52 protein-coding genes (2 of these 52 running past the window's edge) are annotated in these 56,563 nt (G+C 69.5%); 26 read left to right on the top strand and 26 right to left on the bottom strand.

Annotated features, from left to right (window positions below):
- Together G8A07_RS09560 and G8A07_RS09555 are read left to right on the top strand one after the other, a co-directional pair.
- Window positions 1-3,057: the 3' portion of a PAS domain S-box protein gene (locus tag G8A07_RS09560; RefSeq protein ID WP_195796783.1), read on the top strand. The gene continues 600 nt to the left of window position 1, outside the view; only the last 3,057 of its 3,657 coding nucleotides appear in the window; its start codon lies beyond the left edge, outside the window; its stop codon occupies window positions 3,055-3,057.
- A 52-nt stretch (window positions 3,058-3,109) separates the two neighbouring features.
- Window positions 3,110-3,700 (top strand): ANTAR domain-containing response regulator, encoded by a 591-nt coding sequence (locus G8A07_RS09555; protein ID WP_195796782.1) that lies wholly within the window; start codon window positions 3,110-3,112, stop codon window positions 3,698-3,700.
- A 10-nt stretch (window positions 3,701-3,710) separates the two neighbouring features.
- On the opposite strand, the gene G8A07_RS09550 is transcribed toward G8A07_RS09555, so the two are convergent.
- A complete protein-coding gene (locus tag G8A07_RS09550; RefSeq protein WP_195796781.1) occupies window positions 3,711-5,381 on the bottom strand; it encodes an ATP-binding protein in 1,671 nt (556 codons plus the stop codon).
- Window positions 5,382-5,492: 111 nt separating this feature from the next.
- Between G8A07_RS09550 and G8A07_RS09545 the strand changes: the two genes are divergently transcribed.
- From G8A07_RS09545 to G8A07_RS09530, 4 genes are all read left to right on the top strand, one after another.
- Complete coding sequence (locus tag G8A07_RS09545) at window positions 5,493-7,925, top strand: PAS domain-containing hybrid sensor histidine kinase/response regulator (protein WP_195796780.1); 2,433 nt, start codon at window positions 5,493-5,495, stop codon at window positions 7,923-7,925.
- A complete protein-coding gene (locus G8A07_RS09540; protein ID WP_195796779.1) occupies window positions 7,925-10,171 on the top strand; it encodes a bifunctional diguanylate cyclase/phosphodiesterase in 2,247 nt (748 codons plus the stop codon). The genes G8A07_RS09545 and G8A07_RS09540 overlap by 1 nt, the downstream gene beginning before the upstream one ends.
- Entirely contained in the window at window positions 10,171-12,060 is a 1,890-nt protein-coding gene (locus G8A07_RS09535; RefSeq protein ID WP_195796778.1) for a diguanylate cyclase, read from the top strand. Before G8A07_RS09540 ends, G8A07_RS09535 begins: the two co-directional genes overlap by 1 nt.
- 90 nt (window positions 12,061-12,150) lie before the next feature.
- A complete protein-coding gene (locus G8A07_RS09530; protein ID WP_195796777.1) occupies window positions 12,151-13,353 on the top strand; it encodes a vanadium-dependent haloperoxidase in 1,203 nt (400 codons plus the stop codon).
- A gap of 44 nt (window positions 13,354-13,397) precedes the next feature.
- On the opposite strand, the gene G8A07_RS09525 is transcribed toward G8A07_RS09530, so the two are convergent.
- The 20 genes from G8A07_RS09525 to G8A07_RS09430 form a co-directional block, all read right to left on the bottom strand.
- Window positions 13,398-13,970, bottom strand: a complete 573-nt coding sequence (locus tag G8A07_RS09525) for a GNAT family N-acetyltransferase (RefSeq protein ID WP_195796776.1) — start codon at window positions 13,968-13,970, stop codon at window positions 13,398-13,400.
- A 30-nt stretch (window positions 13,971-14,000) separates the two neighbouring features.
- Complete coding sequence (locus tag G8A07_RS09520) at window positions 14,001-15,371, bottom strand: methyl-accepting chemotaxis protein (protein WP_195796775.1); 1,371 nt, start codon at window positions 15,369-15,371, stop codon at window positions 14,001-14,003.
- 41 nt (window positions 15,372-15,412) lie between these two features.
- Window positions 15,413-16,126, bottom strand: a complete 714-nt coding sequence (locus tag G8A07_RS09515) for an RNA polymerase sigma factor FliA (RefSeq protein ID WP_195797687.1) — start codon at window positions 16,124-16,126, stop codon at window positions 15,413-15,415.
- Window positions 16,127-16,145: 19 nt separating this feature from the next.
- Window positions 16,146-16,955 (bottom strand): flagellar biosynthesis protein, encoded by an 810-nt coding sequence (locus tag G8A07_RS09510; RefSeq protein ID WP_195796774.1) that lies wholly within the window; start codon window positions 16,953-16,955, stop codon window positions 16,146-16,148.
- Between the two features lie 20 nt (window positions 16,956-16,975).
- Window positions 16,976-18,565, bottom strand: coding sequence for a flagellar biosynthesis protein FlhF (gene flhF / locus G8A07_RS09505; protein ID WP_195796773.1), 1,590 nt, complete (start codon window positions 18,563-18,565; stop codon window positions 16,976-16,978).
- Window positions 18,562-20,661, bottom strand: coding sequence for a flagellar biosynthesis protein FlhA (gene flhA / locus G8A07_RS09500; protein ID WP_195796772.1), 2,100 nt, complete (start codon window positions 20,659-20,661; stop codon window positions 18,562-18,564). The genes flhF and flhA overlap by 4 nt, the downstream gene beginning before the upstream one ends.
- Entirely contained in the window at window positions 20,658-21,821 is a 1,164-nt protein-coding gene (locus G8A07_RS09495) for a flagellar biosynthesis protein FlhB (RefSeq protein WP_195796771.1), read from the bottom strand. The genes flhA and G8A07_RS09495 overlap by 4 nt, the downstream gene beginning before the upstream one ends.
- A 149-nt stretch (window positions 21,822-21,970) precedes the next feature.
- Window positions 21,971-22,609: a protein phosphatase CheZ gene (locus G8A07_RS09490; RefSeq protein WP_195796770.1), complete on the bottom strand. Its 639-nt coding sequence runs from the start codon at window positions 22,607-22,609 to the stop codon at window positions 21,971-21,973.
- Window positions 22,610-22,623: 14 nt separating this feature from the next.
- Window positions 22,624-23,016, bottom strand: a complete 393-nt coding sequence (cheY, locus tag G8A07_RS09485) for a chemotaxis response regulator CheY (RefSeq protein WP_195796769.1) — start codon at window positions 23,014-23,016, stop codon at window positions 22,624-22,626.
- A 41-nt stretch (window positions 23,017-23,057) separates the two neighbouring features.
- Complete coding sequence (gene motB / locus G8A07_RS09480) at window positions 23,058-23,987, bottom strand: flagellar motor protein MotB (RefSeq protein WP_195796768.1); 930 nt, start codon at window positions 23,985-23,987, stop codon at window positions 23,058-23,060.
- 28 nt (window positions 23,988-24,015) lie between these two features.
- Window positions 24,016-24,876, bottom strand: a complete 861-nt coding sequence (motA, locus tag G8A07_RS09475; RefSeq protein ID WP_195796767.1) for a flagellar motor stator protein MotA — start codon at window positions 24,874-24,876, stop codon at window positions 24,016-24,018.
- 154 nt (window positions 24,877-25,030) lie between these two features.
- A complete protein-coding gene (locus G8A07_RS09470) occupies window positions 25,031-25,753 on the bottom strand; it encodes a trans-aconitate 2-methyltransferase (RefSeq protein WP_249937279.1) in 723 nt (240 codons plus the stop codon).
- A 13-nt stretch (window positions 25,754-25,766) separates the two neighbouring features.
- Window positions 25,767-26,303 (bottom strand): flagellar transcriptional regulator FlhC, encoded by a 537-nt coding sequence (gene flhC, locus G8A07_RS09465; protein ID WP_195796765.1) that lies wholly within the window; start codon window positions 26,301-26,303, stop codon window positions 25,767-25,769.
- Window positions 26,304-26,337: 34 nt separating this feature from the next.
- Window positions 26,338-26,661, bottom strand: coding sequence for a flagellar transcriptional regulator FlhD (flhD, locus tag G8A07_RS09460; protein WP_195796764.1), 324 nt, complete (start codon window positions 26,659-26,661; stop codon window positions 26,338-26,340).
- Between the two features lie 179 nt (window positions 26,662-26,840).
- Window positions 26,841-27,872 (bottom strand): glycosyltransferase family 2 protein, encoded by a 1,032-nt coding sequence (locus G8A07_RS09455; protein WP_195796766.1) that lies wholly within the window; start codon window positions 27,870-27,872, stop codon window positions 26,841-26,843.
- A 24-nt stretch (window positions 27,873-27,896) separates the two neighbouring features.
- The gene (flhC, locus tag G8A07_RS09450) at window positions 27,897-28,433 is read right to left on the bottom strand and encodes a flagellar transcriptional regulator FlhC (RefSeq protein ID WP_195796765.1); all 537 of its coding nucleotides are present in this window, start codon (window positions 28,431-28,433) and stop codon (window positions 27,897-27,899) included.
- Between the two features lie 34 nt (window positions 28,434-28,467).
- Window positions 28,468-28,791 carry a flagellar transcriptional regulator FlhD gene (gene flhD / locus G8A07_RS09445; protein WP_195796764.1) on the bottom strand — a complete coding sequence of 108 codons (324 nt, stop codon included), beginning with the start codon at window positions 28,789-28,791 and terminating at the stop codon, window positions 28,468-28,470.
- A 168-nt stretch (window positions 28,792-28,959) separates the two neighbouring features.
- Window positions 28,960-30,888: a glycosyltransferase gene (locus tag G8A07_RS09440; RefSeq protein WP_195796763.1), complete on the bottom strand. Its 1,929-nt coding sequence runs from the start codon at window positions 30,886-30,888 to the stop codon at window positions 28,960-28,962.
- An 18-nt stretch (window positions 30,889-30,906) separates the two neighbouring features.
- Entirely contained in the window at window positions 30,907-32,409 is a 1,503-nt protein-coding gene (locus G8A07_RS09435) for a methyltransferase domain-containing protein (RefSeq protein ID WP_195796762.1), read from the bottom strand.
- 13 nt (window positions 32,410-32,422) lie between these two features.
- Window positions 32,423-32,908 carry a tetratricopeptide repeat protein gene (locus tag G8A07_RS09430; RefSeq protein WP_195796761.1) on the bottom strand — a complete coding sequence of 162 codons (486 nt, stop codon included), beginning with the start codon at window positions 32,906-32,908 and terminating at the stop codon, window positions 32,423-32,425.
- A 675-nt stretch (window positions 32,909-33,583) separates the two neighbouring features.
- On the opposite strand from G8A07_RS09430, the gene G8A07_RS09425 reads away from it, so the two are divergent.
- From G8A07_RS09425 to G8A07_RS09395, 7 genes are all read left to right on the top strand, one after another.
- Window positions 33,584-34,441, top strand: a complete 858-nt coding sequence (locus tag G8A07_RS09425) for a flagellin (protein ID WP_195796760.1) — start codon at window positions 33,584-33,586, stop codon at window positions 34,439-34,441.
- Window positions 34,442-34,764: 323 nt separating this feature from the next.
- Entirely contained in the window at window positions 34,765-35,622 is an 858-nt protein-coding gene (locus G8A07_RS09420) for a flagellin (RefSeq protein ID WP_195796759.1), read from the top strand.
- A gap of 270 nt (window positions 35,623-35,892) precedes the next feature.
- Window positions 35,893-36,750, top strand: coding sequence for a flagellin (locus tag G8A07_RS09415; RefSeq protein ID WP_195796758.1), 858 nt, complete (start codon window positions 35,893-35,895; stop codon window positions 36,748-36,750).
- A 131-nt stretch (window positions 36,751-36,881) separates the two neighbouring features.
- A complete protein-coding gene (fliD, locus tag G8A07_RS09410) occupies window positions 36,882-38,318 on the top strand; it encodes a flagellar filament capping protein FliD (protein WP_195796757.1) in 1,437 nt (478 codons plus the stop codon).
- 202 nt (window positions 38,319-38,520) lie between these two features.
- The gene (fliS, locus tag G8A07_RS09405; RefSeq protein ID WP_249937278.1) at window positions 38,521-38,913 is read left to right on the top strand and encodes a flagellar export chaperone FliS; all 393 of its coding nucleotides are present in this window, start codon (window positions 38,521-38,523) and stop codon (window positions 38,911-38,913) included.
- A gap of 47 nt (window positions 38,914-38,960) precedes the next feature.
- Window positions 38,961-39,260 (top strand): flagellar protein FliT, encoded by a 300-nt coding sequence (locus G8A07_RS09400; protein WP_195796755.1) that lies wholly within the window; start codon window positions 38,961-38,963, stop codon window positions 39,258-39,260.
- Between the two features lie 39 nt (window positions 39,261-39,299).
- On the top strand, window positions 39,300-40,022 hold the full coding sequence (locus G8A07_RS09395; RefSeq protein ID WP_195796754.1) for a flagellar brake protein: 723 nt from the start codon (window positions 39,300-39,302) through the stop codon (window positions 40,020-40,022).
- A gap of 44 nt (window positions 40,023-40,066) precedes the next feature.
- On the opposite strand, the gene fliE is transcribed toward G8A07_RS09395, so the two are convergent.
- Window positions 40,067-40,390 (bottom strand): flagellar hook-basal body complex protein FliE, encoded by a 324-nt coding sequence (gene fliE / locus G8A07_RS09390; RefSeq protein ID WP_195796753.1) that lies wholly within the window; start codon window positions 40,388-40,390, stop codon window positions 40,067-40,069.
- A gap of 179 nt (window positions 40,391-40,569) precedes the next feature.
- Here fliE and fliF point away from each other — a divergent pair, with 179 nt between their 5' ends.
- The 13 genes from fliF (at window position 40,570) to fliR (ending at window position 51,847) form a co-directional block, all read left to right on the top strand.
- A complete protein-coding gene (gene fliF, locus G8A07_RS09385) occupies window positions 40,570-42,252 on the top strand; it encodes a flagellar basal-body MS-ring/collar protein FliF (protein WP_195796752.1) in 1,683 nt (560 codons plus the stop codon).
- A 27-nt stretch (window positions 42,253-42,279) separates the two neighbouring features.
- Window positions 42,280-43,275, top strand: coding sequence for a flagellar motor switch protein FliG (gene fliG / locus G8A07_RS09380; RefSeq protein ID WP_195796751.1), 996 nt, complete (start codon window positions 42,280-42,282; stop codon window positions 43,273-43,275).
- A 15-nt stretch (window positions 43,276-43,290) separates the two neighbouring features.
- Complete coding sequence (locus G8A07_RS09375; protein WP_195796750.1) at window positions 43,291-44,073, top strand: FliH/SctL family protein; 783 nt, start codon at window positions 43,291-43,293, stop codon at window positions 44,071-44,073.
- A gap of 5 nt (window positions 44,074-44,078) precedes the next feature.
- Window positions 44,079-45,503: a flagellar protein export ATPase FliI gene (gene fliI, locus G8A07_RS09370; protein WP_195796749.1), complete on the top strand. Its 1,425-nt coding sequence runs from the start codon at window positions 44,079-44,081 to the stop codon at window positions 45,501-45,503.
- 35 nt (window positions 45,504-45,538) lie between these two features.
- Window positions 45,539-46,000, top strand: a complete 462-nt coding sequence (gene fliJ / locus G8A07_RS09365; RefSeq protein WP_195796748.1) for a flagellar export protein FliJ — start codon at window positions 45,539-45,541, stop codon at window positions 45,998-46,000.
- Between the two features lie 22 nt (window positions 46,001-46,022).
- Window positions 46,023-47,447: a flagellar hook-length control protein FliK gene (locus G8A07_RS09360; RefSeq protein ID WP_195796747.1), complete on the top strand. Its 1,425-nt coding sequence runs from the start codon at window positions 46,023-46,025 to the stop codon at window positions 47,445-47,447.
- 128 nt (window positions 47,448-47,575) lie between these two features.
- Window positions 47,576-48,154, top strand: coding sequence for a flagellar basal body-associated protein FliL (gene fliL, locus G8A07_RS09355; RefSeq protein WP_195796746.1), 579 nt, complete (start codon window positions 47,576-47,578; stop codon window positions 48,152-48,154).
- Entirely contained in the window at window positions 48,151-49,155 is a 1,005-nt protein-coding gene (gene fliM, locus G8A07_RS09350; protein WP_195796745.1) for a flagellar motor switch protein FliM, read from the top strand. The genes fliL and fliM overlap by 4 nt, the downstream gene beginning before the upstream one ends.
- A complete protein-coding gene (gene fliN / locus G8A07_RS09345) occupies window positions 49,145-49,582 on the top strand; it encodes a flagellar motor switch protein FliN (protein WP_195796744.1) in 438 nt (145 codons plus the stop codon). The genes fliM and fliN overlap by 11 nt, the downstream gene beginning before the upstream one ends.
- Before the next feature lie 68 nt (window positions 49,583-49,650).
- Window positions 49,651-50,022 (top strand): flagellar biosynthetic protein FliO, encoded by a 372-nt coding sequence (locus G8A07_RS09340; RefSeq protein ID WP_195796743.1) that lies wholly within the window; start codon window positions 49,651-49,653, stop codon window positions 50,020-50,022.
- Between the two features lie 46 nt (window positions 50,023-50,068).
- The gene (fliP, locus tag G8A07_RS09335) at window positions 50,069-50,797 is read left to right on the top strand and encodes a flagellar type III secretion system pore protein FliP (RefSeq protein ID WP_371816456.1); all 729 of its coding nucleotides are present in this window, start codon (window positions 50,069-50,071) and stop codon (window positions 50,795-50,797) included.
- Window positions 50,798-50,813: 16 nt separating this feature from the next.
- Window positions 50,814-51,083 (top strand): flagellar biosynthesis protein FliQ, encoded by a 270-nt coding sequence (fliQ, locus tag G8A07_RS09330; RefSeq protein WP_195796741.1) that lies wholly within the window; start codon window positions 50,814-50,816, stop codon window positions 51,081-51,083.
- Window positions 51,083-51,847 (top strand): flagellar biosynthetic protein FliR, encoded by a 765-nt coding sequence (gene fliR / locus G8A07_RS09325; protein ID WP_195796740.1) that lies wholly within the window; start codon window positions 51,083-51,085, stop codon window positions 51,845-51,847. The genes fliQ and fliR overlap by 1 nt, the downstream gene beginning before the upstream one ends.
- Here fliR and G8A07_RS09320 read toward each other — a convergent pair.
- From G8A07_RS09320 to G8A07_RS09305, 4 genes are all read right to left on the bottom strand, one after another.
- Complete coding sequence (locus tag G8A07_RS09320) at window positions 51,840-52,361, bottom strand: YfiR family protein (RefSeq protein WP_195796739.1); 522 nt, start codon at window positions 52,359-52,361, stop codon at window positions 51,840-51,842. The two genes, fliR and G8A07_RS09320, sit on opposite strands and share 8 nt — an antisense overlap.
- Window positions 52,358-54,319 (bottom strand): TonB-dependent siderophore receptor, encoded by a 1,962-nt coding sequence (locus G8A07_RS09315; protein WP_195796738.1) that lies wholly within the window; start codon window positions 54,317-54,319, stop codon window positions 52,358-52,360. The genes G8A07_RS09320 and G8A07_RS09315 overlap by 4 nt, the downstream gene beginning before the upstream one ends.
- Window positions 54,309-55,574 carry a sensor domain-containing diguanylate cyclase gene (locus G8A07_RS09310; RefSeq protein WP_249937277.1) on the bottom strand — a complete coding sequence of 422 codons (1,266 nt, stop codon included), beginning with the start codon at window positions 55,572-55,574 and terminating at the stop codon, window positions 54,309-54,311. Before G8A07_RS09310 ends, G8A07_RS09315 begins: the two co-directional genes overlap by 11 nt.
- A gap of 91 nt (window positions 55,575-55,665) precedes the next feature.
- Window positions 55,666-56,563, bottom strand: partial view of an FtsX-like permease family protein gene (locus G8A07_RS09305; RefSeq protein ID WP_195796736.1) — the 3' portion only. Its footprint extends 422 nt past the window's final position; only the last 898 of its 1,320 coding nucleotides appear in the window; its start codon lies beyond the right edge, outside the window; the stop codon is at window positions 55,666-55,668.

The raw sequence follows: 56,563 nt of genomic DNA, 5'->3' as shown, positions 1-56,563 counted from the left end.
AGGTCGCTGACCCGCCCGGTGCAGCTGCCCGAGGAGCTGCACCTGCTCGATGCCGAGGGCCGCGAGCATGGCATGCGCCTCCTGGTACATGCGCTGACGCCCGAGCTGAACCTGTGCCTGCTGCAGGACCGCACGCCCGAACAGGCCGCGCGCGCCCAGGCCGAGCGGGCCCAGGCCGAGGTCGAGCAATGGCTGGCGCTGAGCCCGCTGCCGATGGTGCTGTTCGACGACAACGGCCTGCTGCTGCGCGCCAACACCGCCTTCGCCGCGCTGAGCCTGGCCGCGCCGGCCAGCCTGCACGAGGCCGGCGCGGCGCTGCAGCGCCTGCTGGCCTGGGACCCGGCCGAGGGCCGGCCGCTGCCGGCGCTGCGCGAGCAGGCCGAGGGCGCGCCGCCGCTGCTGACCCAGGCCCAGCTGGTCGACCCCGGCGGCCGCAGCCGCTGGCTGGCCGGCCGGCTGCAGCGCCTGGTGGGCCAGCGCCGCTACATGGCGGTGCTGGACGACCGCAGCTCGGAGCAGGAGCGCGACCTGGCGCACCAGCAGCTCGACGCGCTGATGGACACCGCCGGCGTCGGCCTGGCCACCTTCCAGCAGGACGCCGGCTGGCTGCGCCCGCGCGGCAGCGCCAGCGGCGCCAAGCCCAAGGGCGCGCTGGCCGGGCTGCAGGGCGTCGGCCGCGACATCGTCGAGCCCGATTCGCTGCCCGAGTTCGAGCGCCTGCAACGCGCGCTGAAGACCGGCGACCGGGTCGAGGTGCGCTACGCGGTGCGCCATCCCGAGCTGGGCCGGCGCTGGCTGCTGACCCGGGTCGAGCCCGGCCAGCTGGCCTCGGGCCAGCGCACCACCTCGGTCGTGACCCTGGACGTCACCGCCCAGGCCCAGGCCGAGCGCCGCCACGAACAGTTGCTGCGCGAGCTCTCCACCATCATGGACAGCTCCGGCGTCGGCATGGCCTATCTGCGCGGCAAGCAGCTGCTGCGCTGCAACGAGGGTTTCGAGCAGATGCTGGGCCTGCCCGCCGCCACCCCGGCCGGCACGCCGGTGGCGACCCTGTTCGCTGCGCTGCCCGAGCTGGCGCAGCAGGTGCAGACCGCGCTGGCCGAGCTCAGCGCCGAGCATCTGTTCGAGGCCGAGTTCGTGCAGGTCGGCAGCCAGGCGCCGACGGCGCGCTGGCTGTCGCTGAGCCTGCGCAAGGTGCAAGGTCCGGCCGACGAGGCGGTGGCCGTGGTCAGCGACATCAGCCGGCTCAAGGCCCAGCAGACCCAGCTGGAGGCGCTGGTGCAGGACCGCGAGCTGATGTTCAACCTGTCCGATGTCGGCATGGCGATCCTGCGCCAGGGCAAGGTGGCGCGCGCCAACGAGGCGCTGGCCGCGATGAGCGGCTACCGCATCGCCGAGCTGAACGGCCTGGAGCACCGCCGCCTGTTCGACAGCGAGTTCGATTACGAGCGTCTGCAGCAGTCCATCCAGCAGGCGCTGGCCCAGCAGGGTCAATGGAAGGGCGAGCGGCGGCTGCGCCGGCGCGACGGCGCGAGCCTGTGGATGCAGGTCAGCAAGCGCGTGATGCGGCCCGGCGCGCCCGACGAGGGCGTGATCGCCACCTATGTGAACGTCGACGACCGCTGGCGCGCCCAGCAGTCGCTGATGCTGCAGACCGAGCGCGAGCGCGCGGTGCTGGATTCGGTGCTGGTCGGCATCGTCACCGTCGGCCGCGGCGGCATCGAGTGGATGAACCGCTCGGCGCGGCGCATGTTCGGCGGCGACCTGAGCGCCTTCGCAGGCCAGCCGATGAGCATCGTCGCGACGCCCGACCCGGACCACCCCTTCCGCCACACCCATTACCTGGACGAGCTGACCGAGGGCCAGGCCGAGACCTTCGAATGCCGGCTGAAGGCGCGCGACGGGCGCGAGTTCTGGGTGGTCGGCAATGCGGTGGTGACCGGCATCGAGGAATCGGGCCGCCAGCTGACCTATGCGCTGCTGGACATCGAGCGGCGCCGCCAGGCCGAGGCCCAGACCCAGCAGGCCCAGGCCTCGCTGCAACGCATCATCGAGGCCGCGCCGCTGGCGATCAGCCTGCACGACGCGAAGACCCTGGCGGTCGAGCAGATCAACCAGGCCGCGGCCGCGCTGGCCGGGCGCGCCGAGGCCGAGCTGATCGGCGCCAGCCCCGAGCAGCTGTTCGGCGCCGAGCAGGGGCCGGTGGTGCGCAACGACATGGAATCGGCCCTGCTCAGCACCGAAGTGACGCAGCGCGAATACCGGCTGCAGCTGCATGGCCAGACGCGTGTCTGGGACGCACGCCTGCTGCACCTGGCGCCGGCGCAGGACCCGGCCGACCCCGAGGCGCCGAGCGAGCCCGAGCAGCTGCTGCTGGTGGCCAGCGACGTGACCGAGCAGCGCGCCGCAGAAGAAGCGCGCCTGGCCGCCGCGATCGCGCAGCGCGAGCTGCTGGTGCGCGAGGTGCACCACCGCATCAAGAACAATCTGCAGGGCGTGGCCGGCCTCCTGCAGCAGATCGCCGCGCGCCGCCCCGAGGTGGCCGGCGTGATCGGTGAGGCCGTCGGCCAGGTGCAGGCGATCGCCCAGGTCTACGGCCTGCAGGTCGGCTCGGCCGGGCCCCTGCGCGTGCGCAAGGTGGTGGAGGCGATCACCGGCTCGGTGCAGCGCCTGCATGGCCAGCCGATCACCCTGGCGATCGAGGGCGAGCAGGCCGAGCTGGTGCACCAATGGGCCCTGCCCGAGGCCGAGTCGATCCCGATCGCGCTGACGCTCAACGAACTGCTGGGCAATGCCTTCAAGCATGGCGGCGGCCAGGCGCCGCAATGCGCCCTGGTCTGCGGCGACAACCATGTGGCGCTGCGCATCGTCAACCAGGGCCGTCTGCCGGAAGGATTCCAGCTCAGCAAGGTGCCCGGCGGCGTCTCCGGCCTGGGCCTGGTGCGCGCGCTGCTGCCGCGGCGCAGCGCGATCCTGAGCCTGGAACAGCAGGGCGAGCAGGTCGTGTGCCTGCTGGAACTGCTGCCGCCCAGTGTCAACCTCCTGACCCCCCTGTGAGTTCTGGGAGAATGGCGCCATACAAGCGTGGCGCGGGCAGGGAGCATTCCTGGTGAGCACAAAGGGCAAAATTCTCGTCGTCGATGATGATCGGCTGGTCTTGGCCACGCTGACGCATGGCCTTGCGCAAGCGGGCTATGAGGTCATCGATGCCGACAACGGCGACGACGCCATCCTGCTGGCGCGCGAGCACCGCCCGGAGCTGGCTCTGCTGGACATCCGCATGGAGGGCATGAGCGGCTTCGACGTCGCCGCCTATCTGCGCGAATACCTGCAGGTGCCCTTCATGTTCCTGTCGGCCTTCGCCGACGAGGCCACGGTGGCCAAGGTCAAGGAGCTCGGCGCGGTGGCCTATCTGGTCAAGCCGCTGGACATCCACCAGATCGTGCCCGCGGTGGAAGCCGCCTTCGCCAAGCGCGGCGAACGCGCACCGGCCGCGCCGCGCGCCAATCCCTCGGACCAGGCCCTGCTGGAGCAGGTCGTGCCGCTGGCGGTGGGGGTGCTGATGCACCGCTATTCGCTGTCGCGCCAGGAGGCGCTGGCGCGCCTGCAGAAGCTGGCCGATTCGGAAGGCCGGCCGCTGCAGGACTCGGCGCAGCGCCTGATCGAGGCGGTCGAGCTGCTGGCTTTACCCGGACGCTAAGCCGGACGGTTCAGCCGAGCGTAAAGAAGAAGCGGGCGCCCTGCCCGACTTCCGACTCGGCCCAGATCTCGCCGCCATGGCGGTGCACGATGCGGCGCACCGAGGCCAGGCCGACGCCGGTGCCCTGGAAATCGCTGGCGCTGTGCAGGCGCTGGAACACACCGAACAGGCGCTCGGCGAAGCGCATGTCGAAGCCGGCGCCGTTGTCGCTGACGACGAAGACCAGCTCGCCGCCGAGCTGCTGGCGCTCGAAGCGGATCTCGGTGTGCGCGGTCTTGCTGCTGTACTTCCAGGCGTTGCCCAGCAGGTTCTCAAGCACCATGCGCAGCAGGGTCGGGTCGCCCTGCACCTGCAGCTCGGGCTCGATCTGCACCAGCGCGCGGCGCTCCGGTGCATTGCGGCGCAGTTCCTCGATCACCAGGGTGGCCAGCTGCGAGAGGTTGACGGTCTGGCGCTGCAGCGGCTGCGAGCTGAGCTGGGTCAGCGACAGCAGCGCGTCGATCATGCTGTTCATGCGCGCGGCCGCGCCCATCACCCGGTCCAGATGGTCGTTGCCGATGCGGTCCAGCAGGCGGCCGTAATCCTCCTTCAGGATACGCGCGAAGCCCTCGACCACGCGCAGCGGCGCGCGCAGATCATGCGAGACCGTGTAGCTGAAGGATTCATGCTCGGCGCGCGCCACCTCGGCCGCTTCGACCGCCAGGGTCGCCGGCACCGTGTCCGGCGCGCCCTGCGGCCACAGGCTCAGCAGGGCCAGGCCCGGCCGTCCCGCCACCGCGGTCAGGCACAGCCACCAGGGCCCACAGGGCAGACCCGAGGCCGCGGTCGGCGCCGCGGCGGCCTCGCGCACCTCGGCCGGCAGGCAGTCCAGACAGGCGCGCCAGGGTTCGCCGCGCAACTGCTCGGGCGGGCGCCCCATCAGCTGGGCCGCGGAGGCATTCAATTCCAGCAGACGCGGATGCGCGCCGCTCGCCTCGGCCACCAGCCAGGCCGGGCCCGGCAGGGACTGGATCCAGCCATGGTCGCGCTCGTCGCTGGCCACCGGCACGGGCGGGGCCAGGCCAGCGGCCTGCTGGCCCTCGGGCGCGGGCCGCGGCACCGGCCGCGCGGTGCCCAGATAGCCCTGGAAACGCCCGAAGCCATCCAGGCAGACCTGGCCGCGCAGCAGCCAGCGGCCCGAGAACTGCGCGGCCGCGCCGCCCTCGAGGCGCGCCTCGACCAGCACATCGGCGAAGGGCGCACGCTCCTGCAGGCGCTGCAGCAGGCTGGCCTCCTGGCCCTCGACCAGAGCGAAGCGCTCCCACAGCGACTGCGTCGCCGCCACGCCCACCCAGCTCGAAGCCGGCGCGGCCTGCGGCGCCTGCCAACGCACCAGATGGTGCTGCGCGTCGGTCTGCCATTGCCAGTCGCTCTGCAGTTGCGACATCAGCTGCAGCTGGCCGCGCACCTCGCGCAGCGATTCGCCCAGGCGCTGGCGCGTCAGGCGCACGCCCACATGCCAGCCGATGCCGGCCACCGCCAGCATCAGCAGGCCCAGGCACAGCCCGGCCAGCAGCGGCGCGGCATAAGCCCCGCCGGCGGGCCATAGCAGCCAGGCCGCCAGGAGCAGCAGGACCAGCAAGGCGGCGCCCATCCATGGCCAGCGGCGTGAGGCGAGGCGTGCTTCGCTGAGGCTGTTCATGGCGGCCATTGTATGTAGGAGCCACAGCGCCAAGAACGAGGCTCAAGTCCGTTGCGCGGATGCCGATAAGCGTTGGATGAAAGCCCTGACGGCGACCTTATGAGCACGGCCATGTCCGAGGCCCCCGACGACAACGGCGATGCATCCTCCGATGTGATGGCCGGCTGGCCCGCCCTGCTGGCGGCCGGCGATGTGCAGTCGCTGACCGACCAGTTGCCGGTGGCGCTGCTGGTGATGGAGACCTCGCAGACCCGGCTGCTGCATGTCAATGCCGAGGCCGAGCGCCTGCTGGGCCAGCGCCGCGCCCAGCTGCTGGGCCGCGCGGCCGGCGAGCTGCTGCCCGCGGCGCTGGCCGCACTGTGCCAGCCGCCGCGCTGGCGCGCGCTGGAGACCGGCCGGCATGCGGCCCGCGAGGGCCTGTGGCTCGCCACGCCGCTGGGCCAGCGCTGGCTGACCCTGCAGCGCAGCCTGGTGCGCTGGTCGGGCCTGCGCCGCCCGGTCGGCGTCGTCACCTTGCAGGACGGCAGCGCGCAGCGCCAGCTGGAGCGCGCGCTGCAGGAAAGCGATACGCGCTTTCGCGAGGTCACCGAGGCGGTCAGCGAATGCCTGTTCGTCACCACGCCGGACTGGGACCGCCTGCATTTCAGCTCGCCGCTGCTGCTGGACCTGCTGGGCCTGTCGACCCTGGACCTGGCCCAGGGCCCGCGCCTGTTCGAGCAGCGCATCCATCCCGAGGACCGGCCGCTGTATGCGCGCCGCCTGGCCGCCCAGGCCCAGGGCGAGGCCAGCGACATGGTGCTGCGCATCCAGCACCCGAGCAAGGGCCTGCGCTGGATGCGGCTGCGCTGCCGGCCGCAGGTGCATCCGAACGGCCAGGCCCTGGTCTACGGCATCCTGGCCGACATCAGCGACGAGCACCAGCGCCATCGCGAGCTGGCGCTGGCGCGCGACCAGGCCGAGGCCGCGAGCCAGGCCAAGAGCGAGTTCATGGCCAATATGAGCCATGAGATCCGCACCCCGCTGAACGGCATGCTGGGCATGACCGAGCTACTGCTGGGCACCGAGTTGGCCCCCGCCCAGCGCCGCTTCGCCGAAGCCGCCTACCACTCGGCGCAGGAGCTGCTGGACCTGGTCGACGAGGTGCTGGATTTCGCCAGCGCCCAGGCCGGCCATCTGCGCCTGGAGTCCGCCGCCTTCGATCCGGCCGCGCTGGCCGACGACTGCCTGCGCAGCTTCGAGGCGCGCGCCGGCGCCAAGGGCCTGGCGCTGCGCCTGCTGCCCGACGCGGCTCCCAGCGAGGCCCGCGGCGATGCGCGGCGCATCCGCCAGGTGCTGGACGAGCTGCTGGCCAATGCGCTGAAGTTCACCGAACAGGGCGAGGTGCGGCTGGAGCTGGAACGGCGCGGCGAGAGGCTGCTGTTTCGCGTCTGCGACACCGGCATTGGCCTGGACGCGGCCGAGCTGCCACGCCTGCTGAAGCCCTTCACCCAGGGCAATGCCAGCCTGTCTCGCCGCCATGGCGGCACCGGCCTGGGCCTGGCCCTGGCCAGCGAACTGGCGCGGCTGATGGGCGGCACCCTGGAGGGCGAAAGCCGGCCGCAGCAGGGCTCGGTCTTCACCCTCAACCTGCCGCTGGACGGCGCGCCGGACCGGCCGGCCCGGGCGGATCAGGCACAGCGTGAACCGCCCTGGATCCTGGTGGTCGAGGACAACCCGGTGAACCAGCAGGTTAGCGCCGAGATGCTGGCCCGGCTGGGCTGCCGGGTGCGGGTCTGCCCGGATGCCAGCAGTGGCCTGCAGGCGATGTGCGAGCAGAGCTTCGACTTGGTGATGATGGACATCCACATGCCCGGCATGGACGGCATGCAGGCGCTGTCGCTGTTCCGGCGCGGCGCCAGCCCGGCCCTGCCCTTCGTCTGCGGCCCGGCCACGCCGGTCGTCGCGGTCACCGCCAACGCGCTGGGCGGCGACGAGCGGCGCCTGCGCCGCCATGGTTTCGATGACTATTTGCCCAAACCATTTAACCTCGGCCAGTTGCGGGACCTGCTGACGCGTCGCATCCCGGTCGAGAATAGCGAGATAACAAACACGGGGCGCCCGGGCCCGGCCGAAGGCCAGCCGGCGCCCGATGGAACCGCCATGCCACCCCAGTCCACCCCACCCGCCGCGGCGCCCGCCGGCCCCCTGCTCGAACCCGAGGCGATCGCGCGCCTGCGCGAGCTCGATCCCGGCGGCAGCAACCAGCTGCTGGAACGCGTGGTGGCGGCCTTCCTGAAATCGCTGGACCGGCTGCTGCCCGATCTGGAGCAGGCCCGCGCCGGCGGCGAACATGGCCTGGACCTGGCCGCGATTCGCCATGTGTCCCACACCCTAAAATCTTCGTCGGCCAGCCTCGGAGCATTGAAGCTTTCGCAGCGTTGTGCCGAAATCGAGACGATGGCACGCCAAGGCCAAACGGAAGGTTTGGACATCCTGCTGGACGGCATGCATGATGAGGTCGCGCTGGTGCGCGAAGCCCTGAAAGAGCTACTGGCAAACCCCTGATGACAGCTGCAAGTCAAAACCTGGACAGCGATCTGCCCGAACAGCCCCGCGTGCTGCTGGTGGACGATGACGAGGTCAACCTGCTCCTGACCGCGATCGCGCTGCGCGAACGCGGCTTCGACATCACCGAGGCCACCGGCGGCGAAGAGGCGCTGCGCATGATGGCCGAATGGAGCCCGGACATGATCGTGCTGGACGCGATGATGCCGGAGCTGGATGGCTTCGACACCTGCACCCGGCTGCGCGCCCTGCCCGGCTTCGAGTCGACCCCGGTGCTGATGCTGACCGGCCTGGACGACGAGGCCTCGATCACCCGCGCCTACCAGGTCGGCGCGACCGACTTCTTCGTCAAGTCCACCCAGTGGAGCCTGCTGGCCGGGCGCCTGCGCTACCTGCTGCGCAGCTCGCGCACCCGCATCGAGCTGGAGCGCAGCAAGGCGCGCCTGGCGCGCGCGCAGGACCTGGCCCGCATGGGCAGCTTCGAATGGCACCGCGGCTCGGGCGGCTTCACCCTGGCGGCCGAGGCGCTGCGCGTGTTCGGCCTGGGCAACCACGAGAGCCTGGACTTCATCGGCGCGATGCGCATGGTGCCGCGCGAGGAGCGCAAGCTCTTCCTGCATCTGCTGCGCGACGTGATCGCGCACAACTCGGTGCTGGTGACCGACCTGTCGGTGACCCTGCTGGACGGGCGCCAGCGCGTCATCCACATCGAGGCCGAGCCCGAGTTCAACGAGCATGGCAATGCCAGCGGCTATACCGGCGTGCTGCAGGACGTGACCGACCGACGCATGGCCGAGGACCGCATCCGCCAGCTCGCCAATTTCGACGCGCTGACCGGCCTGCCGAACCGCCGCCAGCTGATCTGGCGCACCGAGCGCGCGATCGAGCAGGCGCGCCGCATGGGCCATGAGGTCGGCCTGCTGCTGATCGACCTGGACCGCTTCAAGGTCATCAACGACACCCTGGGCCATGCCGCCGGCGACGAGCTGCTGATCGAGGTCGGCCGGCGCCTGCGCGGCTGCGTGCGCCATTCGGACCAGGTGATCGAGGGCATGCTGGAATCGGTCGGCGGGCGTTCGCACCGCACCCTGGAGGCCGTGGGCCGCCTGGGCGGCGACGAGTTCGTGGCCCTATTGCCCGAGGTGATCGACGAGCGCGATGCCGAGCGCGTCGCCCAGCGCGTGCTGGAGGCGCTGCGCGAGCCGATCTTCATCGCCGGCCAGGAATGCTTCGTCACCGCCAGCGTCGGCATCGCGATCTATCCGCGCGACGGCCTGACGATGGCCGACCTGCTGCGCAACTCCGACGTCGCGATGTACGCGGTCAAGAGCCAGGGCCGCAACGCCTCGGCGCTGTACAGCCCGCAGCTGGCCGGCCGCGGCCGCGAGAACCTGGAGCTGGAAAGCGCGCTGCACAAGGCGATCGAGCGCGGCGAGCTGGTGCTGCATTACCAGCCCAAGATCGATGTGCGCGGCGCCCGCATGGTCGGCGCCGAGGCGCTGATGCGCTGGCAGCGCGGCAACACCCTGGTGCCGCCGGGCGACTTCATCCCGCTGGCCGAGGAGACCGGCCTGATCGTGCCGCTGTCGGAATGGGCCTTGAGAGAGGCGGCGCGCCAGGCCAAGGTCTGGCAGCTGAACTTCGGCTTCTCCGACTCGATCGCGGTGAACCTGCCCAACCGGCTGTTCGAGCGCTCCGACCTGGTCGAGCATATCCATCAATGCGTCAGCGCCTATGGCGTGCCGCACCGCGCGATCCAGCTGGAGATCACCGAGACCGGCCTGATGAAGGACCTGCAGAACGTGATCCCCTCGCTGCACCGCCTCAACGAGGTCGGCGTCGAGATCTCGATCGACGACTTCGGCACCGGCTATTCCTCGCTGGCCTATCTGACCACCCTGCCGATCTCGGAGGTCAAGATCGACCGCAGCTTCGTGCGCGACCTGGGCATCACGCCGCAGAGCTCGGCCGTCGTCACCGCGATCATCGCGCTGGCCCGCTCGCTGGGCCTGCGCGTGGTGGCCGAGGGCGTCGAGACCCTGCGCCAGATGGAGGTGCTGCACCGCCTGGGCTGCTCGGTGATGCAGGGCTTCCTGTTCAGCAAGCCTCTGCCGCCCGATGACCTGGAGCGCTGGATCGCGCAAACCGTGCTGCCGCGCAAGGCGCCCTGGATCGCCCAGGCCAACGCCGAGCCCGGCCAGCCTCCCCAGCCCGGCAGCGCCCGCCCCAGCGGCGTCCTGCGCTGATGAGCGCCACGCCCCCGTCACGCCCGGCCGGCCTGCCGCCGGCCCAGGTGGCCAAGGCCGCGCTGCACCGCCTGGCCCTGTCCAAGCAGGAACCGACCCCCGAGAACTACGCCGCCGCCTATGCCGCCGAATCCGGCAGCGCGGTGCCCGTGGCCGCCACGCCGGCTGCGGATGCCCTGTCCGAACGCACCCAGACCCTGATCAACAAGCTGATGGCGCTGGGCATCGGTGACGGCCAGACAAGGCTGGAGATCGCCGGCCTGGTACGCGAGTCGCGCTGGGACGAGGCGCTGCGCCGGCTTGAGAAGCTGCAGGCCAGCGAAGGCCCGGGCGCACAGGCCGAGGCGATGGCCGGCATGCTCGAGCGCCTGGTGCGTGGCCTGGAGCGCGGCGGCCGGCAATGGACCGTCGCGCGCAAGAAAGACGGGCTGCAGCGCGTGCTGTCCAGCAACCGCAGCGACCCGCAGCGCCTCTTGAACCGGCTCGGCCAGCTGCTGCAGAACTGGGACGGCGATGTGGCCGACGCCAGCATCGACACCCAGTTCGATGCTAGCGCCGAGGCCGAGGAGCCGGGCGGCACGCCCAGCCAGTTCTTCAGCGAAAGCGAGTTCGCGGCCGATCTGGAGCAGACCGCCGCGGCCCTGCCCAGCGCCGCGCCGGCCGGCGCCTCGGGGCAAGCACCGCTGCACTGGATCGCGATCGAGACCAGCCTGGAGGGCACGGTCGAGCATGCGCTGCGCGCACCGGAAGAGGCCGGCGACAGCGTCGCCGGCGAGCTGCTGGCCGAGCTGCAGGCGGCCCAGGCCGCGCTGCGCGGCCGCGGCGCCGACGCCCCGCAGGCCGCGGCGATGGAGGCCCTGTGCCAGCGCGCGCGCCGCCTGCTGGACCATCGCCAGCATCTGTTCGGCGAGCTGGGCGGCCTGTGCCGCGAGCTGAGCGCCAGCCTGGTCGACCTGTCCGAGGACGATTCCTGGGCGCGCGGCCAATGCGAGGCGATGAACAACACCCTGGAGCTGGGCCTGTCGGCGCGCGGCGTGCGCTCGGTCTCCGAGCTGCTGAACAACACGCGCGAGCGCCAGCGCAGCCTGCGCGAGGAGCGCAGCCGGGCGCGCGACTCGCTGAAGTCGCTGATCCACAAGATGCTGGCCGAGCTGGGCGAGCTGGGAGCCCATACCGACCGTTTCCAGGACAGCGTCGGCCGCTATGCCGAGGTGATCGAGAAGGCCGATTCGCTGGAAAGTCTGACCGGCGTGGTGCGCGAGATGGTGGAAGAAAGCCGCAGCGTGCAGGCCCTGGTGCGCCAGACCCAGCAGCGGCTCTCCACCGAGCATGAGCGCGCCAGCGCGCTGAACGAGCGGGTGTCGCATCTGGAGGGCGAGCTCAAGCGCCTCTCCGACGAGGTGCAGACCGACCAGCTGACCCAGATCGCGAACCGGCGCGGCCTGATCGCGGCCTTCGGCATCGAGCAGGCCAAGCAGGAGCGCGACGACAGCCGGCTCGCACTGGCGCTGCTGGACATCGACAACTTCAAGAAGCTCAACGACACCCTGGGCCATGCGGCCGGGGACGAGGCGCTGAAGTCGCTGGCCAGCCAGGTCTCGGCCCTCTTGCGTCCGGGCGACATGATGGCGCGCTACGGCGGCGAGGAGTTCGTGCTGATGCTGCCGCGCACCCCGGTGGACGAGGCCCAGGCCGTGCTGACGCGGCTGCAGCGCTCGCTCTCCAAGGCCCTGTTCATGCACGAGGGCAAGGACGTGTTCGTCACCTTCTCGGCCGGCGTCACGGTCTACCGCCCCGGCGAGACGCTGGAGGCCGCGCTGGACCGGGCCGATGTGGCGCTGTATGAGGCGAAGCACACGGGGAAGAACAAGGCCTGCATCGCGCCCTGAGGCGGGATGGCAGGGGCAATGACCTAGGTGTTGCCCTGACGGGGCTGGCGCCTATAGTCGTTCACGTCGTCGCTTGCCGAGGAGAAGTCCATGCGCTTTTCCACCACCCCGCTGTTGGTCCTGGGTGCGCTGCTGCTGCCAGGGGCTGCGCCTGCCGATGTCATCACCGACTGGAACGTCACGGCCCTGGGCCTGACCCTGTCCAGCCCGCCGCAGATCGAGATGCGCACCCTGGCGATGACGCATGTCGCGATGTTCGATGCGGTCAGCGCGGTGACGCGCGGCTACCAGCCCTATATGAACCCGATGCCGCCGGCACCGGTCGGCGCTTCCGCCGAGGCCGCCGCCGCGGCGGCGGCGCATGGGGTGTTGCTGTCGGTCTACCCGCAGCAGAAACCCGCGCTCGATGCCGCGCTGCAGGCCTCGCTGGCCAAGCTGCCGGACGGCGAGGCCAAGAGCAGCGGCAGCGCGTTCGGCCGGCTGGTCGCCGAGCAATGCGTCGCGATGCGCAGCGGCGACGGCTGGAACGGGCGCGTCGCCTATACCCCGTCCACCGGTGCGGGCAGCTGGCAACCGGCGCCGCCGTCCATGGGGCCCTTCGCCTCGGTCTTTTGGGCAGAGGTCAAGCCCTTCTTCCTGAAGTCCTCGACCGAAGTGACGGCCCCCGGCCCGCTGGCGGTGGACAGTGCGCAGTACGCGAAGGAGCTCGACGAGGTGCGCCGCCTGGGCCGGCGGGATTCGACCGAGCGCAGCGCCGACCAGACGGCCGCGGCGATCTTCACCCTGCTCAATGGCGGCCAGATGTGGAATGCCGCGGCCCGCGCCGCGGCGGCGGCCAAGGGCAGCACGATGCCGGAGAACGCGCGCATCTTCGCCGTCATCAATATGGCGGCGCTGGACGCGGTGATCGCCGGCTGGGAGGTCAAGCGCAAGGTCGGCACCTGGCGCCCGGTGAGCGCGATCCGCGCCGCCGCCGTCAACCCCGACCCGAAGTGGGAGCCGCTGATCAACACACCGCCGCACCCGGACTATGTGTCCGGGCATTCGGTGAGCTCGGGCGCCTGGTCACGCTCCTTGCAGCTGCTCTTCGGCAACGACGGCGTGCCCTTCAGCGCCACCTTCGGCGGCGCCTTGACGCGCCACTTCACGAGCTTCTCGCAGGCCGCGACCGAGATCGAAAACGCCCGCATCTGGGCCGGCATCCACACGCGAACGGCCGACGAGCATGGCACGGCCCTCGGCCGCCGGGTGGGCGAACTGGCGGTGCAACGCGCGATGAAGAAGATCGACTGACGGCCGACCGTTTGTCCCCTGCGCCACCGAGGACCTGAGAACGCTCAGTCCTCACCGGGTGCGGGCGCCGACAGCACATAGGCCAGCAGTTCCTCGGGCTCATCGGCCGTCGGCGGCTTCACGCCGGCCAGAAGGAAACCGCTCCGCTCCAGCAGGCGGATCGAGGCGGTATTGCGGCGGAGCACCTCGGCATGGATCTCGGTCAGGCCGAGCACGCTGAACGCATACCGGCTGACCAGGGACACCGCCACGCCGCCGAGCCCTAGGCGCCAATGTCGACGGGCCAGGACGATTCCGAGTTCCGCCGCGTCCCCGCCGACCGCGGGGAACGATAGGCTCACCGTTCCGACGCTGACATCGCTCCCGGCCGGAACGATGGCCCAGCGGATGCCGCGCCCGCTGCCGAAGCGATCGCGCTGCCGCTGCAGCCAGAGGATGCCCTCGTCGATCGACCGCGGCACCGGATCGCCGGCCAGGTCGGCCGACTCGGCATCGGTGGCTCGCTCGAACCAGCCCGGGATGTCCGTCTCGGTGAGTGCGCGCAGGCGCGCCTCATCCGCGAGGAGTTCCGGGACGGCGGTGGGGAATGAGGTCGATGGCACGGGGTTTTCAGCCAATTGACGTCCGCGGCAGACCTCCGGCCCGGCTCAGAAATTGAACGCCAGCCGCAGCCCACCCCAATGCCGCCCGCTGACCATGATCGGCGCCGAAGCTTCTTTCAGCAGCACGAAGCGGCCGCCGCCCATGTCGCGGCGGTAGGTCTGCAGCAGGAAGGGCCGCTGGTTGCGCGCCGAGGCCAGGCCGGTGCGGTCGTTGAAGATGCGGCGATAGCGGCTGTTGGCGGTGTTCCAGACCACGTCGCCCGCGCGTTGGGGCTGGCAGTACTTGCGGTTGTGGGTCGGCACATAGCCGTTGCGGTCCACCGCGATGCAGAACACGACCTTGTCGCTCAGGGCCAGCATGCGCTCCTGCACCGCCGGGAACAGGCGGTCGGCCAGCTCGCTGAAGGGGGTCAGGTGTTGCGGCGGATTGCTGCCGGCCAGCGGCTGGTAGCGCTCGTCGAACAACTGCTCCGGCCGGATCCGGCCCTCGCGCAGCGCGTGCTCCAGCAACGCGCCGATCTCCGAGGCGGCCTGCTGGGCGCCGCGGATGTAGGGCGAATCATCGACCTCGATGCCGCTCTCGGCGATCTGCTCGATCAGCTCCTCCGACAGGCGCAGGAACTTGTCGCTGACCGCAAAGGCCTTGGCCAGCCCGGCCACCGCCTGGCGCACCTCGCCCTCCAGCTCGGCGGCGCGTTCGTTCAGGCTGGCCGTGGTCGCGCGGCTCTGCTCGGCCGAGGCCGAGATCAGGCCGACATCGGTCTCGACCGCGGCGAAGGCCGCATGGATGCTGCTGCTACCGCTCTTGCCCGCGCCGCCACTTCCATCGCTGGCCAGCTCGCGGCTGAAGTTGTCGACCCGCGCGTCGAGCGCGTTGATCGAGCCGATGATGGATTTGGACGAGGCCTCGACCTTGGCCGCCAGGTCCTTGACCGCATCGGCGACGACGCCGAAGCCGCGCCCGGCCTCCCCGGCGCGCTTGGCCTCGACCGACGCGTTGAAGGCGACCAGCCGGGTCTGCAGCGCGATCTGGGTGATCTCGCCGGCCGCGGCCGAGACCTCGCGCAGGGTGGCGACGATGCCGCCGACCTCGGCGCCGACGCCGGCCAGCGCGCCGCGCGCGCTCGCCACCGCCTCGCGGGTCTGCCGGGTGGCATCGAAGATATGGCCCTGGGCGCGCTGCACCTCACCGAGCTGGCCCGACAGCGCCTGCATCGCCTGGCCCTGGGCCTCGACGATCTTCTGCGTGTCTTCCAGCACGCCGCGCACCTCGGCAGCGTCGCGCCCCAGGCCCGAGACCGAGCGCGACAGGCGCTTGATCACCTCCAGGCCGTTCGCGCCGCTCGGCTGCGATGGCGATGATGATGGCAGAGCCGCTTCGGCGCCCGCCGCGGGGCGCCTGGTCCAGTTCAGCATGAGTCCCCTCCGGCCGCCAGGCAGTCGGGGCGGCTCTTGTCTTACCAGTCCCTCAGCTTAACGCGCAGCCTTGCAATAGACTGACTGTGCAGCTGGCACACGCGCGATTCGGTGACCTTCAGCACGGCCGCGATCTCCTTGAGATTCATGTCGTGCTCGTAGTACATGCTCATCACGTACTGCTCGCGCTCGGGCAGGTTCTTGATCGCGGCCACCAGGGCCTCGCGCATGCGCTGGTCCTGCAGCAGGGACGAGGGGTTGCTGCCCTCGTCGGCGACATGGCGGTCGAGATAGTCCTCGTCGCCCTCGTCGCCGCTCATGTCCTCCAGGTGCACCAGCTGGGTGCCGCGCACCTTGCCGAGCAGCTCCTGGTATTCGGCCAGGCCGATGCCCATCTGGGCGGCGATCTCGCTCTCGTGCGGGGCGCGGCCGAGCTTCTGCTCCAGCTTGTGCACCGCGGCCTCGATCTCGCGCTGCTGGCGCCGCGTGCCGCGGCTCATCCAGTCGCCGCCGCGCAGCTCGTCGAGCATCGCGCCGCGGATGCGCTGGGTCGCGAAGGTCTCGAACTGCACGCCCTGGCCGGTGTCGAAGCGCGACAGCGCGTCGGTCAGGCCGATCAGACCGACCTGGATCAGGTCGTCGATTTCGACGTTGGCCGGCAGCTTCGCGATCATCTGATGGGCCAGTCGGCGCACCAGCGGGCTGTACTGCTTGATCAGGGAGGAGTTGTCGAGGCGACCTTTGGCGGTATACATCATCGGCTCCGGCGGCAAATCAAACCGTGGCGGCCCGCTCGGGGCGGCCGCGCAGCATGGGTCGGGTCATCGGGCGCAGCGGCATCGTGTCGGCGGCCGCTTCCAGCACGGCCCCGGGGGGCGCGGCCATCAGCAGCTCGCGCGCCAGATGGCGCAGTTCGGCGGGCATCGGTGCGCTGGCGGGCTGGCGCGGGTCCAGGCAGGCCCAGTCGCGCAGCACCGCGCCGAGGAAACCGTCGGCGCAGCTGCTGATCTGCTGGGCGATGCGCTCGGCCAGGCGCAGCTGCGGCGGGCAGGCCATCAGGAGGCTGTAGACCATCAGGCCGGCGCGCTGGCTGAGCCACTTCATGCCGGCATAGGCATGGGTGACGCTCTGCGAATCGGTATCGGCCAGCAGCACCGGGCGCACCTCGCGGCTGGCCACCATGCGCGCCAGTTCGGCGGCGCTGGCATGCAGGATCACGACGTCGGCAAAGGGTGCGGCCTCGGCGACCTTCTCCAGGAACTGGGCGGCCGAGCCATGGGCGTTGATATGGCGCATTGGCAGGCCGCGCGCGGCCAGGTAGGAGACCTGCTGCGACAGGCGCTCGACGCAGGCCGACAGATCGACCACCGCCAGCTCCGAGGGCTGGGGCGAGAGCTCGCCGGCATCGACCACCAGGGTGTGCAGGCCCAGCTCGGCGAAGGCGGCGCACAGCCCCTCCAGCAGCGCCCCGCCGTTCACCACATGCGGGTTGCTCAGCACCGGAATGAAACGCACGCGCGAGGCGGCGAACAGGCGGCGCAGGCCGTCGGCCTGGTCTTGCTGGGGGCGGTAGAGGTCGCGCATGTGCAGCAGCTCGTGGCTTGTCAGTAGGCGCCCATCGCCGAAGGCTGGGCGGCACCGGCGGCAAGCGCGGGGCCGCCGGCGAAGATCAGGTTCACATCGTTGGCATCGACGCGCCAGGCCGGGGCCGAGGCGCTGCGCATCGCGCGCTGCACCAGGGCCGGGGCGGACAGGCGGTGCCAGTCCTCGGGCACGCGCTGGCCGTTGGTCACGCCCAGCACCTTCAGCTTGTGGCGGATCAGGGTGTCCAGTGCCGGGGCCAGCTTGACGGCCTCGTCGATCTTGGAGAGCACGACGCCCATGCAGTCCTGGGCGCGCCAGGCCATCGCGACATCCTCGATGGTCTCGCCCTGCTGGGCGGCGTTCAGCACCAGGATCTTGCGCAGGCTGCGGTGCGAGAGCATGTCCAGCAGCTCGGCGGTACGGGTGTCGCGCTGGGCCATGCCGGCGGTGTCGATCAGCACCATCTTTTTGCCGGCCAGCAGCTCCAGCAGGTCTTCCAGCGAGGCGCGGTCGTGGGCGGTGTGCACCGGCACGCCGAGGATGCGGCCGTAGGCGCGCAGCTGCTCGTGGGCGCCGACGCGGTAGGCGTCCAGCGTGATCAGGCCCAGCTGGCCGGCACCGTGGCGGGTCGCGAAGGCGGCGGCGATCTTGGCGGTGGTGGTGGTCTTGCCAACGCCGGTCGAGCCGATCAGCGCGAACACGCCGCCCTGCTCTTCCAGGGCCGGGCCCTCGTCGGTCTGCAGATTGCGCGCCAGCACATTGGCGGCCCAGCTGCCCTCGTCGGCGGCCTGGCTCTTGAAATCGGTGGGCAGACCCTCGGCCAGCTTGCGCACCAGGGCGGGCGAGAAGCCGGCGTCCAACAGCTTCTGGGTCAGCTTGGCCTGGGCCGGCTGGCGCTGCAGCTTCTCCATGAAGGCCAGGGCACCGAAGCGCTCCTCGATCAGGCCCTTCATCGAGCGCAGCTCGTTCATCATGTCCTGCTGCTCGCGGCGGCTGCTGGCGGCGGCCAGGTCGGGCATCGCGGGCGCGTTGACGCGGATCTCGTCGCGCAGCACCGGCGGGTTGCGGCGCGGCGCCGGGGCGACCGGCTCGGGTTCGGGGGCGCGGCGCGGGGCCATCGCTTCCAGCGCGGACTGGGCGCGCTGGCGGCGCGCGGCCTGCAGCGAGGCCACGCCCTCGGGCGGCAGCTCGGGCTCGGCGGCAGGGGCCGGGGTGTCGAAGCTGGGTTCGGTGCGGCCGGACAGCTCGGCCTGGCGGCGCTTGAGCATGCGCTCGCGCACATAGTCCTGGAAGGACAGGGTGCTCATCGCCAGGGTCTGCACATCGTCCTGCACCGCGTCGGCGCCGAAATGCACCGGCGACTGGCGCGCGGCGCGGGCGCCCAGCGAGTTGTCGGTCGGGCGGGCCTGCACGCGGCTAGGGGCGCTGACCTTGGGGGCGCTGGCGGCGACCTTCTCGATCTGCGACATGCCCTCGGGGGCCATCGCCAGCACTTCCACGCCTTCCCGGCAGGGCTTGTTCGACAGCACCACGGCATCGTCGCCGAAGGCCTGGCGCACCAGGGCCATGGCCTCGCGGCTGCTGCGGGCGGTAAAGCGTTTCACGTTCATGCCGTGCCTCCGATCACCGAGCCGATGCGGATGGTGTGGGTTTCAGGGATTTCGCTGTGGCCCAGCACCTTCAATCGCGGTGCAGCGCGGCGCAGCAGTCTGGCCATCGGCGCGCGGATCAGGTCCGGCACCAAGAGGCAGGCCGGCACGCCGCGGTCTTCCTGGGCCTGGCTCTGCTCGGCGGCGCTGCGCGCCAGGGTGTCGGCCACGCCGGGATCGAGCGCGGCGCCATGGGGCGAATTCAGGGCTTGGGTGACCAGGCGCTCCAGCTCCGGCTCCAGCGCGATCACGTCCAGCTCCTTCACGGGGCCGTAGATCTGCTGCACGATGGCCGGGGCGATATGGGTACGGATGCGGCGGGCCAGCTCGCCCGGATCGGTGACGGTGGCCGCGTTCTCGGCGATCGATTCGACGATGGAACGCATGTCGCGGATGTGCACGCCCTCCTCCAGCAGAAACTGGAGCACTCGTTGCAAGGTTGCGATGCCGACCATCTTGGGAATCACGTCTTCGATCAGTTGCGGGGCCTGCTTGGTGATGTGGTCCACCAGCTGTTGCGTCTCCACCCGGCCTAGGAGCTTGGCCGCGTGAACTTGCATCAAGTGTGAGAGATGGGTGGCAATCACGGTCGAGCAATCAACGACGGTAAATCCCGCCATTTGCGCCATTTCCCGTTGCCGGTCCTCGATCCAGACCGCCGGCAGCCCGAAGGCCGGATCGGTGGTCTGGGTGCCGATCAGCTTCTGGCTGGCATGGCCGGGGTTGATCGCCAGCCACATGCCGGGGAAGGCCTCGGTTTCGCCGATGACGGCGCCGCGCAGGGTCAGCCGGTACTGGCTGGGACGCAGCTCCAGGTTGTCGCGGATATGCACGGCCGGCGGCAAGAAGCCGACTTCCTGCGCGAACTTGCGGCGAACCCCCTTGATCCGGCTCAGCAGATCCCCCTCGCGGTTCTTGTCCACCAGGGTGATCAGGCGGTAGCCGACTTCCAGCCCCAGGGTGTCGACCGGCACCAGGTCGTCCCAGCTGGCCTCGGCGTTCGGCTCGGCCGCGGCCGCCGCGGCGGCCGTCGGCTTGCTGCGCTCGGCGGCGGCGGTTTGCTGTTCGCGCCGGCGCTGCCACCAGGCCATATAGCCCAGGCCGGAGGCGATCAGCAGGAACACCAGATTGGGCATGCCCGGGATCAGGCCCAGCGCGCCGACCACGCCGGCGGTGATCGCCAGCGCCTTGGCCGAGCCGAACACCTGGCGGCCGATCATGGTGCCGATGTCCTTGTCCTTGCCGACGCGGGACACCACCATCGCGGCCGCCACCGAGATCAGCAGGGCCGGCACCTGGGCGACCAGCGCATCGCCGACCGCCAGCAGCACATAGGTGTTGGCGGCCTGGCCGGCCGACAGGCCATGCTGGGCCACGCCGATGATGAAGCCGCCGACGATGTTGATGACCAGGATCAGGATGCCGGCGATCGCGTCGCCACGCACGAACTTGCTGGCACCGTCCATCGAGCCGAAGAAGTCCGCTTCGTCGGACAGCTCGGCGCGGCGGCGCTTGGCCTCGGCCTCGTTGATCAGGCCGGCGTTCAGGTCGGCGTCCACCGCCATCTGCTTGCCGGGCATCGCGTCCAGGGTGAAGCGCGCGCCGACCTCGGCGATGCGCTCCGCGCCCTTGGTCACGACGATGAAATTGATCACGACCAGGATCGCGAACACGATCAGGCCGACCGCGAAATTGCCGCCGATCAGGAAATGGCCGAAGGCCTCGATCACCTTGCCGGCCGCGCCGGTGCCGGTATGGCCCTCCAGCAGCACGACGCGGGTCGAGGCCACGTTCAGCGACAGGCGCATCAGGGTGGTCAGCAGCAGCACGGTCGGGAAGGCCGCGAAGTCCAGCGGCCGCACCATATGCGACGCCACCATCATCACCATCACCGCCAGCGCGATATTGACGGTGAACAGCAGGTCCAGCACGAAGGGCGGCAGCGGCAGCACCATCATCGACAGCACCAGCAGCACGCCGATCGGCGCGCCCAGGGCGGCCAGCACCCCCGCGCGCGGCCCCAGCAGGGTCTGCAGCTGTGCAATCAGGCCATTCATGCCTCATCCTCCGGGGTCGGGGTCTTGTTGTGCGGGTCCAGCTCCGGCGGCACATTGGCATCCGGCACGAAGCTGGGCGCGGGCACGCCGCGCATCGTCAGCGAGGCCTTCAGCTGGTAGACATAGGCCAGCACCTGGGCCACGGCGGCGAACAGGGCGGCCGGGATCTCGCGGTCCAGCTCGGCATGGGCGTACAGGGCGCGCGCCAGCATCGGCGACTGCAGCACCGGCACCTTGGATTCCTTGGCCAGGTCGCGGATCTTCATCGCCAGCAGGTCAGCGCCCTTGGCCACGACCTTGGGCGCGGCCATCTGGCCTTCCTCGTACTTCAGCGCCACCGCATAGTGGGTCGGGTTCATCACGACCAGATCGGCCGTGGGCACCGCGGCCAGCATGCGGCGCTTGGCCATCTCGCGCATCTTGGCCTTGATCTTGGCCTTGATCTCGAGGTTGCCCTCGATCTCCTTCATCTCCTGCTTCACTTCCTCGCGCGACATGCGCAGGCGACGCAGGTAGAGCTGGTACTGCAGCGGCACGTCGATCACCGCGAACAGCGCCAGCGCGATGCCCAGCAGGGCCAGGCCGCCCATCAGCTGCTGGCCGGCATAGGCGATCGCGGCGGGCAGCGGCACCGACATGATGCCGATATAGGTCGCGACCCGGTCCTTCAGCACCATCGCGCCGACCACACCCAGCACCAGGGCCAGCAGGCAGGCCTTCAGCGCCTGGCCCAGATGCGCCCACTGGAACAGCCGGGCGAAGCCGGTCAGCGGGTTGATGTTGGAGAACTTTGGCGCCAGCGGCTTGAAGGTCCAGTTCCAGCCGCCCAGAGCCAGGTTGGCGGCGATCGCCACCGCGGCCAGGGTCAGGCCGACGCCCAGGATCACCAGCAGGCCGCGCAGCGCCAGGTCGGCCAGGCGGGTGGTCATGATGCCGGGCGTGGCGAGCTGTTGGGCGTCGAAGCGCAGGCTGGAGACCAGCAGCTGCTGCAACCAGTCGACCGCCTGCGGGCTGAGGGCGGCCAGCAGGCCGCCGCCGACCGCCATCATCGCGAAATGGCCCAGATCACGCGAGCGCGGCACCTGGCCCTCGGCCCGAGATCTCTCGATCTTCTTGGCTGAGGCCGGTAAGTTCCTGTCTTGTGCGTCTTGGTCGGCCATGGCGGAAAACGCGCCATTCGAGGCGCGTCGCCATTGTTGGCCGCCGGGGCCGCCGACTTAAGCCGGATAAGGCGGGCAAATCGGGCCGTGATCCGGCCGCAGAAACGACGAACCCGCCTCACGGCGGGTTGCAGATCGGGAGCCGGGACTCAGAAGCCCAGCGATGCCAGCAGGTCGTCGACCTCGCCCTGGTTGGTCACCACATCGGTGCGGCCTTCGGCATTGACCACCGGGCCCTGCAGGATGTTGGGGTCGACCTTCTCGCGCTGGTCCGGCGGCACCACCTGGACCAGCAGCTTGACCAGGCTGTCCTCCAGGTCGTTGGCCAGGGTCACGACCTTGGCCACCACCTGGCCGGTCAGGTCGTGGAAGTCCTGGGCCATCATGATGTCGGTCAGGTGCTGGTCGATATGGGAGGTGGACTTCTCCACTTCCTTGACGAAGTTGAACACCGCGCCGCTGGCCACCGCCTTGACCGGGTCGGCCATGATGGCCTTGGCCATCTCGTTGGTCGCCTGGGAGATATGGGCGTGCTCGGCCTTGGCCTGGTCGACCGAGTTCAACACCTTGTTGGCGGCCTCGGCGGTCTTGTTGGCGATATAGGTCAGGCGGCTGCGCGCGTCGGGCAGGCCGTCGGTGGCGGTCTGCAGCTTGGGCATCACGCCCAGTTGCTGCATCGTGTCATGTAGCACGCGGGTGATGGTGCCCAGTTGCTGAAACACCTCGGGCGAGACCATCAGCGGCTCGCTGCCGCTGCCCAGTTGGACGAATTGTTGCTCTGCATGCATGGCCAACCCCCTCATCAAGCCGCGGCGGCCAGTTTCTGCATGATCTTCTGGACCTTTTCCTCCAGCGTCGCCTTGGTGAAGGGCTTGACGATATAGCCGGCCGCACCCGTCTGGGCGGCCAGCACGATGTCTTCCTTGCGGGCCTCGGCCGTCACCATCAGCACCGGCAGGTGCTTCAGGTTGGGGTCGTCCTTGATCGCCTTGAGCAGCTCGAAGCCGGTCATGTTCGGCATGTTGATGTCGCTGACCACGAAGTCGAACTTGGCGTTCTTGAGCATGTTCAGGGCCTCGACACCGTCCTCGGCCTCTTCGACGTTGTTGTAGCCGATCTCCTTGAGCAGGCCACGCACGATGCGGCGCATGGTGGAGAAGTCGTCAACAACCAGGAATTTCATATCAGTGCTCATGGCGGTCCTCGCAGATCTAGAGGGTGTTATCGACGTGTTGTTCAGGGACTTGAGGCCGAACTGACCGGCGTTTCCGGCGCAGTTTCGGTTTCGTCATCCGGCAGATTCTTCAAGACCGCATCCACGGCATCCCGGTTCATCACAATGATGCTGATGCGGCGGTTCATCGGGCTCTCGGGTTGCTTGTCGTCCAACAGCTTGCTGGAGGCCAGGCCCTGGACCCGCAGCATGCGGGCCTCGGGCAGGCCGCCGGCCACCAGTTCGCGCCGCGAGGCGTTGGCCCGGTCGGCCGAAAGTTCCCAGTTGCTGTAGCCACGATCCCCGGACGAGAACGCTTGGGCATCAGTATGACCTTCCAGCGTGAGCCTATTCGGCACTTCCGTCAAGACCGCGCCGAGTTCGCGCAGGAGTTCACGCATATAGGGCTTCACGATCGCGCTGCCGCTGTCGAACATCGGACGGTTGTTCTCATCGACGATCTGGATGCGCAGGCCCTCCTTGGTCATGTCCAGGCGGATCTGGCCGCCCAGGTTGGCCAGGCGCGGGTTGTTGGCCAGCACGTCCTCGACCTTGGCCTTCAGCTGCTGCAGCCGGGTGCGCTCGGCACGGCGCTGCTCTTCCTTCAGCGCGCGCAGGTTGACCGTGTGGCGGCGCGCCTCGACCTCGCCGGACTTGACCTGGCCGGTCTGGCGCGTCAGATCCTGGCCGCCGCCCTTGATCACATGGGAGGCGTCGCCGGAACCGGAGCCGCCCGACATCGCCACCTTCAGCGGCGAGGCGAAGTACTCGGCGATGCCCTTCTTGTCGCCCTCGGTGGTGGAGCCCAGCAGCCACATCAGCAGGAAGAAGGCCATCATCGCCGTCACGAAGTCGGCATAGGCGATCTTCCAGGCGCCACCATGGGCGGCATGGCCGCCCTTCTTGATGCGCTTGATGATGATGGGCTGGAGTTTCTTCGCGTCGCCGGCCATGGTGCACCGCTTCCTTGTGCCTGCTTACTTACTTCTTGCCCTTCACATGGCCCTCAAGCTCGACGAAGGTGGGCCGCTCGGTAGAGTACAGCACCTTGCGGCCGAATTCGATCGCGACCTGCGGCGCATAGCCCTGCATCGAGGCCAGCAGGGTGGTCTTGATGCACTGCAGCTCCTTGCTGCCCTCGTCCACCTTGGCCTCCAGCAGGCCGGCCAGCGGCTCGGCGAAGGCATAGGCCAGCAGAATGCCCAGGAAGGTACCGACCAGGGCCGAGCCGATCATGCCGCCCAGCACCGCTGGCGGCTGGCCCACCGAGCCCATGGTGTTCACCACGCCCAGCACCGCGGCCACGATGCCGAAGGCCGGCAGGCCGCCGGCCAGGCGCTGGATGGCCTGCACCGCGGCATGGGCCTCGTGGTGATGGGTCTCGATCTCGCTGTCCATCAGCGACTCGATCTCATGGGCATTCAGATTGCCCGAGACCATCATGCGCAGGTAGTCGGTGATGAACTCGGTCACATGGTGGTCGTTGCCGACCGCCGGGTATTTCTGGAACAGCGCCGAGCTGTGCGGGTCCTCGACATCCTTTTCGATCGACATCAGGCCCTCCTTGCGGGCCTTCTGCAGGATGTCGTAGAGCAGCGCCAGCAGCTCCATATAGCGCGCCTTGGTGTACTTGCTGCCCTTGAAGCATTGGCCCAGGCCCTTCATCGTGGCCTTCATCACCTTGGGCGGGTTGGTCGCCAGCATCGCGCCGAAGGCGGCGCCGAAGATGGTGGTCATCTCGAACGGCAGCGCCTTCATCACGACGCCGATATTGCCCCCGTGGGCGATGAACACCCCGAAGATGCAAGCCATGGCGATCAGCCACCCGATCAGGACAAACATGCAGCGTTTCCGTTGTTATGCAGAGCCGGCGGGCAGCGACAACCTACCCTCCCAGTTCCTAGCCATATCGGCGACTAGCGCCCTGCCTTGAGTATGTCTTGCTGCACCGCGGCGCAATAAGCGCAAGTCCGGGGCGATTGCCGCGCTTTTGGCCTCAGGGCCAGCGGTAGACCCACAGCTCGTGACGTCCTGCCGGCAGTCGGGTCAGCGGCTCGCAGCCCTCCAGTTCGAAGTCCAGGCTGACCAGCCAGCAGCCGGAGCCCAGCTCGGCGCGCGCCTTGGCCAGCGCCTGCGGCATCGACTCCGGGCGCTGGAACAGATAGACCATGCGGTAGGCGCGCCAGTCCGCCGCCCACATGTCGCCGCGCCAGACCCGCGCCCAGGGGCAGGACCAGGCGGCCAGCCGCGCCAGCAGCGGGCTCCATTCGACGCCCTCCAGCCTCGCCCGCGGGTAGGCGCGGCGCAGCGCGCGCAGGCCATGGCCGAGGCCGCAGCCGGCGTCCAGCACCGGCGCACCCTCGGGCAGCGGGGCGATCGCGGCCAGCTCGTCCAGCGCGCCGGCCGGGGTCGGAAACAGCGGGGCGTCGCGCCAGCTGCGCTGCGGATAGGCCAGGGCCAGCAGAGCCAGCGGCAGCAGCCAGACCCAGGCCGGCAGCGCCGCGCCCAGGCCGCTGGCCAGCAGCGAGGCCGGGAAGCCGGCCGCGACGATCAGCCGGCGCCAGCGCTGCGTCTGCAGCAGGCTTAAGGCCAGGCCCGCCAGGGCCGCCAGCAGCAGCGCCGGCAGCGCACCCAGGGGCGGCGTCAGGCCCATGAAAAGCAGCCAGGCCGCGCCCCAGCTGAACAGCGCGGGCAGCGGCCAGGTCAGAAGCAGGCTCAAGGGCGTGCAGTGCTCAGTGCATCTGGATGCCGCCGGCGGCACGGCCCTTGCCGGCACGCGCGGGCGGGTTGCACAGCCCGCACACATAGTGGCGCGCGATCTCGTGCGGGTGCGTCACGAAGTGACCACCGCACTTGCTGCACTTGGTCATCGTCAGCATGCCGTTGTCGATGAACTTCACCAGGCGCCAGGCCCGCGTCACGCTCAACAGCTGCTCCAGCCCCTGCGCCGTCGTCTGCTCCTGGTACAGCTGGTAGGCCTTGATCACGGTGTCGATCTCGTCGAGCTCCGCCGCCTTGTTCAGGTACTCGTGGATGTTCAGGAACAGGCTCGCGTGGATGTTCGGCTGCCAGGTCATGAACCAGTCCGTCGAGAACGGCAGTTGGCCCTTGCTCGGGCTCTTGCCCGACACTTCCTTGTACAGGCGCAGCAGCCGCTCGTAGCTCAGGTCCGTCTCCGACTCCAGCACTTGCAGCCGCGCCCCCAGATTGATCAGGATCACCGCACGTTCGATCTGGCGGGCTTCGGTCAGGATGCTCTTTTGGCGCATGGTCGGTCTCCGGCTCTGGCTCTTGTACGGGGGATCAGGCAGCTTCGGCGTGACGGCCGGCCATCAGGATCGAGGCGTGCAGACGCGACACATGGTCGTTGGCCGCGGTCTTGCCGTGGCTGGTCAGCAGGCCCCACACCAGGTCGTCATCCATGCGGAAGCGGCACAGCAGGGTGTTGCCCGAGGCGATCTTCATCATCTGGGCCGGCGACAAGGTCGCGATCAGGGTCGCGGTGTCTTCGGAGATGCCCAGACGGTACAGCGCCTGTTCGCGGTCGGCGCGGATCAGGCTCTGCGCCAGCATCAGGTACGACAGGTTCGCTTCGCGGATCTCGGCAAGGATTTGGTCTGCGTTCATCTTGGCGCTCCTGGTCTTCATTCGTTGCGGTGTGCTTCGCATTGTGAAGATCCGAACAAGCCCCAAACATCAGCCCAAATCCGTCCTTTGCGTCTCCTCCACCCGCCCGCCTTGTAGGAAATTGCCTGACAACGCTGTCACCCGCACCACCCCGCCCTCCCGGGCGAGCGTGTCGGATGTCACACCGGGGCCGGGTAGGCCTGGCGCAGCGCGGCGGCGCGCTCGGCGCGGCCGGTGGCCTCCATCAGCAGGGCCAGGTTATGCGCCGCCAGATGGCTGCCTCGGCCGGCCACCGCGCCGGACAGCTCCGGGCGCTCGCCCAGCAGCAGGCAGCGCTGCCAGGCCTCCTCGATCATCGGCACCAGGGCCTCGGCCTGGGCCGGTGTGTCGGCCGCGAAGTCCAGCAGCAGGTCGCCCAGCGCGAAGAAGAAGTCCGGCGACTCGCCGCAGCGCTGCAGCTCCGGCTCGGCCAGCGCCAGTGCGTCGGCATGGCGCTTCAGGGATTTCAGCGCGAACAGGCGCCGCGCCATCAGATCCAGCCACCAGCCGCCGTCCGGATGCGGCAGTCCAGCGGCACGCTCGAAGGCGGCCTCGGCCTGCGCATAGTCCTCATAGACATAGGCGTCCTTGCCCAGCTGGTACCAGAGATAGGCGTCGTCGGGCCGCTGCGCCAGGTCGGCGCGCAGCAGGGCCTCGTTGCGGCCGCGCTTGGCCGCCAGGCGCTCGTTCAGATAGCCATCATGGCCGATCGTCAGGTCCAGCGCGCGCTGCGGCAGCTGGTGCTGCGGCTGCTCGTGGATGCGGCCGGCATAGCGCACGAAACCGGGCAGCACGCGCAGCAGGCGGCCCTGCGAGGTGCCACCATCGAAATGGTCCCGCAGCGCGATGCTGCCGGCAAAGTCGGGGGCCATCTGGCGCAGCGCCCGCAGCGCCGGGCCGCCGTCGAGCAGCCATTCGTCGGCGTCCAGCACCAGGTGCCAGTCGGCCGCGGCCAGTTCCAGCGCGCGGTTGCGCGCCGCGGAGAAGTCGTCGCACCAGGCGAAATGCTCGACCCGCGCGCCATGGGCGGCGGCAATGCGGGGCGTGTCGTCACGCGAGCCGGTGTCCAGCACCAGCATCGCGTCGACCCAGGGGGCGACGCTGTCCAGCAGCCGCCCGATACGCGCGGCCTCGTCGCGCGCGATCACCACCAACGAGATGCGCTGGGCCATCGCCCTGCCCTCCTGGCCTTGGGCTCAGTGCATCTGGATGCCGCCGGCGGCACGGCCCTTGCCGGCACGCGCGGGCGGGTTGCACAGCCCGCACACATAGTGGCGCGCGATCTCGTGCGGGTGCGTCACGAAGTGACCACCGCACTTGCTGCACTTGGTCATCGTCAGCATGCCGTTGTCGATGAACTTCACCAGGCGCCAGGCCCGCGTCACGCTCAACAGCTGCTCCAGCCCCTGCGCCGTCGTCTGCTCCTGGTACAGCTGGTAGGCCTTGATCACGGTGTCGATCTCGTCGAGCTCCGCCGCCTTGTTCAGGTACTCGTGGATGTTCAGGAACAGGCTCGCGTGGATGTTCGGCTGCCAGGTCATGAACCAGTCCGTCGAGAACGGCAGTTGGCCCTTGCTCGGGCTCTTGCCCGACACTTCCTTGTACAGGCGCAGCAGCCGCTCGTAGCTCAGGTCCGTCTCCGACTCCAGCACTTGCAGCCGCGCCCCCAGATTGATCAGGATCACCGCACGTTCGATCTGGCGGGCTTCGGTCAGGATGCTCTTTTGGCGCATGGTCGGTCTCCGGCTCTGGCTCTTGTACGGGGGATCAGGCAGCTTCGGCGTGACGGCCGGCCATCAGGATCGAGGCGTGCAGACGCGACACATGGTCGTTGGCCGCGGTCTTGCCGTGGCTGGTCAGCAGGCCCCACACCAGGTCGTCATCCATGCGGAAGCGGCACAGCAGGGTGTTGCCCGAGGCGATCTTCATCATCTGGGCCGGCGACAAGGTCGCGATCAGGGTCGCGGTGTCTTCGGAGATGCCCAGACGGTACAGCGCCTGTTCGCGGTCGGCGCGGATCAGGCTCTGCGCCAGCATCAGGTACGACAGGTTCGCTTCGCGGATCTCGGCAAGGATTTGGTCTGCGTTCATCTTGGCGCTCCTGGTCTTCATTCGTTGCGGTGTGCTTCGCATTGTGAAGATCCGAACAAGCCCCAAACATCAGCCCAAATCCGTCCTTTGCGTCTCCTCCACCCGCCCGCCTTGTAGGAAATTGCCTGACAAACCCGTCCCGGTCGCCCCGTAGGCGGGGCCTGGCCCTCAGGCCTGGGCGGGCAAGGCGATGGGCGAGCGGCCGGCGTTGTGGCGGGCCCACATGCGCTCGTACAGGCGCTCAAGATCGCGGGCGAAGCCCGGCGCATCGAACAGGCGCGAGCCGTCGCGAGCGGCCAGCAAGTGCTGGCGCAGCGCCGCGCGGCGCTGCGGGTCCGCGGCTAGGCGGCAGACCTGCTCCACATAGTCCTCGGCGCGGGTGCAGACCAGCTCGGGCAGGCCCACCGCGTTCAGCAGGCTGGCCGAGACGCGACCGGCGAAGGCCTCGCCCTGCATCGCGACGACCGGCACGCCGGCCCACAGCGCATCGCTGGTGGTCGTGTGGCCATTGCAGGGCCAGCTGTCAAGCGCCAGATCGGCTGCGCCCAGGCGCTGCAGATGCGCGTTCAGGCCGACCTTGGGCATGCAGATCAGCCGCGCCGGATCGATGCCGCGGCGCTGCACCTCGCCGCGCAGCTCGGCGTCCGGCGCATCGCCGCCGCTGAGCTGCCACAGCACGGCCTGCGGCAGGCGCCGCAGGATCTCCATCCAGACGTCAAACAGCGCCGGATTGAGCTTGTAGACCTGGTTGGCGCTGAGCAGCACCAGCGCCTCTTCCGGCAGGCCCAGCTCGGCGCGCGAGGCCGGCTCGGGGCGCAGGCGCAGGCCGTCATTGGGCTGATAGCAATGCGGCATCTGCGCGATCTTCTCGCTGTACCAGGCCGCGTGTTCCAGCGGCGTGACGATCGGGTCGCCGATGATGTAGTCCACCTCGTCCATGCCGCAGGTGCCGGGGAAACCCAGCCAGGCCACCTGCACCGGCGCGGGCCGGTAGGCCAGCGCAGCCATGCGGCTGCCGGCGGTATGGCCCTTCAGATCGATCAGGATGTCGACGCCCAGCTCGCGGATGCGCTTGGCCATGTCGGCCAGGCTCAGCGCGCCCATCTCCTCGAAACGGTCGCAGGCCTGGGTCAGGCGCTGGCGCAGCGCCGAGCCGTCGTCATTGCTGTGCGACAGCAGGCTGATCTCGAAGCGCTCGCGGTCATGGCTTTCCAGCACCTGGGTGATCAGGGTCGCAGTGGCGTGCGAGAGGAAATCGTTGGACAGATAGCCGATATGCAGACGCCGGCCGGCCGGCTTGCGCGGCGGCGCCGGCAGCGGCTTCATATTGCGGCAGATATGGCGCGCGGCCAGGCGCGCCGCCTCCAGCATCTGGGCCGGATGATGCGGCAGCGCCACCAGCACGAAGGGCGGGCTGTAGTTCTTCAGCTGCACCGCCTCGCGCTGGGCGGTGAACAGGGCCTCGCAGCGCTGCTCATGCTCGGCCCAGCGGCAGGCGCGCTGCTCCAGGTGGATCAGATAGGCCTGCGCGCCCAGATGCTCGGGATAGAGCACGCAGACGGTGCGAAAGCATTCCGCCGCCTCGGCATAGAGCTGCAGCGCGTTCAGCGCGAAGCCCAGCTCCAGATAGGCATCGCGGTCGTCGAACTTCTGCGTCAGCGCCTGCATCAGCGGCTGCACCGCGTCCTGCGGCCGCGCCAGCATATTGAAGGCCGCGCCCATCTGCTTCAGCAGGTCGGGCTGGTTGGCGCGCAGCGGCTCGGCCAGGGTGGTGGCCAGACGCAGCGCCAGCTCCGCATCGTTCAGCACCATCGCGGCCTGCACTGCCAGCAGGGTGGCCTGCTGGGCCAGCTCGTCGGTGTTGGCGTGCTGCATCGCCCGCTCGGCTGCCTGCAGCCAGGGGCGCGCATGCCCGGCGGCGCGCTGCGCGCGGGCCAGGGTCATCCACAGGCCGCAGTCGCTCGGCTGCTGCGCCAGCACCTGGTTCAGCAGCTTGCTGGCCCCGTCCCACTGGCGCTGCTCCAGCAGGGACTGGGCCCGCTTCAGCAGCAGGGCCGGCGTGGACGAGGAGGATTTCGCGGTGCTGGGCTTGGGCATCGGGACGACAGCTGTTGGCTAGGCGGCGGCCTGCCGGATCGCGGGCAGCGCATCCACCCAGTCGTCCGGCAGCTCGCCGAAGTCGGCCCGCATGGTGCGGGCCACGGTGCGCTCATGCGCGGAAGTAAAGATCTTGCGCAGGCGCATGCGCATGAAGGCGGCCTGCGCCTTGTCGCAGGGCTGGACCCGGTCGTTGAGCCAGGTCGACTCGGCGACCTCGAAGCGGTGGTTGAACCAGCCCAGGTACCAGAACCAGTCGGTGTAGTAGCGCCAGGAGTTCTCGTTCATCGCGCGCACATGGGTCGGGTCCTGCCAGGCGGTCAGCGCGCGCTCGTAGGGCACCTCGATCTCCAGCTCGCCGCCGTCCTGCAGCAGGCGCAGCAGATTGCCCATCAGGCAGGGCAGGTCCGGCACATGCTCCAGCACATTGTTGGCATAGATGCGCGCGCATTGCCCTTCCTCCAGCAGCACCTCGCCGGCCAGCGGGCTGGACAGGCGCAGCGGCAGCTCGACCGGGCGCCCGAGATCGAGCAGCAGATCGGGCTGGGTATGCGCGACCACGTCGAGATTCAGCCAGCCGGGCTTGTAGTCCTTGCCCGAGCCGAGGTTCAGGCGCTGCGGCCGCCAGGCCTCCTGCGGCCGCTGCTGGCCATGGGCCTTGCCGTAGCCGCTGGCGAAGGCCAGCAGATCGGCGTAATGCTCCAGCGGATCGGCCGCGATGAAACGCTGCAGCTGGGCGCGGCTTTCGGCAAAGAATTCCGGCGTGCCGAAGCGGGTGGCGAAGAAGCGCTCCAGCTCCTCGTCGCGCACCCAGTGCACCGCGTCCTCGAAGGCCGGATGCGGCTGGGTCGCGGGGCCGCGTTCGGCCACCACCGGCGTGCCCAGCGACAGGCAATGCGAGACGCGCGCCTGCTCGAAGCGGCTGCTGGCATAGAAATGCGCGTTGTAGACCGCCTTGGCCTGGCCGATGAAGGCATCGCGCTCCGGGCCGTAGATCGGGCCGTCGAACTGCGACACCGTCACCCCCTGGGCCTCGATGCGCGCCAGCAGCGCGCGGCGCCGGTCATTCATGCTGCCGAAGAACAGCAGGTCGATCGGTCGGTCCTCCAGCGCGGGCACCGCGGCGTCGGCCAGATAGGGCGCATGCAGCAGCGGCAGCAGCGGCACCTCCTCGGGCACCGCCGCATAGGCGGCCAGATTGTCGGCATCGTAGTCGGCCACCGCGGACTGGCGCAGCAGCGCCAGATAGCTCGGGTCGACGCGGGCACCGCCCTCCCCCAGCTGCTCCAGGTTGACGAAGATGCAGGCATGGCGGCGGCGCAGCTCGGCATCGAAGCCCAGATGGGCGCCGAACACCAGGTTCACCGCATCGTGGCGCAGCCGGTTCTTGGCCATGCTGACCTCCGCCCCCAGCCGACGCAGCTGGTAGCGGTAGTAGCGGGCCTGGTCGAGAAATCCCAGGGCATGCACATAGCCCAGCGGCTGGACGATGCACAGATGGATGGCGGGCGGGCTGCTCATCGGCCGGCGCGCCTTACTCGGCGCCGCGGGCCGCGCCGGCGAGCACGCCCTCGACGCGCGCCAGCTCGACGCGCACCAGCGGGCGCAGCTCCGGCGCCTCGGCCACCAGGCTGTCCTGCGGCGCACCCGCGCCCAGACGGATCAGCACCTCGCGCGCGCGGCGCAAGCGGCCCAGGCCCGACAGCGCGAAGCCCAGGGTGTAGAGGCTGGGACCATGGTCGGGCTGCTGGGCCAGCGCCTGCTGGGCATAGTCCTGCGCCTGGGCCAGCTCGCCGGCGGCCAGCGACAGCGCCGCCAGATCGCTCAGCAGGTCATGATTCATCGGCTGCAGCTCGAGCGCGTCGTGCAGCATGCTCAGGCCCCGGCCCAGCCGGCCCTGCGCCGCCTCGGCGAACGCGGCGTTGCGGGCCTCGGCCAGCAGGGCCTTGGCCTCCATCGAGATCTCGGCGCCGACCGGCGCCAGGGCGGCCTCCAGGCCAGCTTGCGGTCTTGCGTGCATGGGCATCTCCACGGGTTACTCCTCGGCTTGGCCGCACCCGCATCGCGAGCGCTATTGATGATGAAAGGATCGCGGCGATGGCCAAATCAAGGCCGCGACCGCCAGCGCCGACTGGATGAATCAAGGCGCGTGAGCGCGCGTATCGGCGATGGTGCAGCGAACTTTAGGGCGGGCACCCCGCCCCGCTCGCCGGAAAAGCGCCGCCTTGATGCCGCTTCTCCAGACCTGTGGTGCCGCCGCCGGGCCGAAAACCATCTCAGGGCCGCACTGCCTCGCTCCGGCAGCCCCGCCCTGTTTCAGCTACCCCAACCAAGGAACTACGCCACACCCAGCAGCCACTTGCAGCCCCACACCGCTCGATCCGATCAACAAGACCAGACAAGCGGTGTTTTTCAACAGATTGAGCCTCTTGACAAACAGCGCTTAAGTTCTAGCGCTGCTTGTCCGATACCCTTTCCAACGGGTCTGGAAACAGACACGTGGTCCGGTTAGGAGGCCGCAAGTTGGGCGCCCCATTCAAGAAGGGACGCAGGGCTGCACGGTTGACTAGCGCCGGGCGATGCCGGCAAGTACCCGCCTCGGGTATGGCCGACATCACGGAAGCCTCGCAAGAGGCGATTCCGAAGCACGTCGGCGCTATGCCGGGAGTCTTTGTAGCTGAAATAGGAGCGCGTCATGCCCGCCATCATCAATACCAACATCGCTTCGCTGAATGCGCAGCGCAACACCACCCAGTCGCAGTCGGCCCTGGCCGTCTCGATGCAGCGCCTGTCCTCGGGCCTGCGCGTCAACTCGGCGAAGGACGACTCCGCCGGTCTGGCGATCGCCGAACGCATGCAGGCCCAGGTGCGCGGCATGAACGTCGCCGTGCGCAACTCCAACGACGGCATCTCGCTGGCGCAGACCGCCGAAGGCGCGCTGGGCAAGGTCAGCGATTCGCTGCAGCGCATGCGTGAGCTGGCCGTGCAGGCCCGCAACGCCACCAACACCACCGCCGACAAGACCTCGCTGGACAAGGAGTTCGGCGAGCTGGCCAAGGAGATCCAGCGCGTGCTGGGCGGCACCACCTTCAACGGCAAGACCGTGCTGGCCACCGACGCCGGCACCCAGACCTTCCAGGTCGGTGCCAACACCAGCAGCAATGACCAGGTGGACGTGCAAACGACCAACATGACCACCAACAGCGACATCACGACCGTCGCTGGCACCGACAACCAGGGCGCGGGCCGCGCCGACCTGACCGGCGACGCCACCGCGATCGCCACCGTGATCAACAACATCGACACGGCGATCAACACGGTCAACGGCGAACGCGCGACCTTGGGTGCCTCGCAGAACCGCTTCGAGGCGGTGATCGCGAACCTGCAGGTCTCGGTGGAGAACCAGAGCGCCGCGCGCAGCCGGATCATGGATGCCGACTTCGCGATGGAAACCGCGAACCTGAGCCGATCGCAGATCCTGCAGCAGGCCGGCAACGCGATGATCGCCCAGGCCAACCAGATCCCGCAACAAGTCCTCTCGCTTCTTCGATGAGCCTGGGCCAGCCGAGCTGGCCCTGACAAGTACCACGGCAGAGGCGGATCTAGTCAGTCCGCCAGCTCAAGTCACTTGAGCGCCGCCCCACGGGGCGGCGCATCTTGTGTAAGCGATCGCAGCAAGGGCTCAAGTCAATCCTGGTGTCGTCGATAACACATCCAACGGGTCCAAACAATCAAAGGACTGCGTGGTCCGGTCGACCGACGTGATGCCGCAACAGCGGGCCTCACTCGAGAGTCGGACGGTTATCGAACCGCAAGTACCGGACAGTTCCGGACAAGCGCCGGAAGTTCTCTGACTGACACCGAAAGGATTGAGCCATGCCCGCCATCATCAATACCAACATCGCGTCGATGAACGCGCAGCGCAACACGTCGACCTCGCAGTTGTCGCTGAGCACCTCGATGCAACGCCTGTCCTCCGGCCTGCGCGTCAACTCCTCCAAGGATGACGCCGCCGGTCTGTCCATCGCCGAGCGCATGCAAGCCCAGGTGCGCGGCATGAATGTCGCCGTGCGCAATGCCAACGACGGCATCTCGCTGGCCCAGACCGCCGAAGGCGCGATGGGCAAGGTCAGCGATGCACTGCAGCGCATGCGTGAGCTGGCCGTGCAGGCCCGCAACGCCACCAACACGACCGCCGACAAGACCTCGCTGGACAAGGAGTTCGGCGAGCTGGCCAAGGAAATCCAGCGCGTGCTGGGCGGCACCACCTTCAACGGCAAATCCATCCTGGCCACCGATGCCGGCACCCAGACCTTCCAGGTCGGCGCCAACACGACCGCCAATGACGTGGTGGACGTGCTGACCACCAATATGACGACCAGCGCCGACATCATCGCGGTGGCCGGCACCGACAACCAGGGCACCGGCCGCGCCGACCTGAATGGCGACGCCACCGCGATCGCGACCGTGATCGACAACATCGACACGGCCCTGAACACGGTCAACGGCGAACGCGCCACCCTGGGTGCCTCGCAGAATCGCTTCGAGGCGGTGATCTCGAACCTGCAGGTTTCGGTGGAGAACCAGAGCGCCGCACGCAGCCGCATCATGGATGCCGACTTCGCCAGCGAAACCGCCAACCTGAGTCGAGCGCAGATCCTGCAGCAGGCCGGCACCGCGATGATCTCGCAGGCCAACCAGGCACCCCAGCAGGTCCTGCGTCTGCTGCAGTAAGCGAGTCGGTGGCGCGCCTCGCGCCATCCCCGCGTCGGGCCTTCAGCAGCAAGGCCCGACTCTTTCTTTTTGGCCGTGGTTTGACGGCTTAATCGGGCTTTTGAAACGACACAGCACTCGCAGAATTCGCTCCATCGGGTTCGTGAAAACGCGCCCGGACCCGGACAGGGCCAGTCCTTCATGCGCATGGAGCGCCGAGGACCCCGGCCTGAGACTGAGACAGGTTTTTAAGATCAGGCCGGGACTGAACGCAACTGCAGGAGTGCTGAAATGCCCCAGACCATCAATACCAATATTGCCTCGCTGAATGCGCAGCGCAATCTGAACTCGTCGCAGTCTTCGCTGGGCGTTGCGATGCAGCGGCTCTCCTCCGGTCTGCGCGTCAACTCCGCCAAGGATGATGCCGCCGGCCTGGCGATCGCCGAACGCATGAACGCCCAGGTGCGCGGCATGAACGTCGCGATCCGCAACGCCAACGACGGCATCTCGCTGGCCCAGACAGCGGAAGGCGCGCTGGGCAAGGTGGGCGACACCCTGCAGCGCATGCGTGAACTCGCGGTACAGGCTCGCAACGCGACCAACACCAGCGCCGACCGCGTCTCGCTCGGCCAGGAGTTCCGCGAGCTGGCCAACGAAATCAACCGCGTGATCGGCGGCACCACCTTCAACGGCAAGACCATCCTGGGTGCCGATGCGGCGACGCCGCAGACCTTCCAGGTCGGCCCGAACACGACCACCAACGACACGATCGACGTGGTCACGGTCGACATGACCCAGGACCCGGCGATCATCGCGGTCACCGATCCGACCGTCTCGGTCATCGATGCCAACTCGGATCCGAACACGCTGAAGGCGGTGATCGACAATATCGACACCGCGATCAACACCGTCAGCTCGCAACGCGCCGTGCTCGGCGCCTCGCAGAACCGCTTCGAGGCGGTGATCGCCAACCTGCAGATCTCGGTGGAGAACCAGAGCGCCGCGCGCAGCCGCATCATGGATGCCGACTACGCCAGCGAGACCTCCAACCTGAGTCGAGCGCAGATCCTGCAGCAGGCCGGCAATGCGATGGTGGCCCAGGCCAACCAGCTGCCGCAACAAGTGCTGTCGCTGCTGCGTGGCGGTTGACGGCGGCGCAACACGCGACATCTTTCGCAGGGCCGGCCCGCTGTGACATGCGCGCCGGCCTTCAGTTCCTGCAGAATCGGCCGATAGAGTCGAAAGCCACCTCCGGTTAGCGGGGGTTATGGAGTTTCCCCATGGCAGCTATCACCCAACTCGGTATTGGCAACAATACCAACTATGAATCGCTGATCCAGGGCCTGATGAATGCGGAGCGCACGCCGATCACGCAGCTGCAAAAGCGCACCGAAGGCCTGCAGACCCAGCTCTCGGCCTACGGCAAGATCCAGAGCGCTATCTCGGCCCTGCGCGACGCCGCGGCCAAGCTGACCAATATCGACTCCTGGGCCGCCAGCGTCGCCACCTCCACCGACGCCGCCAGCGTGCAGGTGACGGCCGGCACGACCAGCAACACCGCCGGCAGCACCACCGTGTCGGTCGGCAAGCTGGCCACCTCGCAGTCGATCTCCAGCCGACCGCTGCCGATCGCGCCCGCCACCGTCGGCAGCGGCTCGCTGACGATCGAGCTGGGCAAGTGGACCACCGACCAGACCGGCTTCACGCCCAAGTCCGGCAGCACCGCGCTCACGATCAACATCGCCCCGGGCGAGGACAGCCTGACCCAGATCCGCGACAAGATCAACAGCGCCAAGGCCGGCGTCGTCGCCTCCATTGTCAACGACGCCTCCGGCGCCCGCCTGGTGATGCGCTCGGCCGAGACCGGCGAGAGCAACGGCTTCCGCGTCACGGTCAACGATGCCGATGGCGGCAATGCCGATGACCAGGGCCTGTCCGCGCTGGCCTTCGACCCCAGCGCCGGCGTCGCCTCGATGACCCGCAGCCAGGCTGCCGGCAATGCCGAGGCCACCCTGAACGGCCTGCCCATCGTGTCCGAGAGCAATCAGCTCAAGGATGCGATCGACGGCCTGAACATCACCCTGCTCAAGCCCACCACGGCCGACGTCACCCTGACCCTGGCGCAGGACAAGGAAACGCTGAAGAAGACGGTCAACGAGTTCGCCACCGCCTACAACAGCGTGATCTCGCTGCTGCGCGAGAACACCAAGTACGACCAGGCCAGCAAGAGCGCCGGCGCGCTGCAGGGCGACTCCACCGTGGTCGGCGTGCAAGGCCAGCTGCGCGGCCTGATGGCCGGCGGCACCACCCTGGCCGGCACCCTGGGCGGCCGCCTGGCCGACATCGGCCTGGACCCCGGCTCCGACGGCACCCTGAAGGTCAACGCCACCAAGCTCGACAAGGCCCTGGGCAACCTGGGCGACCTGAAGAACTTCTTCATGGGGCTGGACAGCGCCAACCCGGACAACGACGGCTTCGCCCAGCGCGTGCGCCGCTTCGCCGACCAGGCCCTGGGCGTCGACGGCCGCATCAGCAACCGGCAGAAGGGCCTGCGCGACAGCATCACCTCCAACGGCAAACGCGAGGACGCGCTGGAGGACCGCCTGGCGCAGAAGGAAAAGCGCCTGCGCGCCCAGTACACCGCGCTGGACAAGACCATGGGCAAGATGAACAACCTGTCGGCCTACGTCTCCCAGCAGATGCAGCTGCTGCGCTGAACCAGCGCATTTCGCCCCACCCGAACGCCCGGCCCGCCCGGGCGTTTGCATTTCTTCACAGATAAGCCGTCTGTCTGCGTTCCAGACACTCAAGTTCCCGCCCGGGTGGCCGAAAAATCATTCAACAAGGCCCCCACCGGAACGGAAGAACATGTACGGCAACGCATCCCCCTTCGCATCGCGCACCCACCGCGGCAGCGCCATGTACAGCCGAGTGGGCGTCGAGACCGATGTGCTGAACGCCAGCCCGCACCGCCTGGTCGCGATGCTGTTCGACGGCCTGGCCGACGCGATGAGCCAGGCCCGCGGCGCCATCGAGGCCCGCAATACCGAGCTGAAGAACCGCGCCCTGAACCGCGCCGTGCGCATCCTGGACGAAGGCCTGAAGGCCGCGCTGAACCTGGACAGCGGCCAGCTGGCCGGCGATCTGCGCGATCTCTACGCCTATATGTGCATGCGTCTGACCCATGCCAACCTGCACGGCGACGGCGCCGCCATCGAGGAATGCCAGCGCCTGCTGGCCCCGGTACGCGAGGCCTGGACCCTGATCGGCGAGCGGGCCGAGGCCGCCCCCCTGTCGCAGCGCGCCGCCTGATGCCGGCAGCGCCCACCACCCCTCACGATTTGCTAGCGGACCGTCCCATGAACACCCACCTCCTGAGCTACTACGAAGCCATCGAGCAAGCCAGCGCCGACATGCTCAGCGCCGCCCGGTCCGGCAACTGGGATGAAGTGGTCAAGCTCGAAGGGGCCTGCGTGCTGCTGATCTCCCAGCTCAAGCATGCCGCCTCGCGCGACCAGCTGGCGCCCGAGGAGACCCAGCTGAAGACCCGCATCATGCAGCGCATCCTGCTGAACGACGCCGAGATCCGCCATCTGGCCGAACCCTGGCTGGAAGATCTGGACCAGGTGCTGACCGGCAAGAGCAAAATGGTGCATTGACGCCATCGCCGCCCGGCCTCGGTCGGGCACCTGCCCCGCATGACCACGACGATTGAACCGCGGCTCGACGACTTCCGCGTCGAGACCGAGACCGAGATCGAGTCCTGGCTGCGCCAGCTGCTGGCGCGGCAGATCGATCTGCAGCTGAGCACCCCACGGGGCGACACGCTCGCCACCCGGCTCTGGAACCTGGACCCGGCCCAGCAGGCGCTGGGCCTGGAGGCGCTGGGCGGCCCGGCCCAGCTGCAGCCGCTGCTGGACAGCCCGGAGGTGATGGCGGTGGCCTATCTGGACCAGATCCGCCTGGAGTTCGAGCTGGCGCCGCTGGTGCTGGTGCAGGGCCCGACCTTGAGCACCCTGCGCGCGCCCTGGCCCGACCGGCTGTTCCGCTTCCAGCGCCGTCAGGCCTTCCGCGTGCAGCCGCTGGGCGCGCTGTTTCCGCGCGTGCTGCTGCAGCATCCCGACTTCCCCGATATGGCCCTGCAGCTGCGCGTGCTGGACCTGAGCGTCAGCGGCCTGGCGATGCGCCTGCCACCCGATCTGCCCCACCCCGCCCCGGGCCAGCTGCTGGCCGGCGCGCGCATCGAGCTGGATCGCGACAACCATTTCCAGGCTGAGCTGCGCCTGCAGCACCTGAGTGAGTCAAACGACGGCCTGCGCCTGGGCTGTGCCTTTTCCCAACTGCCCCACGGCGCCGAACGCGCGCTGCAGCTCTACATCGACCAGACGCAGAAGCGTCAGCGCCTGCTGAAGAAAAGCTGATCGGTTGGCCTAGTGCGCGCGATGGCCACAGGGGGCGGTCTTGGTCAGACTTGCATATTCATGATCTCGGAATACGCCGAGACCAGGCGGTTGCGCACCTGCAGGGTGGCCTGAAAGCCGACCTGGGCCTTCTGCATCGCCACCATCGTCTCTTCCAGGCTGACATTGGGGTTGTCCAGCTGGACCTCGCGCTGCAGCCGGGAGGCCTCGTTCTGCTGCGCGCTGACCCCCTTCATCGCCTGCGCCATCGCGTCGCCGAAGCTGGCGCCGCCGACCGCCTTGGGCTTCGCGAGCGGCTGGCCATTGGTGGCCAGGCCCGCCCGTGCGGCGGCCTGCGCGAAGTCGAAGGGTTTGAGCTTGAGGTCCATGGCGGTCGTTCTGCGATGGGATGAATCCTAAGCAGGAACGCTCGCGCCAATGGGGGGAACTGCGCTCGGTTCATCGGCCTGTTTCCGGCTTTCTTGAGGGGGCCGAATCCGAATAATTGCAGACATCGGAACACCGTCCAGGTGCTCCGTGACAAACCGCACACAGACCGACCGGCCTCATGGACAACGCCCTCGCTACCCCCGCCCCCGCCGCCCTGGCCGAACCCGCGCAGCCCGCCGGTTTCGCCCAGCGCCTGGCGGCCCTGCCGACGCGCAGCAAGGTCGGCCTGGGCCTGGGCCTGGCGACCCTGGCCGGCGTGGTGCTGGCGATCACCCTCTACTCCTCGCAGGGCGACTATCGCCCGGTCTTCACCGGCCTGTCCGACAAGGACGGCGGCGCGGTGATCGCCCAGTTGGCGCAGATGAACGTGCCCTACCGCCACGAGCCGGGCGGCACGATCCTGGTGCCGTCCAACCAGGTCTACGACGTGCGCATGAAGCTGGCGTCGGCCGGCCTGCCCAAGGGCAGCACCGTCGGCTTCGAGCTGATGGACAAGACCTCGATCGGCCAGACCCAGTTCAACGAACGCCTGAACTTCCAGCGCGGCCTGGAAGGCGAGCTGACCCGCACCATCACCGCGCTGGCCGATGTGGCCGACGCCCGCGTGCATCTGGCAATGCCGCAGCAGAACGGCTTCTTCCGCGAGCAGCAAAAGCCCAGCGCCTCGGTGATGCTGACCCTGCGCGGCGGCCGCACCCTGGACCGCGCCCAGGTCGCCGGCATCGTGCACCTGGTCTCGGCCTCGGTGCCCGAGCTCAGCCCCAAGGCCGTCAGCGTGCTGGACAGCACCGGCGCCCTGCTCTCCAACAACAACGACAACAGCAACGGCCTGGACAGCCAGCAGCTGCAGTACAAGCAGCAGATCGAGGCGAACCTGCACAAGCGCATCTACGAGCTGTTGGAGCCGGTGGTCGGCCGCGACAATCTGCGCGCCACCGTCACCGCCGACCTGGACTTCTCCCAGGTCGAATCCACCGCCGAGGAATACAAGCCCAACCAGGGCGCCAACGCCCAGGCCTCGGTGCGCAGCGCGCAGAGCCAGGAGGCGATCAACGCCACGCCGCAGCTGCCCACCGGCGTGCCCGGCGCCGCCACCAACCAGCCGCCGGTGCCCGCCACCGCGCCGATCAACGGCCAGGCCCAGGCGCTGCAGCCCGCGCAGGGCGCCACGGCCGGCCAGCAGAGCACGCGCCGCGAGAACGTCACCAACTACGAGCTGGACAAGACCGTGCGCGTCACGCGCAACGCCACCGGCACGGTGCGCCGCCTGAACGCCGCGGTGGTGGTGAACCACCGCAGCGTCACCGATGCCAAGGGCAAGACGAACAGCCAGCCGGTCTCGGCCGAGGAGCTGAGCAAGCTGACCGAGCTGGTGCGCGAGGCCCTGGGCTACAGCCAGGACCGCGGCGATTCGATCAAGGTGCTGAGCGCCCCCTTCGTCAACGACAAACCGGCCGAGGTCGACGTGCCGCTGTGGAAGCAGCCCTGGCTGCTGGATCTGCTGCGCACCGCCGCCGTGCCGCTGGCCCTGGTGCTGGTGGCCCTGATCGCGGTGTTCGGCCTGGTGCGCCCGGCGATCCGCGCGGCCCGCCCGGCCGAGCCGGAAGCCGATGCGGCGAACCAGCTCGACGCGGTGGTCGACGACGCCCACGAACTGCCGGGCGGCGGCGGGCTGCCGGCCCTGGAGGCCCCGGTCTCCAACGACAAGCTGGAGCGCGCCCGCCAACTGGCCAAGGAAAACCCGGTCGCGGTGGCCAACATCATGCGCAGCTGGATCCACGGCGAAGAGCTGCCGGCCTGACGCGGGACGACAAAGGAATACCGGACCATGGACGACCAAGGCGTAGAAGACGCGGCCATCCTGCTGATGTCGCTGGGCGAGGAAGAGGCCTCCGAGGTCTTCAAGCACCTGCAGCCCAAGGAAGTGCAGAAGCTCGGCGAAACCATCGCCAAGCTGAAGGTGATCCCGCGCGAGCGCGTCGAGGCGGTGCTGACCCGCTTCGATGCGGTGGCCGAGACCCAGAGCATGCTGGTCAACGACACCGACGAGTATGTGCGCAACGTGCTGCGCAAGGCCCTGGGCGACGACAAGGCCAACCTGCTGCTGGACCGCATCCTGCAGGGCGGTGATGTCTCCAGCATCGAGAGCCTGAAGTGGATGGACGCCAACTCGGTGGCCGAGCTGCTGCGCAACGAGCACCCGCAGATCATCGCGGCCATCCTGTCGCACCTGGACTTCGACCAGACCAGCTCGGTGCTGAAGGTCTTCACCGAACGCCAGCGCAACGAGGTGCTGATCCGCATCGCCACCCTGGACGGCATCCAGCCGATGGCGCTGAAGGACCTCAACGAGGTGATGAGCCAGGTGCTGGCCGGCGGCGAGCGCATGAAGAAGTCGAACCTGGGCGGCGTCAAGACCGCGGCCGAGATCATCAACATGATGGGCTCCTCGGTCGAGGCCTCGGTGCTGGACTACATCCGCGAGGCCGATGCCGACCTGGCCCAGAAGATCATGGACAACATGTTCACCTTCGAGGATCTGGAGAAGATCGACGACCGCGGCATCCAGGCCGTGCTCAAGGAGGTGCAGAGCGAATCGCTGGTCGTGGCCCTCAAGGGCGCCGGCCCCGAGCTGCGCGAGAAGGTCTTCCGCAACATGTCCAGCCGCGCCGCCGAGACCCTGCGCGAGGACCTGGAGTCGCGCGGCCCGGTGCGCCTGTCCGAGGTCGAGAGCGAGCAGAAGGAAATGCTCAAGATCGTGCGCCGCCTGGTCGACGAGGGTCAGATCATGCTGGCCGGCGGCGGCGACGACCAGTTCCTCTGAGGCTGAAGCAGCGCGATGGCCAACCGTCCCCCCCCCCGCCAGGTCCCGCCGCCGGAGCGCCGCACCGGCGAGGAGCGCCGCGGCACCTACAGCCGCTTCATTCCGCGCGAGGAGCTGTCCGACTTCGCCGCCTGGAGCCCCGACGCCCTGCACGGCGCGCCCGACCGGCGCCCGCCGATCTTCGCGCCGGCCCCGCCCGCCCCGCCGGCCCCCGAGCCCGAAGTGGCCGCCGCGCCCGAGCCGCAGATCGACGAGCTGCTGCATGCCGCCCGCCAGTCCGGCTACCAGGACGGCTACCGCGACGGCATGGCCGCGCTGGATGCCTTCAAGAAGAGCTTCGCCCAGCAGATGAGCGCCCAGCTGGGCGGTCTGGTGCAGAGCTTCGACACCGAGTTCCGCGAACTGGAAGAACAGATGAGCCAGGCGCTGGCCAGCATGGCGGTCGAGCTGGCGCGCCAGGTCGTGCGCAGCGAGCTGGAGCAGCGCCCCGAGGTGATCGCCCGGGTCGCGCATGACGCGGTCGAGGCGCTGCAGCTGTCGGCCCGCCATGTCCGCGTGCGCGTCAACCCGGCCGACCTGCCGCTGGTGCTGGACGGCGCCGGCGAGGAGATGAAGGCGCGCGAGGCCCAGGTGCTGCCCGACCCCGAGGTGCCGCGCGGCGGCTGCAAGGTCGAGTCCGACATCGGCAGCGTCGACGCGACGATCGCCGCGCGCTGGCAACAGGTCACGACCGCGATGGGCCAGCAGTCGCTGTGGCAGGACCGCCGCGCCGGCGCCGACAACGAGCCGGAGGCCTGAGCAACATGGAAAGCCGCCGCGAACGCTGGACCCGCTACCTGGACGACCTGCAGGCCTTCGCCGCCACACCGGTGGCGCTGGAGTCGCAGGGCAAGCTGGTGCGCGTCGCCGGCCTGGTGCTGGAGGCCACCGGCGTCAAGGTGCCGGTCGGCTCGGTCTGCGAGATCCATGCACCGCGCGTCGGCAACAGCTCGCGCCGCGGCAGCCCGCCGGTCAAGGCCGAGGTGGTCGGCTTCTCCGGCGACCGCGCCTACCTGATGCCGACCGACGAGGTCACCGGCCTGGCCAGCGGCGCCCTGGTGCTGCCGCGCTTCACGCCGCCGCGCGCGCCGCAGCTGGGCAAGCCGCAACATCCCTGGCGCCGCGACGAGGACCGCGGCCTGCGCCTGCCGATGGGCGACGGTCTGCTGGGCCGTGTGGTCGATTCGCATGGCCACCCGATCGACCGCCGCGGCCCGCTGGAGGGCGTGCACGACGAGCCGATGATCCGCCGCCCGATCAATGCGATGGACCGCGATCCGGTGCGCACCCCGCTGGACACCGGCGTGCGCTCGATCAACGCGATGCTGACCGTCGGCCGCGGCCAGCGCCTGGGCCTGTTCGCCGGCACCGGCGTCGGCAAATCGGTGCTGCTGGGCATGATGGCCCGCTACACCCAGGCCGACGTGATCGTGGTCGGCCTGATCGGCGAGCGCGGCCGCGAGGTCAAGGAATTCATCGAGGACATCCTCGGCGAGGAAGGCATCCAGCGCTCGGTCGTCGTGGCCGCGCCGGCCGATGCGCCGCCGCTGGTGCGCATGCAGGGCGCGACCTACGCCACCGCGATCGCCGAGCATTTCCGCGACAAGGGCCAGCATGTGCTGCTGCTGATGGATTCGCTGACCCGCTACGCGATGGCTCAGCGCGAGATCGCGCTGGCGATCGGCGAGCCGCCGGCCACCAAGGGCTATCCGCCCAGCTGCTTCGCCAAGCTGCCCCAACTGGTCGAGCGCAGCGGCAACGGCCTGGCCGGCGAGGGTTCGATCACCGCCTTCTACACCGTGCTGAGCGAGGGCGACGACCAGCAGGACCCGATCGCCGACGCGGCGCGCGGGATTCTCGATGGCCATATCGTGCTGTCGCGCGAGCTGGCCGAGGCCGGCCATTACCCGGCGATCGACATCGAGCGCTCGATCTCGCGGGTGATGAGCAATGTCGCGCCGCAGGGCCATCTGGAGTCGGCGCGGCGTTTCCGCCAGCTCCTCGCCAAGTACAACAAGGCGCGCGACCTGATCCAGCTCGGCGCCTACCAGAGCGGCCATGACCATGAACTGGACCTGGCCGTGCGCCTGCACACCGACATGAACCGCCTGCTGCAACAGGACATGCATACCCCCGCGACCCTGGAGGCCAGCGTCGGCCAGCTGAGCGCGGTGGTCAATCATTCCTGAAATCGGCCGATAAGCGAATTACGGAGAGCCCCCTCATGAGCACCCAAGCCCTGACCATCCTGCTGGAGCGCGCCGAGGCCGAGCGCGACACCGCCCTGTCGCAGCTGCAGGAGCTGCAACGCCAGGCCGACGCCGCGCGCGCCCAGGCCGACCAGTTGGGCGAGTACCGACATCAGTACCAGCAGCGCTGGACGCAGCAGTTCACGCAGCGCACCACCATCGACATCGTCGGCCATTACCAGAACTTCGGTCAGCGCCTGGACCAGGCGATCGACCAGCAGGGTTCGGTCAGCCGCTTCGCCGACCAGCGCGTCGAGCGCGCCCGCGCGGTGCTGAAGGAGCTGGAGCTGCGCGTCGCCTCGGTGCGCAAGCTGCTGGAGCGCCGCCAGCATGAGCTGCTGCGCAGCGCGCTGCGCCGCGAGCAGAAGGTCACCGACGAACAGGCCGCCCGCGCCGCGCTGGCCCAGATGAACCCTTTCATGCGCGTCAGCGCCTGAAGCGCCCCAGGTCCGCCCCGCCATGACCAGCCTCTCCGCCAACACCCTGCTCTCCGGCCTCGCCAAGCGCGGCAATCCCCTGCCCGGCGGCCCGGCCGGCGGCCTGCCCGAACCCAGCGGCCTGCCCAGCTTCTCGGCCCTGCTGCGCGACAACGTCGTCGCGGCACCGCCGCAAACACCGCCAACGCCGCCCGCCGCACCGGCCCAGCCGCCCAAGGCCGCGACGCCCCAGCAGCCCCCCGCGCAGCAGCCGGACAGCCCGCCGCCGCGCGCCGTCGTCCAGCCGCAGCGCCCGCCCGCTGCGCGCCCCAATGCGTCCGCGCAGCAGCCCGGCGCCAAGGCCCAGGACGGCGCTACAAAGACCAAGACGGCCGAGGCCGCACCGGCCCGCACCGGCGAAGTGGCGGCGGATGCTGGCCGCAGCGAAGCTGGCCGCAAGAAGGCCGCGGCCGACGGCGACGCGGCCACGCCATCGCCCGCCAGCACCGATGCCGCCAAGCCGCCGGTGAGCGCCGAGACGACGACCGAGACCGCCGCCTGGCTGCCGCCGGCCACCGCCTCGGCCGACCCGGCCCAGACCACGAGCCCGACGCCCGCACCGGACGCCCGCCTGCTGCCGCAGGCCGCCGGTGATGCCCGCGCTCCCGCCGCCACGCCAGAAGATGCAACAACGGCCGCCGCCGATCCGGCCGCGACCGGCCGCGCCGGCCCGGTGGCGCTGGACGGCAAGAATCCCGCCGCTAGCCCCGCGCCCGCCGACAAGGCCGATGCGCGCGCCACCGCAGCCTCCCCGCGCAAGGCGGGCGAAACGCCGGCCGACGCGGCCAGCGGCAAGGCGGCGGCGACGGCTGTCGGCGCGGACAGCTTTGCAGCCCGGCTGGAACAGGCCCAGCAGGCCACGCCCACCCTGCCGCAGGGTGCCGAGGCCCTGCTGGCCGCGCGGCACGCCGGTGCGATCGCCGAGAACGGCAACAACGGCGCGCCGCCGACACCGCGCGCGGTGGAACTGGCCCAGCCGCTCTACAGCCCCGAGTTCGCGCCCGAGATGGCGGCCCGCATCAGCGTGCTGGCGGCCGATGGCGTGCAGCAGGCCGAACTGCACCTCAACCCGGCCGAGATGGGGCCGGTGCAGATCCAGATCGTGGTCGACGGCCAGCAGGCCCAGATCTCCTTCCACAGCGAGCAGGCCGATACCCGCGCGGTGCTGGAGCGCGGCCTGCCCGAACTGGCCAGCGCGCTGCGCGAGAACGGCCTGACCCTGTCCGGCGGCGGCGTGTTCCAGCAGCCGCGCGACGCTCAACAGCAGCAGCCGCAGGCCGGCGACGGCTCGAACTCGGGCCGCCGCAACAACGCCGGCGCCGAGGCCAACGACCCGCTCGGCCAGCCGGCCGCGGCCGCCGCTCGGCCCGCACCGCGTGCCCGCGGCGTCGTGGACCTTTACGCCTGAGAAACATGGACGCTTATCCGCGGCTTTTCTATGCTTGGGACGGGCCGGAATTCCCAATAATGGCAGGCATTGGCGGTGCGTGCGCGACGATGCTGCGCCCGACCGCCCGCTGATCAAGGAGTCCCTTTATGGCAACAGCCGCCGCTTCGGATGCGGCCCCCGCGGGCGGGGGCAAGAAGAAGCTCGTCATCATCCTGGTGGTCGTCCTGCTGCTGGTGCTGGGCGGCGGCGCGGCCCTGCTGCTGTTGAAGAAGAAGCCGGCGAGCGAGGACGGCGAGGACGGCCATGCCGAGGCGCCGGTCAGCCATGCCGCGGCCAAGCCCGGCACGCCGCCGGTGTTCGTGCCGCTGGACCCCTTCACGGTCAACCTCGCCGACAAGGAAGTGGACCGCTTCGCCCAGGTCGGCGTGACTCTGGAGGTGGTGGACGCCAAGTTCGCCGAGCAGCTGAAGGCGTACATGCCGGCGATCCGCAGCAATGTGCTGATGGTGCTGTCCTACAAGACCTCGGCCGAGCTGCTGTCGCGTGAGGGCAAGGAAAAGCTGGCGCGCGAGATCATGCGCGAGTCGGTGCGCCCGATGGGCATCGAGCTCGACGACGAGGATGAGGACGAGGCCAGCGACGCGCCGAAAAAGAAGAAGAAAAAGCGCCGCCAGGTCCAGAGCCCGGTCACCAATGTGCTGTTCTCCAGCTTCATCGTGCAATGAACCAGCAGATCCTTTCGCAAGACGAAGTCGATGCCCTGCTGCAAGGCATAACCGGCGAGAGCCAGAAGCTCGAGGCGGAAGAGGAGCAGGTCGGGGGCATACGCGACTACAACCTGGCGAGCCAGGAACGCATCGTGCGTGGGCGCATGCCCACGATGGAGATCATCAACGAGCGTTTCGCACGCAATATCCGCGTCGGGCTGTTCAACTTCATCCGCAAGAGCCCCGAGGTCGCGATCGGCGGCATCAAGGTGCAGAAGTACTCGGCCTTCCTGCGCGAGATCGTGGTGCCGACCAACTTCAACATCGTCTCGGTCAAGCCGCTGCGCGGCTCCGGGCTGATCGTCTGCGACCCGACCCTGGTGTTCGCGGTGATCGATTCGCTGTTCGGCGGCATCGGCAAGTTCCACGCCCGCATCGAGGGCCGCGATTTCTCCGCCACCGAGCAGCGCGTGATCCTGCGCCTGGTCGAGGTGATCACGACCGAATACCAGAAGGCCTGGAAGGGCGTCTATCCGCTGGAGCTGGACTACCAGCGCTCGGAGATGCAGCCCCAGTTCGCCAATATCGCCACGCCCAGCGAGATCGTCGTCTCGACCAGCTTCACCCTGGAGATCGGCGAGACCAGCGGCACGGTGTATTTCTGCATTCCGTACTCGACCCTGGAGCCGATCCGCGACGTGCTCTACTCGACCACGGTGGGCGATTCCACCGAGCCGGACCGCCGCTGGGTCAACCTGCTGAAGCACCAGATCCAGGCCGCCGAGGTCGAGATCGTGGCCGAGCTGGGCCATGCCCCGGCCACCGTCGAGCAGCTGCTGGCCTTCAAGCCCGGTGATTTCATCGAGCTGGATCTGGAACAAGTGATCAAGGCCAAGATCGATGGCGTGCCGGTGTTCGACTGCCATTACGGCACCTCGAACGGCAAGTACGCCCTGAAAGTAGACAAGATGCTGACCGCCCCCGATGCGGGCTGGCTGGGAGCCCGTGATGTCACCTGACACCCCATCTCAAGACGAACAGGACGCGATGGCGGCCGAATGGGCCGCGGCGCTGGCCGAAGCCAAACCCGCCGAGGTGGCCGAGGAAGTGCAGAGCGCGGCCGAGCAGGTGGCCCCCGCCAGCTTCGCGAACTTCACGCCGACGCCCAGCAATGCGCCGGGCAGCGACATCAACATGATCCTGGACATCCCGGTCCAGCTGACCGTGGAACTGGGCCGCACCCGCATCCCGATCAAGAACATCCTGCAGCTGGCCCAGGGCTCGGTGGTGGAGCTGGATGCGCTGGCCGGCGAGCCGATGGACGTGCTGGTCAACGGCTACCTGATCGCCCAGGGCGAGGTGGTGGTGGTGAACGACAAGTTCGGCATCCGCCTGACCGACATCGTCACGCCCTCGGAGCGCATGCGCCGCCTCTCGAAGGCCTGACCTGAGACGGAAATCGCCGCTTTCACCGGCGATTGCCCTCCCCCTGCCCGGCCCAGAATGGCCGGGCCATGAGCAATAACAACCTCCTGCCCCTTCTCTGGTTCGTCGCCATCCTGGCGTTGATCCCGGCCCTGCTGTGGCTGCTCAAGCGCACCCCGCTGGGCGGCGCCGGCGCCCAGGGCCAGATGCGCACCGTCGCGATGCTGCAGATCGCGCCCAACCAGCGCCTGCTGACCGTCGAGGTCGGCCAGGGCGAGGACCGCCGCTGGCTGGTGCTGGGCGTCACCGCCCAGCAGATCAGCACCCTGCATGTGATGCCGCCGCAGCCCGAAGGCACGGCCGCGGCACCGCTGGCGGTACCGGCCTTCGCCCAACTGCTCAGAGCCAAGCTGCGCAAGGATGGCGGTGGTGGCGCGGAGGACCAGCATCGTGCGCCTTGAGTTGTCTTCGTTCGCGCCTTCGCGCCGCGTCGCTCAAGGCCTGGCCCTGTCGGTGTTGTCGGCCGTTTCTTTCGGCGCTTTAGCGCAGCAGGCCGGCGCGCCGGCCAGCCTGCCGCTGATCATCGGCCAGGGCGCCGGTGGCAGCAGCTACTCGGTGCCGATCCAGACCCTGCTGTTCTTCACCGCGCTGGGCTTCCTGCCCGCGGTGCTGCTGATGATGACGGGCTTCACCCGCATCGTGATCGTGCTGTCGCTGATGCGCCAGGCGCTGGGCACTCAGGCCGCGCCGCCGAACCAGGTGATCATCGGCCTGTCCCTGTTCCTGACCTTCTTCGTGATGAGCCCCACCCTGGACAAGGTCTATGCCGAGGCCTGGCAGCCCTACTCCACCGGCCAGATCGGCTTCGACGAGGCGCTCAAGCGCGCCGAGGTGCCGATGCGCGGCTTCATGCTGAAGCAGACCCGCCAGTCCGATGTCGCGCTGTTCTCGCGCCTGGCCAAGCTGGAAGGCGAGGTCAAGCCGGAGGCCGTGCCCTTTCGCGTGCTGGTGCCGGCCTTCGTCACCAGTGAGCTGAAGTCGGCCTTCCAGATCGCCTTCCTGATCTTCATCCCCTTCCTGGTGATCGACATGATCGTCTCCAGCGTGCTGATGAGCCTGGGGATGATGATGCTGTCGCCGGTGCTGGTGGCCCTGCCCTTCAAGCTGATGCTGTTCGTGCTGGCCGATGGCTGGAACCTGCTGCTGGGTTCGCTGGCCGCCAGCTTCGCCCAATAGAAGAGGAAGCGATCCGATGGATGCCCAACAAGTCTTCACCTTCGGCCAGCAGGGCCTGTACATGCTGCTGATGGTGGCCGCCCCGATCCTGATCGTCGTGCTGGCGGTCGGCGTGCTGGTCAGCGTGTTCCAGGCCGCGACCCAGATCAACGAGGCCACCCTGTCCTTCGTGCCCAAGGTGGTCGCCGCGGTGCTGGTGCTGGCAGTGGCCGGGCCCTGGATGGTGACCACCCTGGTCGAGTACATCCAGCGCACCTTGCAGACCATTCCTCAGGTCGTGGGCTAGTGTTTTCCTTCACGGAGGCCCAGCTGCTGCAGTGGTTGACGCCGCTGCTGTGGCCGACGGTGCGCATCCTGGCGCTGTTCGCCGGCATGCCGATCTTCAGCCAGCGCAATGTGCCGATGCGGGTGCGCGTCGGGCTGGCGATCTTCATCGCGCTGGCGGCCCAGCCCTCGCTGCCGGCGATGCCGGTGGTGCCGCTGGATTCGCCGCCGCTGCTGCTCCTGCTGCTGGCGCAGCAGCTGTTGATCGGGCTGGCGATGGGCTTCGCGGTGCGCCTGGTGTTCGCCTCGCTGGAATTCGCCGGCGAGCTGATCGGGCTGCAGATGGGTTTGAACTTCGCCGGTTTCTTCGACCCCGCGACCGGCAGCCAGGGCACGGCCAGCGCGCGCTTCTTCGGCTCGATGGTGGCCTTCCTCTTCATCGCGATCAACGGCCATCTGCTGCTGATCAACGCGCTGGTGCAGAGTTTCCACGCCTTCCCGGTCGGCCAGGAGCCCTTCGCCTTCCTGCGCGCGGCGCAGCCTCAGACCTGGGGCGCCGAGATCTTCCGCATCGGCCTGTGGATCGCGCTGCCGCTGATCACGATGCTGATGTTCGTGAATCTGGTGCTGGGCGTGATCTCGCGCGTCGCGCCGCAGATCAATGTGTTCTCGGTCGGCTTCCCGCTGACCGTCAGCATCGGCCTGGTCGGCATGGTCGCGACCCTGCCGCTGATGCAGACGCCCTTCATGGTGGCGCTGGAGCGGCTGCTGGCGGCCTTTACCTGACCTCGCGCGCCAGCTTCAGCATCTGCGAACTCAGCACCAGGCCGCGGCGCCGGCTCTCGCTCAGGTTGACGCGAAAGGCCAGGCTGTTCGGCTCCTGGATCAGGCCGATGTCGGCCCCGGCGCGGAAGGCCTCGGGGCTGTCGGCCACCAGCAGCACCGGGCTGGCACCCAGCGCCTGCACCCAGCGGCGCAGCTCGTCGCGCGTCAGCCCGCCCAGCACCAGCAGCTGGCAATGGCGCGCCTGCTCGGGCCGCTCGGGCAGCTGCAGCTCCGGCGTGAAGCCGCCCCAGGGCCGCTGGGCCTGCTCGCGCAACGCGCTGGCCAGCTCCGGCGAGGCCCCGGCCAGGCACAGCACGAAGCCGCGCAGCGGCGGCGGCGGCCAGTCGGTGAACTGGGCGAAGCGGTAGATGAAGGCGGCCTTCAGCCGCGCCTCCTCCGGCAGCGGCTCGGCCGCAGCGGCGGCCGGCGCCAGCAGCAGCCAGACAAGCCACCAGGATGAAGCCTTGCGCCTCATGATCCGAAGCGCCGGCTCAGGCTCAGGCGCAAGACCCGACCCTCCTGGCGCAGCGGCAGCAGGCTGCCGGCTTGGGTGAACTCGGCGACGCGCTTGTCGCCGGCGTTGTACAGGCCCAGGGCCAGCTCGCTGCGGGCATCGGCCTGCCACAGCAGCTGCAGATTGACGAGGCCATAGCCGCCCTGGCGTTCGCCCAGCACGCGCCGCCCACTGGCGGCCAGCCATTGGCCGGACAGGCGCAGCGGCCCGAGCGGCCGGCTGGCATGCAGCTTCAGCAGGCCGCGCGGCTGGGTGTTCAGCCGGTCGGTGGCGGCGTCGCTGCGATGATGGTTCAGGCTCAGGCTGACCGACAGCTCGGCACCACCGGCCCAACGCCCGTCCAGACCCAGTTCGATGCCGCGGCTCAGCAGCCGCGCGCTGTTCTCGAAGACCGGGTTCTCAGGGCTGAGCCGGATCAACCCGCTGATGCGGCTCAGGTACAGCGAGGCGCGCAGCCGCCAATGCTCGCGCAGGCCCTGGTCCAGCGCCAGCTCCAGGCTGCGCACCTGCTCGGCGCGCGGCGCCGCCACGCCCTGCTCCTCGTTGAGGCCGATCTCGCTGCGATTGGCGCCGCGGTAGGCGCTGCCGTAGAGCAGCTTCAACCCGGTCTCGGCCGCCGGGCTCCAGACCCAGGCCAGGCGCGGGTTCAGGCTGCTGCCGGCGGTGTCGCTGCGGTCATGGCGCAGGCCCAGCACCAGGGTATGGCGCGGCGCCGGTCGCCATTCGTCCTGGATGAACAGGCCCAGGCGGCGGTCGCTGCCGTCGCGATCGACCTGCGGCCGCTGGCCCAGGGTGCCGACCCAGATGTGCTGCGCCGCGTCGTGCTGATGCTCCAGGCCCAGGCTCAGGTAATGCCCGTCCAGGCCCTGGTAGCCCAGGCGCAGGTGCAACTGGCCCCAGCGGCCGAGGAACTGGTTGCGATAGATCGCCAGCTGATTCAAGGCCTCGTCGGCCACATAGGGCGAACTGCTGCGGTAGAGCGAGCGCTGCAGCGCGCCGGCCGCATAGAGGTCCCAGTCCTCGTTCAGGCTGCGCTCCAGGCTCAGCTGGGCGAAATGGCTGCGGGTCAGGTCGCGCGCCGGTTCCAGCCGGTCCGGCTGCAGCGGCGAGACCGGCACCGGCAGGCCGCGCAGGCGCTCGCTGCTGCCCAGGCGCAGATTGACGCCGCGCCAGGACAGCCCGGCCTGCAGCCGCGCGCCGCGGTCATGGTCCAGCTCGCGAAAGCGCGCCGCCAGCGCCGACGGCGGTGGCGGCACCACCTCGTGCATGCGATGCTGCTCGAAGCCCGACAGGCTCAGCCAGGCCTCGCTCCCGCTGTCGCCGCGCCGGCCCAGGGTCAGCGAGGCATTGCGCTCGGAGCTGGAGGCCTGGCTGTAGCGCAGCTGCAGGCCCTGCAGCCGGTCGGCGCGCTTGGTGACGATATGGATCACGCCGAAGAAGGCGTTGTTGCCATAGACCGAGGCACCGGGGCCGGGCGTGAACTCGACCCGCTCGATCAGCGCGATGTCCACCACCCCGTCGCGCCCGACCTGGGCCGCATCCAGGATGTTCTCGTTCAGGCGCATGCCGTCCAGCAACACCAGCAGGCGCGAGTTGTACTCGCCGGCCCGGCCCAGGCCGCGCGCCGAGACGAAGCTGAACTGGCTGTCGCTGCTGACATAGAGGCCGGGCAGGCTGCGCAGCACGTCGGCCAGGCTGCGCAGGCCCAGATGGGTGATGTCCTGCGCCGTCAGCACATAGGTCACGGCCGGGGCCTGGGCCGCGCTCTGCGCGAAGCGCGAGGCGCTGCTGACCTCGACCTGGCGCGAGGGCTGGTCCAGGTTCTTCTGCAGCAGCTCCTCCAGGCTGGGCGGGTCCCCGGCGCGGGCCGCGGCCGCTGCCAGCAGCGACAGGCCGATGCAATAGGCCCTAGCCCTCATCGCCGGCCCTCCGGTAGCAATTCTTGCCGGCGCGCTTGGCCGCGTACATCGCGGCATCGGCGCGCGCCAGCAGGGCCGCCGGCGTGTCGGCATCGCCGGGGCAGAAGGCCAGGCCCAGGGTCGCGCCCACCGGCATCAGCGCGCCGCTCACCCACATCGGCTCGCGCACCGCGGCGATCAGGCGCGGCGCCAGCGCCTCGGCGGCGGCGACATCGGGCAGCTCGGGCAGCAGCAGCGCGAACTCGTCGCCGCCCAGCCGGCACAGCCGGTCGCGGCCGCGCAGCACCGCGCTCATGCGCCGCGCCACCTCGCGCAGCACCTCGTCGCCGGCCTCATGGCCATGGCCATCGTTGACCAGCTTGAAATTGTCCAGGTCGATGAAGATCAGGCCCATCAGCTGCCGTCGCGCCAGGCTCTGCTCGATCAGCGTGGCCAGCGCGCCCTCGAAGGCCAGCCGGTTCGGCAGGCCGGTCAGGCGGTCGTGATGGGCCAGCTGCTGCAGCTGCTGGCCGGTCGCCTGCTCCTGGCGCAGGCGCTGGTTCAGGCCCTCCTGGGCCGACTCGATGCGGCTCAGCATCTCGTTGAAGCGCTCGCTGAGCCGCCCCACCTCGTCGGGCCGTCGCACCGGCGCGCGCCGGCCGTAGTTGTGGTCCTGCGCCACCTGCTCGGCCAACGCCGCCAGCTCGACGATCGGCGCCAGCGCGCGGCGCTGCACCGCGCGCAGCACCCGCGCGGCCAGCACGATGGCCAGCAGCGCCAGCAGCGCGGCGAGCCCGGCCAGGCGCAGCAGGCCCTGCTCCAGCTCGGCCAGGCTCTCGCGCAGGAAGAGGCGCCCGACCGGCTCGCCCTTGTGCAGCAGCGGCGCCAGCACCTGGATCTCGCCGTCCGCGATGTCGCGGCCCGGTTCGTCCGGCAGCGCCGTCGTCGACGCGCCCTCGAGCGGCCATTGCGCGAAGGGCCGGCCGCGCCCGTCCAGCAGGCGCAGCTCGCGCAGCTCGGCCCGGCGCGCGAAGGCCGCCAGCTCGGTCGCGGCGGCTGCCTGGTCCTCGAACACCAGCATTGGCACCAGGCTTTGCGCCAGCACGCGGGCGGCCTGCTCGGCGGCCTGGGCCTGGCGTTCGCGCGCGCCCAGCCAGGAGGCGCCGGCGATCAGGCCCAGGGTCAGCAGCAGGGTCCCGGTCAGCACCGTGAGGTTCAGCGCGGTCAGGCGCTGCACCAGCGAGCGCCCGGGCGCGCGCCCACGGGCCGTCCCCACCTCAGGACTCGCGGTGCTCGCTTCTCGTTCCCTCATCTGCGCTTTATCGGCGCATCGCGGGCCGGCTTGAGGGGGCCGGCACCCCGGGGACTCAAAGTTCGCGCAGCGCCGTCGTGACCGGCTGGCTGGCGGCGCGCACCGCCGGGAACAGGCCGCCGATGAAGCCGATCGCCAGGGCCCATTTCTGGCCCTCCCAGAGCAGCCCGGCCGAGACGCGCAGCTCGAAGCTGAGCTTGCCGACCGAGCCCGCGGCCATCGTCGAGGCGGCATGGCCGTTGAACAGCAGATAGGCCGCCGCCGCACCGATCAGGCCGCCCAGCAGCGCCAGCAGCATGGTCTCCAGCATCACCGCCACCACCACCGGCAGCCCGGTGAAACCGATCGCGCGCAGGGTGGCGATCTCGCGGGCGCGGGTCGCGACCGCCGCGAACATGGTGTTGAGCGCGCCGAACACCGCGCCGATCGCCATGATCGCGCCGACCACGATGCCGATGATGCGCAGCACCTTGGTCACGCTCTCGGACTGCTTGGCGAAGAAGGCCAGGGTGGTGCTGACGTCCACCTTCAGCTGCGGGTTCGCGGCCAGCGCGGCCTTGAAGCCCTCGAAGGCCTTGGCGTCGGTGAGGCGCACCGTGACCGAGTTGCGGCTGCTGCCGCGCCGGTAGGTTTCGGCCACCACCGCGGCGTCGCCCCAGATCTCGGACTCCATCGCGTCGCCGGAGCTGAACACGCCGGCCACCACCCATTTCTGGCTGCCCAGGCGGATCTCCTGACCCGGCACCAGGCCGGCGAACTGCCGCGCCGCGCCCTTGCCGACGATCAGCTCGCGCAGGCCCGGCTGGAAGCGGCGGCCCTCGACGATCTTGACCTGCGGCCGCACCGCGAAGGCCTCGTCGCCGACGCCGCGCACCTGCACGCTGCCCTCCTCGTCCGTGGTCGTGCCCCGGATCGGCAGGTTCGCGGCCACCACGGTCTCGGCCGAGGCCAGC

Origin of the sequence: Roseateles sp. DAIF2 (assembly GCF_015624425.1) — a bacterium.
In the GTDB taxonomy this organism is placed as follows: Bacteria; Pseudomonadota; Gammaproteobacteria; order Burkholderiales; family Burkholderiaceae_C; genus Kinneretia.
The sequence above is the reverse complement of the archived record's forward strand: the minus strand, read 5'-3'. Positions and strand labels throughout refer to the sequence as shown.

Bases quoted from the DNA above. Each gene is read 5' to 3' on its own strand.
- fliE (WP_195796753.1), bottom strand. From the start codon at position 40,390: ATGGACCTCAAGCTCAAACCCTTCGACTTCGCGCAGGCCGCCGCACGG.
- G8A07_RS09420 (WP_195796759.1), top strand. From the start codon at position 34,765: ATGCCCGCCATCATCAATACCAACATCGCGTCGATGAACGCGCAGCGC.
- G8A07_RS09550 (WP_195796781.1), bottom strand. From the start codon at position 5,381: ATGAACAGCCTCAGCGAAGCACGCCTCGCCTCACGCCGCTGGCCATGG.
- flhC (WP_195796765.1), bottom strand. From the start codon at position 26,303: ATGCGCCAAAAGAGCATCCTGACCGAAGCCCGCCAGATCGAACGTGCG.
- G8A07_RS09320 (WP_195796739.1), bottom strand. From the start codon at position 52,361: ATGAGGCGCAAGGCTTCATCCTGGTGGCTTGTCTGGCTGCTGCTGGCG.
- G8A07_RS09430 (WP_195796761.1), bottom strand. From the start codon at position 32,908: ATGCACGCAAGACCGCAAGCTGGCCTGGAGGCCGCCCTGGCGCCGGTC.
- motB (WP_195796768.1), bottom strand. From the start codon at position 23,987: ATGGCCGGCGACGCGAAGAAACTCCAGCCCATCATCATCAAGCGCATC.
- fliN (WP_195796744.1), top strand. From the start codon at position 49,145: ATGTCACCTGACACCCCATCTCAAGACGAACAGGACGCGATGGCGGCC.
- flhF (WP_195796773.1), bottom strand. From the start codon at position 18,565: ATGAACGTGAAACGCTTTACCGCCCGCAGCAGCCGCGAGGCCATGGCC.
- flhD (WP_195796764.1), bottom strand. From the start codon at position 26,661: ATGAACGCAGACCAAATCCTTGCCGAGATCCGCGAAGCGAACCTGTCG.
- G8A07_RS09510 (WP_195796774.1), bottom strand. From the start codon at position 16,955: ATGCGCGACCTCTACCGCCCCCAGCAAGACCAGGCCGACGGCCTGCGC.
- flhA (WP_195796772.1), bottom strand. From the start codon at position 20,661: ATGAATGGCCTGATTGCACAGCTGCAGACCCTGCTGGGGCCGCGCGCG.
- fliS (WP_249937278.1), top strand. From the start codon at position 38,521: ATGTACAGCCGAGTGGGCGTCGAGACCGATGTGCTGAACGCCAGCCCG.
- G8A07_RS09540 (WP_195796779.1), top strand. From the start codon at position 7,925: ATGACAGCTGCAAGTCAAAACCTGGACAGCGATCTGCCCGAACAGCCC.
- G8A07_RS09520 (WP_195796775.1), bottom strand. From the start codon at position 15,371: ATGCTGAACTGGACCAGGCGCCCCGCGGCGGGCGCCGAAGCGGCTCTG.
- G8A07_RS09415 (WP_195796758.1), top strand. From the start codon at position 35,893: ATGCCCCAGACCATCAATACCAATATTGCCTCGCTGAATGCGCAGCGC.
- G8A07_RS09490 (WP_195796770.1), bottom strand. From the start codon at position 22,609: ATGCATGCAGAGCAACAATTCGTCCAACTGGGCAGCGGCAGCGAGCCG.
- fliD (WP_195796757.1), top strand. From the start codon at position 36,882: ATGGCAGCTATCACCCAACTCGGTATTGGCAACAATACCAACTATGAA.
- G8A07_RS09495 (WP_195796771.1), bottom strand. From the start codon at position 21,821: ATGGCCGACCAAGACGCACAAGACAGGAACTTACCGGCCTCAGCCAAG.
- G8A07_RS09375 (WP_195796750.1), top strand. From the start codon at position 43,291: ATGGCCAACCGTCCCCCCCCCCGCCAGGTCCCGCCGCCGGAGCGCCGC.
- fliJ (WP_195796748.1), top strand. From the start codon at position 45,539: ATGAGCACCCAAGCCCTGACCATCCTGCTGGAGCGCGCCGAGGCCGAG.
- G8A07_RS09360 (WP_195796747.1), top strand. From the start codon at position 46,023: ATGACCAGCCTCTCCGCCAACACCCTGCTCTCCGGCCTCGCCAAGCGC.
- flhC (WP_195796765.1), bottom strand. From the start codon at position 28,433: ATGCGCCAAAAGAGCATCCTGACCGAAGCCCGCCAGATCGAACGTGCG.
- cheY (WP_195796769.1), bottom strand. From the start codon at position 23,016: ATGAGCACTGATATGAAATTCCTGGTTGTTGACGACTTCTCCACCATG.
- G8A07_RS09435 (WP_195796762.1), bottom strand. From the start codon at position 32,409: ATGAGCAGCCCGCCCGCCATCCATCTGTGCATCGTCCAGCCGCTGGGC.
- fliL (WP_195796746.1), top strand. From the start codon at position 47,576: ATGGCAACAGCCGCCGCTTCGGATGCGGCCCCCGCGGGCGGGGGCAAG.
- G8A07_RS09400 (WP_195796755.1), top strand. From the start codon at position 38,961: ATGAACACCCACCTCCTGAGCTACTACGAAGCCATCGAGCAAGCCAGC.
- G8A07_RS09440 (WP_195796763.1), bottom strand. From the start codon at position 30,888: ATGCCCAAGCCCAGCACCGCGAAATCCTCCTCGTCCACGCCGGCCCTG.
- G8A07_RS09535 (WP_195796778.1), top strand. From the start codon at position 10,171: ATGAGCGCCACGCCCCCGTCACGCCCGGCCGGCCTGCCGCCGGCCCAG.
- fliF (WP_195796752.1), top strand. From the start codon at position 40,570: ATGGACAACGCCCTCGCTACCCCCGCCCCCGCCGCCCTGGCCGAACCC.
- G8A07_RS09395 (WP_195796754.1), top strand. From the start codon at position 39,300: ATGACCACGACGATTGAACCGCGGCTCGACGACTTCCGCGTCGAGACC.
- fliM (WP_195796745.1), top strand. From the start codon at position 48,151: ATGAACCAGCAGATCCTTTCGCAAGACGAAGTCGATGCCCTGCTGCAA.
- G8A07_RS09425 (WP_195796760.1), top strand. From the start codon at position 33,584: ATGCCCGCCATCATCAATACCAACATCGCTTCGCTGAATGCGCAGCGC.
- G8A07_RS09515 (WP_195797687.1), bottom strand. From the start codon at position 16,126: ATGTATACCGCCAAAGGTCGCCTCGACAACTCCTCCCTGATCAAGCAG.
- G8A07_RS09315 (WP_195796738.1), bottom strand. From the start codon at position 54,319: ATGAGGGCTAGGGCCTATTGCATCGGCCTGTCGCTGCTGGCAGCGGCC.
- fliI (WP_195796749.1), top strand. From the start codon at position 44,079: ATGGAAAGCCGCCGCGAACGCTGGACCCGCTACCTGGACGACCTGCAG.
- flhD (WP_195796764.1), bottom strand. From the start codon at position 28,791: ATGAACGCAGACCAAATCCTTGCCGAGATCCGCGAAGCGAACCTGTCG.
- fliG (WP_195796751.1), top strand. From the start codon at position 42,280: ATGGACGACCAAGGCGTAGAAGACGCGGCCATCCTGCTGATGTCGCTG.
- G8A07_RS09545 (WP_195796780.1), top strand. From the start codon at position 5,493: ATGTCCGAGGCCCCCGACGACAACGGCGATGCATCCTCCGATGTGATG.
- G8A07_RS09455 (WP_195796766.1), bottom strand. From the start codon at position 27,872: ATGGCCCAGCGCATCTCGTTGGTGGTGATCGCGCGCGACGAGGCCGCG.
- motA (WP_195796767.1), bottom strand. From the start codon at position 24,876: ATGTTTGTCCTGATCGGGTGGCTGATCGCCATGGCTTGCATCTTCGGG.
- fliQ (WP_195796741.1), top strand. From the start codon at position 50,814: ATGGATGCCCAACAAGTCTTCACCTTCGGCCAGCAGGGCCTGTACATG.
- G8A07_RS09530 (WP_195796777.1), top strand. From the start codon at position 12,151: ATGCGCTTTTCCACCACCCCGCTGTTGGTCCTGGGTGCGCTGCTGCTG.
- G8A07_RS09340 (WP_195796743.1), top strand. From the start codon at position 49,651: ATGAGCAATAACAACCTCCTGCCCCTTCTCTGGTTCGTCGCCATCCTG.